Genomic DNA, 51,196 nt, shown 5'->3' with positions numbered 1-51,196 from the left:
GAATGCCGACTTCTCGCCATAAAAAAACACTCCCCAATCAGATAAACAGATTTGTTATTTCATCTGTCTACCTATTGGGGAGCATATCAAGTAGCATGGGGTCTTTGTCATAGTCACGCCTCGTGACTGAACTGCCATTGGACACCGAACCGATCTTCGACCATGCCGTACGCCTTGCTCCAAAACGTCTCTTGGAGCGGCATGAGGACACGGCCCTCGTCTGACAAGGCCTCGAATTCGCGACGAATCGCCTCGAGGTCGTCGGTCACGACGGCGAGGGTAATGTTTTGCCCGAACGTCACCGGACCGTCCGGCATTGCGTCCGAAAACATGAGCGATGTACCATGGACGCTCAGACGGGCATGGAGCACGAGGTCGGCCAGCTCGTCCGGTACAGGTTCACCGTCCGGTCCAGGCTGGGCACCGAACGTCATGATATCCGGGGCGGGCTCGGCGAAGACGTCCGCATAAAATAGCACGGCGTCGCGGCAGTCACCGTTGAAGTTGAGATAAGGATTGATCGGCATGAGAGTTCCTCCTTGAATCGTTTTTTTTTCAGTATGGAACATATGGACGCGTGAAGAATCCGACAAAAGCACGAATTTTCGAACTGGGTTGTTGAAATGTTCGCTGAAACGGGAATGAACAAGATGAGACATTCTAACGAAAGAAGGCGCGTTACATTGAAACTGACACGAGGACGTCTATTGGAATTCGGGTTCGTGTTGTTCATGGCAATCATTCTCATCACGTCGATTATCGAAGGGGAATGGTTTGACGCGAGCGTCGCTGGGGCGGGGATCGTGTCGGGATTGATTCCGTTCATTCTCGAGAAAACGTTCAAGACTGAGTTCGACGCCAAGATGAAAGTCGCCTATATCTTGTTCTTGTTCGCATCGCAATATTTGGGCTCGATCGTCGGATTGTATTCGAACGGATGGTGGGACACGTTTCTGCACGTGTTGAGCGGCGTGTTCTTGGCCTTTCTCGGCTTCGATTTCTTAAGTCGACTTGATGAGGACATCCGGCTCGAGATGCCGAAGCGGTTCGTCTTCGTCTATATCGTTGTTTTCGCAATGGCCGGGGCAGCGCTTTGGGAAATGTATGAATTCACATCGGACTTGGTGTTGAACACGACGATGCAAGGGAACGGGAATGATGACACGATGGTCGACATCGTCGCGGGATCACTCGGAGGTATCATTGCGGCTCTCCTTGTGACCGAAATCCATCGGAAAGAACAACGTAACAAACATAAAAATTGAAAGCGATTTCAAAAACGTTCGAATCCATCGAGCGTTTTATTTGTAATAATTATTATCTTTTAATATTATTAATCTTGTAATAATGATTATTAAGAGGAGGCAATATTAATGGATCAACACCGTCATCTAACTACTAACCAAGGCGTCCCAATCGGGGATAACGCCAACTCCATCACAGCGGGTCGTCGCGGCCCGACACTTCTCGAAGATTATCAGCTAATTGAGAAACTCGCCCACTTTGACCGTGAGCGCGTACCGGAACGGGTCGTTCATGCCCGTGGCGCCGGAGCCCACGGCGTCTTCAAAGTTAAAAATAGCATGAAACGATATACAAAAGCCAAATTTTTGCAGGAAGAGGGACAAGAGACACCAATCTTTGCTCGCTTCTCGACCGTCATTCATGGTCTCGGCTCACCAGAGACGCTTCGTGACCCACGTGGATTCTCGGTCAAGTTTTACACGGAAGAAGGGAACTACGACTTCGTCGGAAACAACTTGCCGGTCTTCTTTATCCGTGACGCCATCAAATTCCCAGACGTGATTCACTCACTCAAACCGGACCCGCGGACGAACCTGCAAGATCCGGACCGTTTCTTCGACTTCATGTCGCTCACGCCGGAATCGACGAGCATGCTCATCCACTTGTTCAGCGATGAAGGAATTCCAGCGTCATACCGTCATATGCGCGGCTCATCGGTCCATTCCTTCAAATGGGTCAATGAATACGGAAACACGGTGTACATAAAACTCCGTTGGGTCCCGAAACAAGGTATTAAAAACTTGTCGATGGAAGAAGCGGCGAAAGTGCAGGCCGAAGACTTCAACCATGCGACACGCGACTTGTTCAACGCCATCGAGGAAGGCGACTTCCCAGAATGGGATCTTTACGTCCAAATCCTCGACCCGGCCGATATGGACAACTTTGACTTCGATCCGCTCGACGCGACGAAAGATTGGTTCGAAGACGTCATCCCGTATCAACTTGTCGGTACGATGACACTCAACAAGAACGTCGACAACTTCTTCGCCGAGACGGAGTCGGTCGGTTTCAACCCGGGTGTGCTCGTTCCTGGAATTCAACCGTCTGAAGACAAGATGCTCCAAGGCCGCTTGTTCTCGTATTCGGACACGCAACGTTACCGCATCGGAGCAAACTACTTGCAACTCCCAATCAACTGCCCGTTCGCACAAGTGTCGAACAATCAGCGTGATGGGGCGATGCCGTTCAAACAACAGACGAGCCCGGTCAACTATGAACCAAACCGCTATGAGGACGCACCGAAACCGGACGCGGCTTATATCGAGACGGAACAACCGCTCACAGGCGTAGCCGGTCGTCAAAAAATCGAGAAGACGAACGACTTCGGTCAAGCGGGTGAAGTGTACCGTCGCTACTCGGAAGAAGAGAAAACGGCGCTCGTGAACAACTTGGTGGCACACATTAAAGAAGTTCGCCACGAGAATACGGTGCTGCTCTTGATTTGCAACTTCTACCGGGCCGACCGCGACCTCGGCGCGCGTCTCTCGGAAGCACTCAACGTCGATATCACGCCGTTCTTGAGTCAAGTGACGGAATAACTTGTCCGCAACAGAGATGCGTAGCTGCATCTCTGTTTTTGTTTTTTTACCTTAGGAGGATATGTGGTTCGAATCTCAAAAATTGTCCCGAGCCCGTCCATATGCCAAGATAAGAAAAAAGGGGGATGTTACATGAACCAAGTCATTGACACACTACTGAACCACCGCTCCGTCCGCTCGTTCACGGACGAGACGTTGACCGACGAACAAATCCGCCTCATCGTCGAGAGCGCCCAGCGCGCCTCGACGTCGAGCTTCATCCAAGCCTATTCCATCATCGGGATGACCGACCCGGAGAAGAAAGCAAGGCTGGCCGAGATCGCCGGTAACCAGCAGTACGTGATCGACAACGGTCACTTCTTCGTCTTCTGCGCCGATTTGTATCGACATGAGTTAATCGGTGAACTACGGGAGGCCGAAGTGAATGCGACGCTCGAGACGGACGAGAAGCTGCTCGTCGCGGTCATTGATGCCGCGCTCGCTTCGCAAAATGCCGTCGTGGCCGCGGAATCGATGGGCCTCGGCATTTGTTACATCGGTGGGATTCGCAACGATATGTTCGCTGTGAAGGAACTGCTCGGTTTGCCGGAGCGGGTATTGCCTCTCTTCGGACTTGCCGTCGGTGTACCGGAGCACGTCGAAGGCCAGAAACCGCGTCTCCCGTTCGAACATATTTATCACGAGAACACGTACGTCGCAGACGCAGAACAACTGAAACAAGAACTCGATGCGTATGATGCGACGATTCACGACTACTATGCGGTCCGCGGGTCGAACCAACGAAGTGACACATGGACCGGACAGATGGGTCGGATGCTGTCGAAACCGACCCGGCTCGACGTGAAAGATTTCCTAAAGACGCAAGGCTATTTGAAGCAATGAAAAAACCGCCGGGAGGCGGTTTTTAGTTTGTCTGGGCATCGAGCCAGGCGTGGTCGATCGCCCCGAATTGCTTGGCGATGATGACCCCATTTTCATCAAGGACGTATGTTGTCGGCATCGCTTGAATCCGGTAGGCGTTACCGACGATTCCTTCCTCGTCATAGACGACTTTGAACGCATCTTCATACGGGGCGACGAACGTCCGCGCATCCTCGACGTCCCGTTCACTCGTCGTCGTATTGACGGCGACGATGGTCACACCGTCTTGTTCTCGGGCAAACTTGGCCATGTCCGGCATCTCGGCCCGGCACGGAGGGCACCACGATGCCCAGAAGTTGACGACGACCCGTTCACCGCGTAAATCTTCCAAGTTGAACGGCGTCCCATCGGTTCGCTTCAACTCAAAATTCGGTGGGACTTGGCCGATGTTCAATCCGGTCTGGGACGAGTCGGCCTCGAGCCGTGGCGTCTCGTCCGGTAAGCTCGCATTGATGACGGCGAGCACGACGATGAGACCGAGTCCATATTGAACTGCCTTTTGAGATGGCCGTGCTACATATGTGGCGACGGCGATGAGAAGAAAGAGCGGAATGAGCCACCACAACTCGAATGTATCGGTCACAAGCGACCCGACCGACCAAATCGCGAACGCACCGACCACGGTCCAGAGGAACAATCCGAGCGTAGGATTCTGCATCCAGCGCCATGTCGTGACGAGCAGCAAGGCAATCAGGACGGCCATATAGATATGGAGCGGTTGCGGAGATGAGAGCAATGGGAGCATCCCGTATTTGGGAACGACGAGCGTCACCGCAAACCAAAAGACCAAGGCCGAGAACAACCAATAGCCACGAAGGCTAGGTGTGAGCCGGAATACAAAAATAGCAATCACAGCAGCGGCAATGAGAAGCGACCACGTGCCGCCGGTCGCATAAAGGGATAAGGCCAAACTTCCCGTCGACGCGAGACCGAGGACGATCGCGCTTCCTTTCCAAGCGAGAAAGCCGGCGAACCAGGTGCCGAGGACGGCGTCGCGCTCTTTTTCCGACAAGCCGATTTTTTTAAAGCCGATGTAGAGAATAAGTAGGCCGGCCATCATAGCCAGCAAATCGAGTCGAACATTCAATGGACCGATGGCAATCACAGAATCCCTCCTAGAGAAAAAGCGCCCAAACGAGTGGGCGCTTTCTTTGTTTGTAGTATAGCATTAGCCGATTTGTTCTGCATTGAGGACAGTCTTCATCGCGCCATAGCCACCGAGGATGTTTTGGATATCCTTGTAGCCGAGTGATTGAAGCACACTCGCGGCCATTCGTGAACGGACGCCAGATGCACAGTGAACGGCGATTGTTTGATCTGTCGGGAGACCTTCATGGTCGCGTGCCAGTTTACCGAGTAGGATGCGCTCGGCTTTCTCGTAGTGGCTCGCGTTCCATTCTGTCGCATTTCGGACATCGAGGACGAAAACGTCACCTTTTTCTGCCGACTCGATCGCTTGTTCCGCTGTCACATCTGTGTACGTTTCCGTCAACAGTTCTTGACCGAGTTCTTCGACTGGGACGACGAAGCGGAGACGGTCGAGACCGATTGATTGGAGGTCCGTCTGTACTTGATCGACATCTTCCGCGCTCGCGATGAGCGTGATGTCTTTGTCGAAGTTGACGAGCCAGCCGGCCCATGAGACGAACTTCGTGTTGTAAGGGATGTTGATTGTGCCTGGGACGTGACCTTTGGCGAACTCTTCCCCTTTACGCGTATCGACGACTTGTGTTTCCTCGACGAGCGTATCGAGGCGGTCCGAACCGACGACTTCTGGACGAGCGATTTCGTTCGTGACTTGGATGCCTTCTTTGTTCACTTTTTTCATCATCGCGAAGTAGTTCGGCGGTTCTGGTTGGTCCGTCGTCAACTCTTTGATGAACGCGTCTTTGTCTGTCATTTGAAGCGCCCAGTTCGTCGCTTTCTCGTAACCGACCGTCGATGTCGGGATGGCGCCGAGCGCTTTCCCGCAGGCACTTCCGGCACCGTGACCCGGCCAAACTTGAACGAAGTCAGGAAGATCTTTGAACTTCTTGAGCGAGTCGAACATTTGCTCGGCACCGATCGCTGTCGTTCCTTTTACACCGGCTGCTTCTTCGAGCAAGTCAGGACGACCGATATCGCCGACGAAGACGAAGTCGCCTGTGAAGATACCCATTGGTTGTGTTTGGTTCCGATCGTAGAGCAAGAACGAGATATGCTCTGGCGTGTGACCTGGTGTATGCATGACTTCGAGTGTGACGTTACCGACTTTAAACGTGTCGCCATCTTTGACGAGTTTTGAGTCGATGTCTTTCGCGAATGCATATTTCCATGACGCGTCGCCTTCGTCTGATAGATAAGCCGTTGAACCGGTACGTTTCGCAAGCTCGAGTGAACCTGAGACGAAGTCGGCGTGTATGTGAGTCTCAGCCGTCGCGACGATCTTCATGCCTTCTTTTTCAGCTTCTTGAAGATACGGTGTGATGTTACGGGCCGGGTCGATGACGACGGCCTCGCCGGTCATTTGGCAACCGACCATATAAGATGCTTGTGCTAATTTTTGATCATAGAAATAACGTAATAACATGTGAAATACCCCCTAAGAATAGTTGACTGTAAACGATTGTCGTTTTTGAAATATATATATAGAAGATTGTTAGACTGTTTCGCCCGTCCAGCTCATCATGCCGCCATCGACGTTGATGACATCGAAGCCGAGTGAATCGAGGTAAGCCGAAGCGTTCATGCTTCGCCCGCCTGCTGCACAGATGACGTGAATCGGTTTCGAACTATCGAGCTCATCGACTTTCGCTCCGAATTCAGAGAGTGGTACGTTTTTCGCTTGCTTGATGTGGCCACCTGCAAATTCGTCTGTCTCCCGAACATCAATCAAGTTGAGTGTTTCATCAGATTGAAGCAATGTTTCTAGTTCAGTTGTCGAAATGGTTTTCATGAGTCATTGATCTCCTTTGTGATTGTAGAATTTTTGAAGTGAGTTTCTTTCGTTGTTTTTAATATACCCCCTGAGGTATACTGAATGCAAGAAAAAGAATCGGAGGTCGAAAATTGAAGAAATTAATGCTGATTTTATCGATTTTGGTGCTGGTGACGATCGGAATCGTTCTTTTCACGTCCAAAGAGACTGGAATTACAAAAATCGACGTCGAAACACTACAAAACAGATTGGAAAACGAAGAAATAACCTTGTTAGACGTCCGAGAAGTGGACGAATACGAGGGGGGGCATATCGAAGGAGCGGTGAACGCACCACTTTCTTCATTAAATGAAACCGAATTACCTTATCCGAAAGATGAGCCGATCTATGTCATCTGCCGGAGCGGAAATCGAAGCGCCCAAGCGGCACAACTGTTGAAAGAACGTGGCTACACTGAAATTTATGATGTCTCGGGCGGTATGATTGCCTGGGAACAAAAATAAAAACTTACTTATTATATAGGGTAGGGAATTGGAGGAATTGATATGGAATTTGGATTTATCATCACCATCTTTTTGATCGGCTTTATCGGGTCGTTCATTTCAGGGATGGTTGGAATTGGCGGATCGATTATTAAATATCCGATGTTGTTGTATATTCCACCGCTCCTCGGCTTCGCGGCGTTCAGCGCCCACGAAGTATCGGGAATCAGCGCGATTCAAGTCTTCTTCGCGACGATCGGTGGAATTTATGCATACCGGAAAGGTGGTTATTTGAACAAACAGCTCATCTTGTATATGGGTGTCGCCGTCTTGATCGGGAGTTTCATCGGCGGCTACGGCTCGACGCTCTTGTCTGAGAACTTGATTAACGTCGTTTATGCCGTGCTCGCGACGATTGCGACAATCATGATGTTCTTACCGAAAAAGAACGTCGAGGATGTTCCGCTCGACCAAGTCACATTCAATAAAGTAATTGCAGCGAGCTCGGCGTTCATCGTCGGGGTGGCAGCAGGAATCGTCGGGGCAGCAGGAGCGTTCATCTTGATGCCGATCATGCTCGTCGTGCTCCGGATTCCGACGAAGATGGCGATCGCGAGTTCGCTCGCCATCACGTTCATCTCGTCAATCGGCTCGACAGCGGGGAAAATCATCACCGATCAAATCGTGTGGGAACCTGCCGTCATCATGATCATCGCGAGTTTGATTGCGGCACCGCTCGGCGCAAACGTCGGTAAGAACATGAAGACGAAGTCACTTCAAATGATTTTGGCGTTACTGATTTTAGCGAGTACAGTAAAAATTTGGATGGACATTATCGGTTAAGCGAATCAATGTTAAATGGCTACCGAGGCGACTTGGTAGCCTTTTTTTGTGTAAAGACTGCAATGGAATTGTTAAGTTTATGTATAGTTGTAAACGTCAATTAGTTGAATCGGGTTCACAAGAACGTTAAAATAGAGGCTATACGTCTAAAAAAGAAAATGAACCTTTCACTTGAATTCCATATAAGGAGTGTTTACATGAATCGCACGAATCAATCGAAAGGAAGAATGGACCGATTCCGCCAAGCGGCGCTCGACTCGTTCAAAACACATCGTCTGTTCTGGATGTTCACCATCTTGTTATGGACGAAGTCGCTGATCGCGTATCAGTTCTTCTTCAACATGCCGGCCGAGAATCTGGTCCAGGCATTCATTCTCATCATCAACCCGCTCAGCTTCACGTTGTTCTTGTTCGCCTTCAGCTTCTTCTTCGGGGGAAATAAGAGGAAATGGGCGCTGTATAGTCTATATCTCGTCTCCTCGCTCATCTTGTTCGCGGATACGACCTATTACCGTGAGTTCACGGATTTCTTGACCGTACCAGTCCTATTCCAATCGTCGAACATGGAGACGCTCTCGTCGTCATTCCTCTCGCTTCTCGAATGGAAAGACTTGCTCTTGTTAGGGGATCTCGTCGTGCTCCCGTTCCTACTATGGAAAATGAAAGAGACGAGCCAAGCGTCACAGCGCCGCGTCTTGACCACATTTACGGCAGCCGCCGCCATGTTCGGGTTCAACCTCGTCCTTGCGGAAACGGAGCGTCCAGAGTTACTCACGCGCTCGTTCGACCGGGAACTGTTGGTCAAAAACTTAGGAACGTTCAATTTCCACGTCTACGATGCCATGCTTCAAACGAAGACATCGGCCCAAAAAGCGCTCGCAGACGGTTCTGAACTGGATGAAGTCGAGAACTTCACACGTCAGAACTATGCGGCGCCGGACCCGGAGATGTTCGGGAAGTATAAAGGCAAAAACGTTGTCGTCGTCTCGTTCGAGTCGGCTCAAAACTTCACGCACAACATGAAAGCGTCGAACGGCGAGTACATCACGCCGAACTTGAACAAACTGATCGAAGAATCCCACTACTGGCCGAACTATTACCATACGACCGGCCAAGGGAAGACGTCAGATGCCGAGTTCGCACTCGATAACTCGCTTTACGGCCTCTCGCGTGGAGGAGTCTACTTCACGAACGCCGATAACGAATACAACGCGTTACCAGAAGTCATCAAAGAAGATAACTACTACTCGGCCGTATTCCACGCCAACAACAAGTCGTTCTGGAACCGCGACCAGATGTATCAAAACATCGGCGTCGACAAGTTCTTTGACGAAGCCAGCTACGACCTCGGGAACCCTGAGGATATGACGGAGTGGGGTCTGCTCGATGATGAGTTCTTCCGCCAATCGGTACCGATGCTCGAAGAGCTGCCAGAACCGTTCTATGCGAAGTTCATCACGCTGACGAACCATTTCCCGTACACGATGCCGAGTGAGAAGCACGAGCTCGTCCCGAAATTTGAGACGAACTCGACGACGCTCAACAACTTCCCGCAGGCGCTTGCCTATCAGGATTACGCCCTCGGCTTGTTCATCGACGAGTTGAAGGCGAACGGCATGTGGGATGACACGATCTTCGTCGTCTACGGTGACCATTACGGCATCTCGACGAACCATAACGCCGCCATGGCGGACCTGCTCGGGAAAGACGAGTTGACGCCATACGACGTCGCCAAGCTCCAAGCGGTCCCGTTCGCGATTCATTTGCCGGGACAAGACAAAGGTGAAGTGCACGAGACGATCGGAAGTCATGTCGACATGAACCCGACGATTCAGCACTTGCTTGGAATCGATACGTCGGAACAGGTCGGATTCGGGAACGACTTGTTCTCGAAAGAGCATTATGACCGCGCCATCTTCCGTGATGGAACGGTCGTGACGCAAGACCATCTGTTCACGCAGTCGATGTGCTATGACGCCAAGACTGGCGAAGTCGCAGAAGACGGTGAGGCGTGTGCACCACTTGAATCAGAAGCGAACAAAATCCTCGAGATGAACGACCAGCTCATCTATTCAGATTTACTCCGCTTCAAACAAGCTCAATAATGAAGAGAGAAAAGATTGGAAACAGTCTTTTCTCTTTTTTTGTGGTCGTCGCGCCTTAGGAAGACTAAGATGAAAGAAGTGCACATCAGAAAAGGAGAACGAGATGACATTAGATTATACGGGAGAACGGGTCATCCCAGATCGCATGGACCCGCTGAACGGCTTGTTGCTTGAACATATCGCCCGCTATCATTTCGCCCTCTTATACATGAACGGACGCGTCCTCGATTTTGCGAGCGGGAGCGGATACGGCAGTCAATTGATCGCCAAGAACTTGAAAGGGACCGTGACCGAGGTCGTCGCGCTCGACTTGTCGGAAGAGGCGACGCGCTATGCGAAAGGGAGATATCACCATCCGAACGTCAACTATATCGTCGGCGATGTCGTCGACCGGACGTTGCCGGACAAACTGGGGTCGTTCGATTGTATCGTCAGCTTCGAGACGATTGAACATGTCACCGAATATGAGGCGTTCATGGCGAACGTGTGGGACTTATTGAAGCCAGGCGGAATCTTGGTGTTGTCGACACCGTTCGGTCAAGGCGTCGGGCAATCGACGAATGAGCCCTTCCATGCCCATCAGTTCACTGAGGCCGAGTTTGAGAAATTATTTACGGCATTCACATCGACCGAGTTCTATTACCAGCGAGGCGTGCTCGTCGAACCGAAGCGGGGGACGCGCCATTATCCAATCGGCATCACCGTCGCGGTCAAATAAAAAATCCCGATGAACGAAGTCATCGGGTAATGAAATAGTATAACAGACCGAGCGCCACGAAGGAGATCGGGAACAGGACGATATACGTCCACGACACCATCGACCAGCTTTTCTTTTGACTGTAGTCTGATTTGTCTTTCCCGAGTCCGACCATGATTGTAAAAATGAGGGCAATCAAGCAAACGAGTAGCGATAATCCGATTGTGAGATACATGTTGTCACATCCTTCATTGTTTCTTCATATATCAAGCATAGCTGAAAACGTAACGAAAAAGCCTCTGAAATGTTGGGATTATGTGTCCAACAGTCAGAGGTTTTTATCACACCTGGGTATCTTTTATATATGTGTCGGCATCATCGATCGGAATGCCAAGCGCCTCGTGGATGACGGTCAAGGCGCTGTCGTTGCGCTTGTCCGTCTCGGCGGCGACACAGTCGCGCGGGACGTGGAGCTCATACTCACGCATATAGCCGTCATTCGCCGAGAACAGGATACAGATATCCGAGGCGACACCGGTCAGGACGAGCGATGTGACCTCAAGTTGACGCAGCAAGATGTCGAGCTGTGTCCCGTAAAACGTCGAGTGTCGCGGCTTGATGATGAAGTACTCTTTCTCTTCCGGCGCGATCCGTTTGGCGATGGCGCTGCCTTTCGAAGACTCGACATGCCGGATGATATCCTCGGTGCTGTCTTTCCACTGCCCGAAGTTATCGTTGCAGTAGATGACCGGCCAGTCGTTCTCTTTAAAGTGATGCTTCAGTTTCAAAATCGGGTCGACAATCGGCTCCGTATGTCGAAACAGGTCGTCCCCACCGACGAAATCGAAGTCGTTAAACAGATCGATGATGAGTAACGCCGTCTTTGGCATCGTGGTCCCTCCATTCAAAGAAGTCTCTGTATAGGAAGTACCACACTCGTTCAGACGTTAATCGTCATTCAGCAAACGTTTTGCTGCGGAACATGAACGCCGTGATGATATAGAAGGCGACGATGTGAATCAGGACGTAGAACGCCGAGAACCAAATCGTCACGTCCATCGTCTCCATGAAACCTGGGCTTTGGTAGTAGATCGACAAGTCCGTGTGTAGGAAGACGATCCATTTGGCGATGGCCGGTTTCCACGCGATGAGAAGACCACCGATCATCGTCGAGACGAAGTTTGCGAGCACGGTGAAGCCGATCACGACCCCGACCGATTTGAAGACGACCGAGAACATGAGCGTCAAGAAGATGACGAACACGCCGCTCGAGACGCTAAGCAGGACATTGCGGAACTGCTCGAGCGTCAACTCCCCGTCGAGCGTCAACGCAAAACCGTACGTGACAGCAAGGATGAACACGAACTGGGCGAGCATGATGAGAAGGGCGGCCACAAGTTTCGACAGTAAAATTCGATCGCGCGAGTACGGGCTCATGAGTAAATGCTTCAACGTATCAAATTTCAACTCGTTCCCAATCATCTCAGCGGTGAAGACGATCGTGAAGATGCCGAGGAACGTCATCGCCGCCATCGTCGCATAGTTGACGAACGTTTCTGCGTCACCTGGGTTGTTGCCGCTACGGACGATGAAGTACGTTAAGACGATGATCCCAGTGTACATACCGAGTGCGACGAGCGGTTTGATCGTACGTCGCCATTTCATGAACTCATTGGCTAGTAATGAATGCATTGTTCGTGCCTCCTTCTTTTTTCGTCAATTTCAAGAACTGTTCTTCGAGTGTCTCGTGTTTCATCCCGATCTGATAGACGGCGATGTCACGTTCGACGAGATGTTTCAACAAATGCGGGATATCGGTTTCCGGACGCGGGACGATGAACGTCTCAGCTGACTGTTGAATGATTTTCACATCATCAAAAGCGAGTGCGACGACATCGAGCGCTTCGTTCATCTGCTCGCGGCCGACTTTACAGAGGATGACACTCTCCGTCTTGGCCTCACCGTCTCCGCCTTGGACCGACTTGATTTGTCCTTGATCGATGATGGCGAACCGATCGGTGATCAGTTCCATCTCGCTCAATAAGTGACTCGAGATGAGGATGGCGATGCCGCGGTGGTCGGCTAAATGCCGTAAGTAGTTGCGCAAATCAGCGATGCCTGCTGGGTCGAGACCGTTTGTCGGCTCGTCGAGGATCAATACTTTCGGGTTATGGAGCAGGGCACGGGCGATGCCGAGTCGCTGTTTCATCCCGAGTGAGTATTGTTTCACTTTCATATCGAGCTTTGTCTCAAGTCCGACGAGGGCACCGAGGGCGTTCAAGTCGACTTTCTTTAGACCAGGAATCAAATTCATCGCGTGAATCAGGTTCTCGCGGCCCGTCAAATACGGATAGAAGGCCGGGTTTTCGACGATGGCACCGATGCGACTGAGCGCTTGTTGGCGTTCTGTCGAGACGTCGAATCCGTCGACGGTCACTTTGCCGTGTGTTGCTGGCATGAGGCCGGTGATAATACGGATCGTCGTCGTCTTCCCGGCGCCGTTTGGGCCGAGGAAGCCAAAGATTTCTCCGGGCGTGACGTCAAAACTGACATTCGTCAGGACGTTCGTCTGGCCCATTTTCTTGTGTACATTTTGTACGGATAACATAGGGTCACCTTGCTTTCGTTGAGAGTATTTTCCAACTGGACATCCTTATATACGGATTGGATTGAAACAAGGTTTCACCTTTTTTTGAAACTGTTGAAACAAAGCGTTGATTTCACAATTAGTTGATAAGGAAAACTTATTGAAATAGTATGGACGAATTGTGAATTTGAAAGGGTCTTTCTACAGGGAAAGGTGTAGTATGAAGAGGAGAGAAAGAGGCAAGATTTGGCTCTTTTTGCAGGACGAATCAGATGGATGAACTGCTTCGTGCTTAATGTTAAAATGAAAGCGTTCACACATCGGACGCACAGGAACGGATAGGGGGATTTATTCAATGGGAGAGTCGTCGAACGGTCGCGAAGAAGTGCAAGCATTTTATGGTCCAAACTTAGGCTATATCGTTGAATTATATGAGCAATACGTGGAAGACCCAGAATCGGTCGACGCGGAGACGCGTCAATACTTTGACGAACACGGGGCACCGGAAGCGAGCGCGCCTGTCGCGCCGGCTGCATCGTTTGATTTAGAGAAAGTCGTGGCAGCGACACGGTTGGTCAATGATATCCGGGCACTCGGCCATAAAGCGGCCGATATCTATCCGCTCAAAGACCACCCGCGCGAACACGGCTTGTTTGCGTTTGACCGTTACGGATTGAGTGAGGCCGACCTCGAGCAAGTACCGGCTCACTTGTTGTCGGAAGACGTGCCAAAACCGGGCGCGAACGCGCTCGAACTCGTCCGTCATTTGCTTGACGTCTATACGGGCACGGTCGCCATCGAGCTCCGCCATTTGGACGATATGGAAGAGAAGCGTTGGATTCGCCGCCGTATCGAGCAAGGCGCATTGAAAGCGAAGTACTCGAAGAACGAGAAAATCGAGTTGTTCCAACGTCTAGCCGAGACAGAGTTGTTCGAGTCGTTCCTTCATAAAACATACGTCGGACAAAAGCGCTTTTCGATCGAAGGGCTCGACGCGATGGTGCCGCTCCTTGACGCCATGGTCGGCGGCCTCATCTCGAGCGGGTCAGAACATATCAATATCGGGATGGCCCACCGCGGACGCTTGAACGTACTCGCGCACGTGCTCGGCAAACCGTACGAGATGATCTTCGCCGAGTTCCAACACGCTCCGAACAAAGAGTTGATCCCGTCGGAAGGATCGATCGGCATCAATTTCGGTTGGTCCGGCGACGTCAAATATCACCTCGGTCTCGACCGCAGAGTGTTAGAAGAGAAGAAAGAGGTCCGTTTGAACCTCGCCAATAACCCGAGTCACCTCGAGTTCGTCGGTTCGGTCGTCGAAGGATATACGCGCGCAGCGCAAGACGACCGCTCAGAAAAAGGGATGGCGGTCCAACATGACGACAAGGCCGCATCGATCTTGATTCACGGAGACGCCGCGTTCCCAGGTCAAGGGATTGTCGCCGAGACGCTCAACATGACGAACTTGCAAGGCTATCGTACAGCGGGGACGGTCCATGTCATCGCCAACAACACGATCGGCTTCACGACCGACCCGAGCGACTCGCGCTCGACACGTTATGCGAGCGATATCGCCAAAGGCTATGAGATTCCAGTGTTCCACGTTAATGCGGACGACCCGGAAGCGTGTGTCGCCGTCGCCAAACTGTGCAGCGAGTATCGTGCCAAGTTCCATAAAGACATCCTCGTCGACTTGGTCGGTTACCGCCGCTACGGTCATAACGAGATGGATGAACCGATGAACACGAACCCGGTGCTCTATAAAGCCATCAAAGAACACCAATCGGTCCGTCACGTCTACGCAGATGTGCTCGAAGCGGAAGGTGTCATGTCGAAAGAAGACAAGGCGACGATCGAACAGTCGATCGAGGATCGTCTCAAGTCGGCCCGTGACCTCGTCCCGGCCGAAGAAGAAGATGCTGACATCGTCTTGCCGGAAGCGGTCCATAAAGGATTCCCGTTCGTCGAGACGGGCGTGGAACGTGATGTGCTCCAACAATTGAACGATGAATTGCTCGTCTGGCCGGAAGGCTTCGGCGTGTTCCATAAACTTCAAAAAGTGCTTGACCGTCGCCGTGACGCGTTCGCGGACAATGGGAAAGTCGACTGGGGCCATGCCGAGACGCTCGCGTACGCCTCGATTATCTCGGATGGCACACCAATCCGCTTGAGCGGTCAAGATTCGGAGCGCGGTACGTTCGCGCAACGTAACATCATGTTGAACGATGTCGAGACAGGCAAGAAGTTCTCGCCGCTCCATCACTTGTCGACGGCGAACGCCTCGTTCTCGGTCCACAACAGCCCGCTCTCAGAAGGATCGGTGCTCGGTTTCGAATACGGCTATAACGTCTTCGCCCAAGACACGCTCGTGCTTTGGGAAGCCCAGTACGGCGATTTCGCCAACTCGGCCCAGGTCATGTTCGACCAGTTCATCTCGGCCGGTCGCGCCAAATGGGGACAGAAGTCAGGTCTCGTCATGCTGTTGCCGCACGGCTATGAAGGCCAAGGGCCAGAGCACTCGAGCGCCCGTATGGAGCGTTACTTGACGCTCGCCGGAGAGAAAAACTGGACGGTCGCGAACTTGTCGACTGCCGCGCAGTACTTCCACATCTTGCGTCGTCAGGCGAAGATGCTCGGCACGGAACAAGTCCGTCCGATGATCATCATGACACCGAAGAGCCTGCTCCGTCATCCGCTTGCAGCCTCATCGGTCGATGAACTGTCAGACAACAGCTTCCGCCCGATCATCGAGCAGGTCGGTCTCGGTGAGAATCCGGAGCAAGTCGAACGTCTCGTCTTCTGTTCAGGGAAGATGGCAATCGATTTGCAAGAAGCGACGATGAAGTCAGAGGAGTCACTCGACTTCCTGCACATCATCCGTGTCGAAGAAATTTATCCGTTCCCGGTCCGTGAGATCCGTGAATTGATCAGCCGCTATCCGAACGCGAAAGAGATCGTCTGGGTCCAAGAAGAGCCGAAAAACATGGGGGCATGGACGTACATCGAGCCTCGTCTCGAAGCGGTCACATCGAACCGATTGAACGTCCGCTACGTCGGCCGCCGCCGCCGTTCGAGCCCGGCCGAAGGAAATCCGACGGCCCATAAACAAGAACAAGCACGCATCATCCGTGAAGCCATCTCACGTGACGCCGTCTCGGCTGCTGCCGGCACGAGCACATATCAAAAAGATCGTAAATAAGTTAAGGGGGAACTCATTGTGATCGAAATCAAAGTACCGGAATTAGCAGAGTCCATTACGGAAGGAACGGTCGCGTCGTGGCTCAAACAGCCAGGCGACCACGTTGAAAAAGGGGAAGCCATCGTCGAACTCGAGACGGACAAAGTCAACATCGAAGTGCCGGCCGATGAGTCGGGCACGCTCGACGAGCAATTGGCGGCCGAAGGGGACACGGTCCAAGTCGGACAAGTGATTGCCCGCCTCAGCTCAGGATCGGGTGGCGGTACGGCTGTCGCGACGAAGACAAAAACAGAAGCGGCGACAGAGACAGCTCCGGCACCGGCCGAGACGAAAACAGAGGAAGTTGGCGAAGCGAAGAAAGTCGAACGCCGTGAAGAGCACGTGGCGAGCCCAGGCAAAGGACCGATCGCGACACCGGCGGCCCGTAAACTGGCCCGTGAGAAAGGCATCGACTTGTCGGCCATCCAAACGAACGACCCGATCGGCCGCATCAACGTCCATGATGTGACGAACCACGAGTCGAAACCGGCACCGACACAAGCACCACAAGCGCCAAAAGCACCGGCAGCGGCACCGCAGCCGGCAGCGAGCGGCAAAGATGAAGAGCGCATCAAAATGACGCGTCGTCGTCAAACGATCGCCAACCGCCTCGTCGAAGTGCAACAGACGGCAGCGATGTTGACGACGTTCAACGAAATCGATATGTCGGCTGTCATGGCGCTCCGCAAACGTCGCCAAGAGAAGTTCGTCAAAGATAACGACGTCAAACTCGGCTTCATGTCGTTCTTCACGAAGGCGGCCGTCGCGGCGCTCAAACGGATGCCTTACTTGAACGCAGAGATTCAAGGCAACGAGATCGTCTTGAAGAAATACTATGACATCGGCATCGCCGTGTCGGCTCCGGACGGCCTCGTCGTCCCGGTCGTCCGCGAAGCGGATCGCAAAAACTTCGGTGAGATCGAGAAAGATATCTTGCACCTCGCCGATAAAGCCCGCAACAACAAGCTCGGGTTGAGCGACCTCACAGGTGGCACGTTCACGATCACGAACGGTGGCGTCTTCGGCTCACTCTTGTCGACACCGATCTTGAACGGACCACAAGTCGCCATCCTCGGGATGCACTCGATTCAACTCCGTCCGATCGCCATCGACGCGGAAACGATGGAGAACCGTCCGATGATGTACGTGGCCCTCTCGTATGACCACCGCATCGTCGACGGTCGTGAGGCTGTGACGTTCCTCAAACACATCAAAGACATGATTGAAGACCCAGAACAATTGTTGTTCGAAGCGTAATACAAGCAGGTCCATGCCGACGAGCGGCATGGACCTTTTCTTATGCGATGAGCGTCTCATCGAGCGTGATTTGATTTTTTCCGTTCGCTTTGGAGCGGTAGAGCGCCTGGTCCGCCCGTTCGATGGCGGCGTGCGGCACCGTTTCTGTCTGCCAGAGCGAGGCGCCGATACTGGCCCCGACGCTTGTCGTCCCGCTTTCAATAGCGATCGGTTTGGACAGGGACGCGATAATGTCTTCGCCGATGCGTGTGATGGAGTGTCCGTTCTGTCCGTTCCGTTCGAACAAGAGGAAGAACTCGTCACCGCTCAAACGGACCGGATAGGACCCATCGAGCGTCACTCGTTTCAATCGCTCGGCAATCTTAATCAAGACGTCATCCCCGGCGGCGTGCCCGTATGTATCGTTGATCGCTTTGAAACCGTCGAGATCGATATAGAAACAGACGTATTCGTTCTTTGTCGCCTGGGCTTCGTTCAAATAGTGACGAAGCGCCGTCCGATTGGCGAGCCCGGTCAAGACGTCGCGATGGGCGAGCGACTCGTAATGGACCCGTTCCGTCTCAGATTCGGTGAGTGACGTGACGAGCGACTCTAAGGCGAAAGCGAGCGACTCGATCTCATGAATCCCTGATTGGTGAGGGAACGTCTTCGCTTTGCCTTGTTTCATGAGGGCTGCCGTCTCGGTGATCCGTTTTAGCGGCCGGGTCACGACTGAGGCGAGGAGCCAACCGAGGATGGCCGTCACGAACGAGGCGACGAGGCCGATCGATAAGATGTTCCGCTCGAGTGAGGCGACCGGGGCGAAAGCGACTTCGGCCGGTTGGCGGACGACGACACTCCAGTCGAGGCCGGCGTAATCTTCATAACCTTCCCCGGTGGCGACGCCGGTCAAATAGGATTTCCCGTCCGCCCACGTGTCGACGTGCCATCCGTCGTCTAGTTTCGTCGGGAGCGGTTTCCCGACGAGATGGTCCGGGCCGAGCAACACGGTGTTGTCGCGTCCGCTGACGACGAATAGGTCGGTATACTCGGACTGATGGTGGAGCGTCCGGTTGAAGTGGCGGAGTACTTCCTTCCCCCATTCCCAACTTAGGTGAGTCGCGAGCACGCCTTGGAAGGCCCCGTCACGGAACAGCGGGACACTGATGTCGACGAACTGAAGGACTTCACCGGTCGGGTTCGGCAACAGCTCCGCGAGCAATACGGCCTCGTGGACATCCCCGATGAACGGCTCATCCTGGGCTTCTAGAAAGACAGGGCGTTCGCTGATTGAAGCGCCTTCTAATATTCCATTCGTCGAAGCGACGACGTTCCCCGACGCATCGGTCACGCCCATCCATGAGAAAGCGGGGATGTTCGTTTGGACCTGGTCGAGCAGGGCCCGGCTCGAGGCGGGTTCGTTCAAGGCGTCGAGTCCTTGGAGCAATTGGATTTCTTGATAGCGCGACCACATGTAAAAGTCGAGCTTATCGACGAGCTGGTGCGACGTCATCGACAACCGTTCCCCGATCTCTGCTTCGAGCGAGGCGGCGGAGCGTTGGCTGGTCATGTACGTTAGCGTGATGGTGAGCAAAAAGACGAGTGTGGCGATGCTGAGCGCCAAGATCAGGCCGAGGCGCATCGAAAATGATTTCATGAACAAATTCCTCCTACAGTGACAATCTCCACTCTGTTCATCGTCATCTTTGCCGTGACATGAAGCGAAGTTACGAAAAAACAAGGGTGATTTCGTGGAAACAGATAGCGCTTTCGTTATAATGAAAGACGAATCGATACAAATAGAGGTGAGACAAATGAAACAGAATAAACTATTGGTCATCGCGACGCTGCTCGCGGTCGCCCTCGTGGCCGTCGTGGTCGTTCTCTTGAACCGGCCGGCCGAACAAGCGGAGACGGCGGCACCGGTAAAGGCAGAGCATGTGTCGACCGAAGGACAGCCGACGCTCGGAGATGCGGACGCACCCGTCTCGGTCGTCGAGTTCGGGGATTACAAATGCCCGTCTTGTAAACAGTGGGGTGAGACGGTCTATCCGAAGTTGAAGGAAGACTATATCGACACCGGAAAAATCAGTTTCAGCTACATCAACGTCCTGTTCCACGGACAAGAGTCGATTTTGGCATCGCTCGCTTCAGAGTCGGTGTATGAACAAGACCCGGACGCGTTCTGGGATTTCCATAAGGCGCTCTACGACGCGCAACCGGCGAGTCAGCAGCACGACGAGGCATGGGTCACGGTCGAGCGGTTGACAGAGATTGCGAGCGAGACGACATCGGTCGACGTGGCGAAGCTCGAGGACGATTTAAGTGAGAACTCGACGGTGCTCGACCAAGTGAGCCTCGATGACGGGCTCGTCAAAGAGCACGGTGTCCAGTTCACGCCATCGATCATGATCAACGGCGTCATGCTCGAAGATCCGTTTGACTATGAGACGATTGAACGCTTAATCGAGCAAGGCACACCATGAAGCAGTCGTTCTTGACCCGTTATGGTCTCTATCTCGCTTGGCTCGTCGCCCTCACAGCGACGCTCGGCAGTCTTTACTTCAGTGAGATTCGCGAGTTCGTGCCATGTGAGCTTTGCTGGATTCAACGCATCTTCATGTATCCGCTCGTCATCCTGCTCGGCGTTGCCGTGTTCACGGACGACCGGGCGGTGAAGAAGTATGTATTGCCGCTGTCGATGATCGGCGGTCTCGTTTCTTTGTACCACTACTTGGTCCAAAAAGTACCCGGGTTTGCCGACATCAAACCGTGTGTCGCAGGCGTACCTTGTAACGTGCAATACATCAATTGGTTCGGGTTCGTGACGATCCCGTTCCTTGCCTTGACGGCATTTACTTTAATCACGCTCCTCGTTTGGCGCGTGAAACGCAACTGACAACGAAGGAGATGGAACGTGTGAAGAAATGGATGCTTTTCGGGCTGATCAGCCTCATGGTGGTGCTCGCCGCATGCGGCAACGAAATCGAAGACCCGCTCAACTGGGAGATCGAGTCGTTCAATTATATGAATCAAAATGAAGAGATGGTCAGTCTCGATGATTTGAAAGGGAAGGTATGGATGGCCGACTTCGTGTTCACGAACTGTGAGACGGTCTGTCCACCGATGACGTACAACATGACAAAGCTCAATGAGGCGCTCGTTGAGGAAGGTGTCGAGGACGTCCAGTTCGTGTCGTTCAGCGTCGACCCGACCGTCGACACGCCAGACAAAATCAAAGAGTTCATGGCAAACTACGACTTGGCACAGGCCGACTGGCAGTTCTTGACGGGCTACTCGCAGGAGGAGATTGAGGCGTTCGCGCAACAGAACTTCAAGGCGCTCGTTCGTAAACCGGCAGAGGGCACGCAAGTCGACCATGCGACGTGGTTCTATCTCGTCGACCAGGACGGGAAAATCATCAAAGCGTATCAAGGATTCCAGGACGTGCCGATCGAGGACATCGTCAGCGACATCAAAATCTTACAGAAATCATGAATGGAAAGTTAATATTAAAATAGAAATAAAATAGAAATAAAATAGAGACAGGATTAACCGTATTAAACCTGGTTAAATCTTGTCTCTGTTAATATTTAAAAATAAATTTCCCAATTTAAAGGGAATCCCATTACAGTTTTTATTTCATCAAAAGTAATAGTAGAAAATTTACTTTCAAATCGTGAAAATAAATCCTTCAAATTTTTGATTAAATCATTAAAGTCTTTTTTTATTAGGACTAATTTTAATTGTGCAATTACTGTGAAAAGATTTCCAGTTAATAAGTTTGTTGGAATACTTAAAATATTTGATATATTGGTGCTACGTGAAGGTCGATTTAATTTGAAACAGTACAGTCTTTCCTCATGGGCACATACGTTTCTAAACATATTTACAGTTTTTAAAATATCCATTAGAGTTTCTTTAGGTATTGAAGCGACAGTATTGTAATGTCTTCTATAATTGATTGAGTAGTCTCTTGCGATTCTATCTTTAAGTGTATCATCAACACATTTGTAAAAATTATTTACGTTTCCAATAGTAAGTTGATTTACTAAGACCCATAGTGGTACCTCTTGATGGTTATCTAGATAATGTTTTATAGAACTACCGGATCTTTTGGCATGGCGAGAAATGGTACTTGCGATGATAGCAATAAGCTCGACAGTGTCCTTTAATTTATCGGGATTATTCGTAAAACTTCTAATATCAAGATAGGCATTCGCGCTAGTGTGTTCTTCGGAAAATCGATATGAAATTTTAGATTTAATGTCTTTTTCAAAAATTAATAAATATTTTAATAAAATATTTCTTAACTCACGATCTAATACGTATAGAGAATGAACTTCTTCAAAGGTAGTATTTTGGAGATATTTTTCGGGATGTACAGGAATTCCGTTCGCGTTTTTAATTAGAAATAAATCTTTGTAACCATTAATGACATTATAATAGCCTTCATTTTCTAATATCCGCTTTGCTTTAGAACCGTTATTAATTACCATATCTCTTGACCTAAGTATAGTTAATTGTTGATTGTGGGTTTTAAAAGGTTTCATGGCTGAACGCATCCTTGTATAAAAAATAGCCCGGTCCTCGGAAGGAACACGGGCCTGAACGTTAATTAAATAATAATAGTTTTGTAGATATATGTCAAGAAATGGTGTGGGAAAAACGTCTTAAATAATGTAACACTAGAGAGTGAGTTAGGAAAGTGCTATCGAATAAATATTAAACAGTATATCTAGGATGATGTAAGACTTAACTTGATGTTCGAAATTAAACTTAGCGAGGAAGTGTAAACTTTGAAGAAAACGCTATTATTTTCATTGATAGGCATGGCAGCCGTGACGGGGACCGTGCTCACCCAATATAAACCGCTCGGGAAAAAGCCGAAAACGCTACGATCGCCGAACCTCGTGAACGGCAAGTTTCGCAATCAGCTCGAGACGCCGATGCGGTTTTCAACGGACGACATGATCTCGATGTCGAAGGAATATTTGAACCCGGACTCGCTTCGGAAACCGAGTGAGCGGTTGCCGGTCGTCCCAATCGACTTCAGCGAGAAACTCGGCTCGAGCTTCACCCGCATCTATTGGCTCGGCCATTCGGCGATGCTCGTCCAAATGGATGGCAAGACGATGCTCGTCGACCCGATGTTCGGCCGGAGCCCGTCGCCGCTCCCGTTCGCAAAGAACGAGCGGTTCAGCGAGGACTTGCCGTTCGAGCTCAACGACTTACCAGATATCGATGTCGTCCTGCTCACGCATGACCATTACGATCATTTGGACTATGCGACGATTCAAACAATCAAAGACAAGGTCGCGGTCTTCATCGTCCCGCTCGGTGTCGGTAGCCACTTGAAACGGTGGGGCGTCGGGGCGGAACGCATCGTCGAACGCGATTGGGGCGAGACGTACAACTTCGGGCCATGGACGTTCGTCTGCACGCCGGCTCGGCATTTCTCGGGCCGCTCGCTCACTGACCGCAACGCGACGCTCTGGGCGTCATGGGTCGTCCTCGGTGAGACGGATCGCCTATTCTTCAGTGGGGACGGTGGATACGGGCCGCACTTTAAAGAGATTGGTGATGCGTACGGACCGTTCGACTTCGCAGCGCTCGAGTGCGGCCAATACGACGAGCGTTGGCCGGACGTGCATATGCAACCGACTGAGACGGCACAGGCGTTCCGGGACGTGCGGGCCGACAAGATGCTCCCGATCCATTGGGGCGCGTTCACGTTATCGTTCCATGCCTGGTTCGACCCAGCTGAGCAGATGGTGGGGCTCTTACCACGAGAGGACGTGCTCACGCCACGAATCGGTGAGCGGATCACGCTCGACGGACGCAACGACACGACCAACTGGTGGCGTGACATCGAAGACATGAACAAGCGGTGACCGAATTCGGTCACCGCTTTTGTCACGAAGAGAGGCGTTCGGCCTCGTCCGTTTCGATATGAAGTTTGTGTTTGCGCGTGTAGACGAGGAACGCACCCGTCATGAGGATCGAGCTGATCCCGAACAAGACGACCATGAGCTGTAAGCCGATCAAGTCGAGGAAGAAGCCAGTGACGAGCAACACGACTTGGAAGACGATCCGGTCGAGCATGTTCCGGAACGAGAAGAAACGTCCGTGATAGTCTTTCGGCATCCGTGTCTGGAAAATCGTCACGGCCGTCGGGAAGAAGCAGCCGACCGAGAAGCCGAACAAGACGAATGCGGCGATCGAGACGGCCGGGATGTCGGCGAAGTAAAGCATGAGCTGGGCGACCCCGATCAAAAACGAGAACGTGAACAAGATGGAGAACACGGAGAACTTCTCACCGATCCGTTTGATGAGGAACGCACCGACCATGAAGGCAATCCCTTCGGCCGTGTAAATCCATCCTTTGATCGCCGTCGAGTCCTGCAGCTCGCTAATGTTGATGACGAGTAAGTTGAACCCGCCGATGAAGAGGAGCGGGATGAGCGTCATGACGAGCGTCATAAAGATGACCGGAATCGATTTGATGATCGGAAAGACGTCCTTAAACCCGCCGGACGACTTGGCGTCCACTTTCTTCGCAGACGGGACGGTCGTCTCGTCGATCTTCAAGAACCACGTCGCGACGGCGAGAAGCAGATAAGCGACAAGCGAGAGCGCGTAGACGTCCCGAAGTGAGATGAGCGTGAGCAAGATGCCGGCGATGGCCGTCCCGATGACACGCGACAGCGTCGACACGTTCATATGCACCCCGTTCAAGGCGAGCAACTCCCGTTCTTTGACGATGAGCGGGATGGCCGCCTGGAGCGCCGGGAAGTAGAACGCGGCCGACCCTTGCAGGAAGACGAGGAAGACGACCATCCACAGCACGCTTCCCGTCTCGATGGCGACGAACATGAACAGGACGCTCAGCGCCCGGACAATACTTGAGATGAGCATGATTTTCTTTTTCGAGCCTTGGTCGGTGAGTCGACCGGCGAGCGGCCCGATGGCGACCCCGGCGAGCAGTCCACCAGCGAGGATGAGCGCCTTGACGAAGTCAGACGGCACTTTCTCCTGCATGAACTCCAAGTTGCCGATGATGCCGAGCCAAAGCCCGAGACCGGCGACGAACTCCCCGGTCAAGATGATCCAGACGTTGCGATTTTTCCACATATGGTTGTGTCCTCGATTCTTATTAGCTAATAATAATTATCCTTCAGAACGATTTAGAAAGCTACAAAAAAGAAGCCGGGATTCGGCTTCTTTCAAATCAGATATCGCAGTTGTCGTCCGTGCACGTCGCACCGCCTGAGAGCACTTGAAGCGTCGGTGCCGATTCGGCCCACGTCTTCTCAAGCACTTGTGTGAAAGCCTCGGTCGGTTGCGCGCCAGAGACGCCATATTTTCCGTCAAAGACGAAGAACGGGACGCCGGTGATGCCGAGGTCGCTTGCACGCTTCTCTTCAGCGCGAACGTCTTCCGTGTATACGTCTGAAGCGAGCACGTCTTTCACGGCGTTAGCATCGAGTCCGACACTTGTTGCGATCTCGACGAGGACGTCGTGATTGCCGATATGTTTCGCATCGACGAAATACGCCTTGAGGAGCGCTTCTGACAATGCTTTCTCTTTGCCGACCGTCTTCGCATAATGCGTCAACCGGTGCGAGTCGAGTGTGCCCGTGACGACCATGTTGTCGAAATCGTACTCAAGTCCGACGGTGCGGGCCTGGGCGGCGACTTGTGCCGTCGTGCCTTTCGCCTGCTCGAGCGGCATGCTGTATTTCTTCGCGAGCGCTTCGTAAATCGAACGCGAGTCGGTCGTCGGGGCGTTCGGGTCGAGCTCGAAGCTCTTGAACTCCACTTCGACGTTGTCCGCGTGCGGGAACTGTTCGAGCGCTTCTTCTAGACGGCGCTTGCCGATATAACAGAACGGGCAGACATAGTCTGACCAAACTTCAATTTTCATATTCAATCCCTCCTACAGTCAGTGTAGGATGTCTTGAAATCGAAGTAAATGAATGTGCTCACGAAAAAAGCCCTCACGAGGAGGACTTAGAAGACGTACCAGAACACGCAGACGAAGTGGGCGAAACTGCCGAACAAGATGAACAAATGGAACACCTCGTGGAAGCCCCAACCGCGCCAGTTGACGAACTTCGGCTTGAAGCCGTAAATGAGTCCGCCAATCGTGTACATGACGCCGCCGAGGATGAGCCAGAAGATGCCGGCGTTGCCGATGACGTCATGAAGCGGCCCGATGAAGAACACCGATAACCAGCCCATGCCGATATAGAGCGCTGTCGACAAGAAGCGTGGCGCGTGGAACCAGACGAGCTTGAAGATGATGCCGAACAAGGCGAGCGCGTGGACGGTGCCGAACAACACCCAACGTGTCGGCCCTTCGAGCGCAAGCAACGTGAGCGGGGCGTACGTCCCGGCGATCAAGGCGTAAATCATCGCATGATCGATTCTCCGGAAAAAGGCGATGACTTTCGGCGAGGCGATGATGCTGTGGTACAGGCCGGACGACAAATAGAGGAAGACGAGGCTAATCCCAAACAAGATCGCAGCCATGATGGCGAGCGGCGACCCGAGCAGAGACGCTTTCACCGTCATCGCAATCAACGCGACGAACGCGAGCACGGCCCCGGCCAAATGGGTCAGTGCGTTAATCGGTTCCCGAAAAATCGAATTCATGTAAAAACACTCCTTATCACGTCATGTAGTATCCATAACTACATGATAAGCTGTATACGGAAGAACAACAAGGTTTTTGTTTCGACAAATTGAGTTTGTCCGTATACTGAAGGGGAGGTGATCCAATGAAACCGCACGAGATTGTAGAGACGGAAGGGACGTTGCCGAAACAGGTGCTCCCGACGATCGACTTATATATGGACCAAGTCATCCAGCTGTTCGAGCAACATTACGGCAAGATGAAACGAAGCGACGATGAGACGATTTTGACGAAGACGATGATCAACAACTACGCCAAGGGCAAGTTGTTCCATCCTGTCAAAAACAAGAAATACACGAACGAGCATTTGATGTTGCTCAGCCTGATTTACGAGATGAAAGGGTTGCTCTCGATTAATGACATCAAAGAGACGCTCCGGCCGTTGAACGAGTCGGACGAGGGTTTCTCGCTCGAGGACTTCTATGACGCGTACCAGGTTCAGAAGGAGCAGAACATGCAGGCGTTCGAGGCGCAGGCCGAGACGCTCCTCGCCAACGTGCGCACGAACGAGACGAACGGCATCCAACAGTCGCTCGCCATCGCCTCGGCCGTCCATATGAGCCACTTGTTCCAACGGCTCGCCGAACAATTGATTGATGAAGGCAAATGAAAATGGCCCACGATTCGTCTGAATCGTGGGCCATTTTTCATTAGTTGTTGATGTACTTCTCGAACACGTCACCGAAGTCTTTGCGGTTCCACTCGTGATAGTGACCTTTGAGCCAGTCGAAGCTTTGTTCGTTCAATTCCTTGAACGTCGACGCCACGTTCATGTCGCCTTGGCGGAGTCCGCTCAAAATCGACACCGAATGCGTGAGTGACGCGTTGGCATACTCCATCATCTTCCGGCCTTCACGTTGCTTCTCAGCGATGGCGAGGAGCGATTTGTACAAGTCTTTCACATGCTCGATTTGTTTCTTGTTCACGTCGATTGAGTACGGCTTGTCGCCGATGGTGAACTTGATCTCGACGTCCATGTCGACCGTACCGGCCGTCTCGAACATGACGTTATTCAATGGGAAATGGGCGTAAGGATAACGGTACAAGACGCGTTTCGAACTCATCGCACTCGTCCCGTCGAGGTGGATCATCGCCAAGTTTGTGAAGCAGTACTCGTCCGATTTCGATTTGATCAAGAAATAAATCTTCTCGTTGTCCTCATGCAGGACGTAATCATCCGAATCCGCTTTATCAAAATCTTTCGGGTCGATGACTTCGCCGATATCGCTGAAGCCCGTCAAATCAGAAGCTAGTTTTTTGAACATGTACAATCTCTCCTCAGTAGTGGATTTTGTGCATCTCGTTCGGGTCAGACCCGGTCCGCTCGTCGCGGTTGAGTCCATCGATCGCGTGCATCTCTTCTTTCGTCAACGTGAAGTCGAATACCTCTATATTCTCGCGAATCCGGCTCGGCGTGACCGATTTCGGGATGACGGCGACGCCGTTCTGCAAGTGCCAACGCAAGATGACTTGAGCCGGCGACTTCCCGTACTTATCAGCGATCTCGGTGATGACCGGGTCCTCGAGCGCCTCACGCCCTTTCATGAGCGGGCTCCACGCCTGAATCTGGATATCGTACCGCTGGCAGAACGCGATCAATTCTTTTTGGGACAGGTATGGGTGGATCTCGACTTGGTTCACCGCCGGTACGATCGAGCACGACTGGATGATCTGTTCGAGGTGGCTGATCTCAAAGTTCGAGACCCCGATGGCCCGAACCTTGCCTTCCTCATACAACTGTTCGAGCGCTTTATACGTCTCGACGAACTTGCCGAAGCGCGGCATCGGCCAGTGAATCAAGAACAAGTCGACATATTCGAGCCCGAGCCGGTCGAGGCTATCTTGGAACGCTTGGAGTGCCTCGTCATAGCCGTGGAACTCGTTCCACAGTTTCGTCGTCACGAAGATGTCTTCCCGCGGGACGCTTGACTCGCGAATCGCTTGGCCGACGCTCTCCTCGTTTTGATAGATGGCCGCCGTGTCGATTAACCGATAGCCGGCATCAAGCGCCGCTTTGACCGTGTCGACCGTGACCGCTCCGTCTTCCACTTTGTACACGCCGAGTCCGAGCATCGGCAGTTTCACATCATTGTTGAGTGTTGTCCATTCCATAAATTGATTCCCTCCCTCTCACCTCTTACGTTACCGAAAATCGTCCGGAAGTGAAAGCGAAAGCTACAGCCGAATGCTTTCGCCGTGCGCCTTGATCACGATTTGATCACGTTCAAGCTTTGCCGCGGCGACGAGTCGCTCATACGGCTCCTCGACGGGTTCGTAGGATAAGACGAACGTGTCCCAATGCATCGGGAAGAAACGCTTCGCGCCGCTCTGTTTGAACATCGTCCATGCCTGTTCCGGCGTGCAGTGCGCTTCCTCGAACGACTCGGGTTGATAGGCACCGATCGGGAAAAAGGCGAGGTCGATCGGCTCTTTGTTCGCGAGCCCGTTGAACGACTCGGTGTACGCCGTATCCCCGGCGAACAGCATGCGGACCCCTTTATATTTCAAGACGTAGCCGTTATAGCCCATATGTTTGTCCCATGGGAAACGATTGCCCCAGTGGGCGACAGGGATCGCTTGGACGTGGAGCCCGTTCGCGAGCGTCAATTTGTCGTGTGGATGCATCTCGAGCGTCTGTAAGCTCGGATATTTACGTAACAGTTTGCTCGTGCCTGGAGCCGAGATGACGACCGTATCGCGGGTGATCAGCCGCTTCAGGCTCTTATGGTCGAAGTGGTCCATATGGGCGTGACTGAGCAAGATGACGTCGACGTGCCCAATCTCCTCGATCGAGAGGGCGGGGGCGGTATGGCGTTTCATCCCGAACGTGACCGGGCCGACGTGGACCCCAATCCGGTTCGAGAACACCGGATCGGTCAAAATCTTTAATCCGTACCAATGGATGAGCACGGTCGAATGGCCGACCCAGGTGGCGCCGATCATCGTCTCATCGAACGAGGCGAGGTCCGGCTTGACCGTCGGGACTTTGAAGGCGGGGCGAGGCAGTCTTTGTTTGAATCGTGTATATAAGAACGTACCGACGCTCGCTAGGACAGCGCTCGGGACGAGTAGGTTTCGTAATTTCATGGCAGTCACCTCATCATCTAAGTTGGTTTAATCATACCGCTTGCGTGACGCGCTTGCATCCGCCGGAAGGTGTAGAAAAAATGGGAGATTGTGGGGCACCCCTTGCGAATCCGCTTTCAATTTGGTACGGTTGTAATAACTTAGGAAAGGAAGGTACAACGTGCCATGAAAAAGTCACACGCCCTCAACTGATGAAACGAATCATCACTGTTCGCACGAACAGTCACGGGTGAAGTGTGTCCAATTTCAGGCTACGGGGGTAACCCTTCTTTCCGCTTGACCGGAGCTCTTCACACCATCGCTTTTGAGCGGATGGTGTTTTTTGTTTCATCGCGTATCCGAACAATTAGCGAGGTGAAACAATATGTTATCAATCCAACAAGTCCGGTTCGACCACGACCGGCAACCATTATTCGACAACGTCTCGTTCGACGTGGCGGCAGCAGAACGGGCCATCTTATTCGGACAGAACGGGTCCGGCAAGACGACGCTGTTCAAGCTGCTTATCGGCGAGCTGACCCCGCAGGCAGGCACGATCGACGTCTTAGGTTCGGTCGGTGGCGTCGAACAGACGGTGTTTGACGGAGAAGAGACTGCGCTGGACTACGTCATGCAAGGCGACCCGCAGCGCTATCCGCTCTACATGGATGTCACATCAGGTGACACGGCGCGCGTGCTTGAAGCATACGACGAGGCGCTCGCAACTGACGCCTTCGGACTCGAGACCGAAGCGAGACGAGCGCTCAAACGGCTCGGTCTCGACGCACAGGACTCGATCCGGCTCCGAGAGTTGAGCGGCGGTGAACAGACACGGGCCCAACTTGCTCGGCTCACGATGCGACATGTCGATATCGTCCTGCTCGACGAGCCGACGAACCATCTCGATGTCGACTCAATCGAGTGGCTGACGCGCTGGGTGAACGAGTTTCCGGGTACGGTGCTCGCCATCTCCCACGACCGCCAGTTCATCGACGATGTTGCGACGGTCATCCTTGAATTAGACGAAGGGAAAGTCGTCCGCTATCCTGGCAACTACACGGCCTATAAACACCAGAAGGCCGAGGAACGTGTACGCGACGAGCGAGCCCATGCCCGCTACGTAGCGCGGAAGTCGGAGCTGCTTGATATGATCGCCCAATATAAGGGGTGGCATTTGAAAGCGAAAGCGACGGCGAGCGTACGGAGTCCCGGCGCGCAAAAAGGAGCGGCGAACCTCGCCGTCAAAATGAAGGCAAGGGAACGTAAGCTCGAGCAACTCGAAGGTTCTCGGCCCGATCGCCCGAAAGACGCGGCCCACGTCTCCGTCCGTTTCCAAGCCGACCCGCTCGAGGCGAAGACGTGGATCACGGTCGACGACGTCTCGTTCGGTTATGAGGAACCCCTCTTTGAGCACCTCTCGTTCACGGTGAACCGGGGTGACCGCATCTCCATCGTCGGTCCGAACGGAAGTGGGAAGACGACGCTTTTGAAACTATTGATCGGCGAACTCGCACCGGAGGCAGGGGACATCAAGCGTCACCCGAAACTGAAGGTTGGCTATTTCTCGCAGACGCTCGCGCGATTGCCGAAAGACGGGACGTTGCTCGACGCACTTCTCGCCGAGAGTGACATCACAGAGACGGAGGCACGGACGCTTTTGGCGCACTTCTTATTCCGCCGCGATGAGGTGTATAAGCCGATCCGTGACGCGAGCATGGGGGAGAAGTGCCGCATCGCCTTCCTCATCCTCTACTTCTCGGATGCGGATTTGCTCGCGCTCGATGAGCCGACGAACTATTTGGATGTGGCGACGCGAGAACAAATCGAAGCCGCACTCGACGTATACCGGGGCGGGTTGATCCTTATCTCGCACGACCGGACGTTCCATCGATTGACGGACCGGACAATCGAGCTCGGAAAGACGGTGCAAGTCCTTGAGTCGGGTGATACAAAGCCGCCAGTCGACGTCGACGCGACGCTGCGGACGCTCGAGACGTTGACGAGCGAGCCGCAAATTTTCTTCGACGAGGCAGGAAACGGGATCCCCCTTGCCGAATCGGAGAAGGGACGAAACAAATAGGGGTGGAAGAACATGAAAGAAGAAGTACGGGTATCACGGGCAGCGTCACGGAAACGGAAACGGTTTTGGCAATCAGCGACAGTGGTGTTGTTGATCGCCTCGCTCATCGGCGTCATCGCTTTCGCGGCGCTCATGGACTCGAAGAAGTCGGCGTTGCCGGAGACGGACGACATCGCGACCGAATCGGTCAACAGTGAGACGGAAGCGACAGAGGAGACCGAGGCGGAAGCAGAGGCTGACGAGACCGACGGGGTGTTCGTCTATATCGCGGCACCGTATACGAAAGTGTTCGCCGATGACCGGGTGACGGTCATCTATGAGGCCGACCTCGGCGACCGTTTCGAACAACTCGAGGCCGTCAGTGGTTTCGTCAAGCTCCAATTGAATGAGCGGACGACCGGGTGGGTGACGGAAGCGCAAGTGACGGGGGAAGCGACGAGCGTTTCCGATGACGACGTGACCGCGGCATGGAAGACCGTCGTCCCGACGGCGGATGCGGCGACAATCGAAGTGCTCGGCCAAGACATCGACAGTGTCCGGGCCACGCTCGGGGCCCCGAAAGCCGTCCAGCGTGACCAAGTGAACGAATATCATTTCTATGACGGTTTCTTCTTGATGGTGCGTGACCAACAGGTGAAGGCGATCGACTGGGACCGCCAAGCGGTCGCGACGCCTGATATGACGGCGACGAGCAGTCAAAATGCCGGCAGTTGGTATGAGGGCGAGACGCGACAATTGAAGTTGTTCCCATATGACGGGGTCATGCGGGTCCGGCTCGAACAAAAATAACTGCGATCGTCGAGAGGACATCCCTTTCGGCGATTGTTTTTATGTATTCATTCAAACGAACGTTTGAATGTTAAAGGAGAAAGGTATAGAATGAAAGGGAGAGGAGGGGATGGTATGGGTGCACATCACGATCACCACGGACATGACCACCATCATCACCATACGACGAATCAACGGGCGTTATTCTGGTCGTTCGTCCTGATCGCGACGTTCATGATCGTCGAGGTCATCGGCGGATTATGGACGAACAGTTTGGCGCTCTTGTCGGATGCGGGCCACATGCTCAGTGACGCCGCCGCGCTCGGACTCAGTTTTCTCGCCGTCCGGTTCGGGGCACGGCAGGCGACGCCGGAGCGCACGTTCGGCTATCGGCGCTTCGAGATTTTGGCGGCATTCGTCAACGGATTGACGCTGCTCGTCATATCCATCTACATCATCATCGAGGCGTATCAGCGCTTGTTCGCCCCGCCTGAGATTTTGAGCGGGGGCATGCTCACGGTCGCCATCATCGGACTGCTCGTCAACGTACTCGCGGCCTGGCTGCTCATGAGGGGTGAACGTGACAACTTGAACGTCCGCAGTGCACTGTTGCACGTGTTCGGCGATTTGCTCGGCTCGGTCGGTGCCATCACGGCGGCCGTATTGATCATGGCGTTCGGATGGACACTTGCCGACCCGATCGCGAGTCTGTTCGTCGCTGTCCTGATTTTGTTGAGCGGCTACCGCGTGACGCGGGAGGCGATCCATATTTTGATGGAAGGGACACCCGACCAAATCGACGTCGTGGCGATGCAACGTGAACTCGGTGGCGTCGATGGCGTCAAAGAAGTCCATGACTTACATGTCTGGTCAATCTCATCGAACGAACTCGCCGTCACGTGCCACGTCTTGATCGGGGCAGACACGGACGACCAGCGCGTCTTGCGTGAGGTGACGAAACGAATCCGAGAGTTCGCCACGTTCGAGCGTTCGACCGTTCAAATCGAAAGGGAAGCACAATGTTGCGAAGAACGGACGATCTGGTAAATGAACGAGCGGTCCCTGACATCTGTCGGGGACCGCTTGTTCGTTATGGTTTTAAGACGACTTTGACGCAGTCGTCGAGATGATCATTAAAGATTTTGTAGGCGTCGGCCGCTTGTTCGAGCGGTAAGCGGTGCGTAATGATGTCGGTCGGGTCGAACTTCTTGTCGACGATCATTTGGAACAGCTCGGGCATATAGTGGATGACCGGGGCTTGTCCGGTCTTCAATGTGACGTTGCGTGTGAAGAAGTCGCCCATCGGGAACTGGTTGTAGTTCATCGGATAAACACCGGTCAATTGGACGATGCCGAACTTACGGACGGCTTCCTTGGCGACTTTGATGGCGCTGAGCGTACCGCCTTGGACCATGAGTTTCTGCTCGACTTTCTCGATTGGTGATTTCTTCCCGTCAATCCCGACACAGTCGACGACGATATCGGCGCCGCCACCCGTGATCTCGCGGATGTATTTGCCGGTTTCGACCGGGTCTTTCAACAGGACGGTCTCGACGTTGTTCGACAGCTTGGCCCGATTCAACCGATAGATTTCGGGGTCGACGGCGATGACACGTTTCGCGCCGCGCACCCAGGCGAGCTTTTGCGTCATCAGACCGACCGGCCCCGATCCGAGGACGACGACCGTGTCGCCAGCCTTCATACCCGCGTTGTCTAGACTCCACCACGCCGTCGGGATGACGTCCGATAAGAACAGGAGCGCCTCGTCATCGAGCTCGCACGACTCCGGGATGACGAGCGGCATGAAGTTTCCATACGGTACTTTTAAGTACTCGGCTTGACCGCCGGGATGGTTCCCGAACTGCTCGGTGTAACCGAACAACCCGCCGGCGTCGGTGTGCGGGGCATGGTTCGAGTTGTCGCACTGGCTCTCCATGTCGTTCTCACAATAGAAGCAATGGCCGCACGAGACGTTGAACGGCAAGACGACGCGGTCGCCTTTTTTGACTTTTGTCACGTCCGGTCCGACTTCTTCGACGATGCCCATCGGCTCATGGCCGATGATGAACCCATGACGGGTTGGCATGTTCCCTTGATAAATATGCAAATCCGATCCACAGATGGCCGTCGATGTGATCTTGACGATAATCTCTTCCCGATTCTCGATCTCCGGGTCTTTCACGTCCTTGACTTCGATGTTCTTCGTTCCTTGATAGGTAACAGCACGCATATGTCCACTTCCTCCTTTTTTCAAAAACAGGTAAGTCACAACATGGATACTGTACCCGCACTCGGTGCATGCGAATCCGATTTTTAGGGAAAATAGGAAAAGGGGCTCATTGAGGAGCCCCGGTCCCAGCGACGTCGATGACGACGATCTCTGGTGGGTTGAACACGCGCGGTACACTGACGCTGTAATTGAAGCCGCGACCGATGACGTGGGTGAACGTCTCGTGCTCATATAGACCGCCGGCATACTTCGGGAAGAAGCCTTGGTCCGGCGCGTACAGCCCGTTCAATAAATAGGGAATTCGAACCTGCCCGCCGTGGGCATGGCCTGAGAGGACGAGGTCAAACGGTAAGGCGGCGTACGTCTCGACCTGCTCGGCCCGATGTGACAAGAGCAGACTGAATGCCGTCTCGGTGTCGACATCACCGAGTGAGGTCAATGCCGTCTCTTCCCAGCTGCCGTGGATGTTTTCCGTATACGTCCGCAATGGGTCCTCGAGTCCGCCGACGAGGACGTCGACGCCGTTGACATTGATTGACGCGGTCTCGTTCTCGAGCACGGTCACACCATAAGAGCGAAATACGTCCTTGACGTCGTGGCGGACGAAATCGTCCGAGCCGTCGATCTCATGATTGCCGGTCACGAAATACATCGGCGCGATCCCTTGTAGCCCCTCGATCAATTCAAACGAGGCGTCGGGGGAGCGGAAGCGGTCGAGGATATCACCGGGCAGGGCAATCAAATCCGGTGATTGGTCTCGTACTTTGTCGATCAAGACGCGCTGGTCGTCCCCGTACGAGTAGCCGTGTAAGTCCGACAGCAGGACGACTCGGAACGATTGTCCTGCCTCGAGCTTGTCCGACTCGACCGCATAATTGCGGACGGTCAGGCCGTTATAGAAGGCGGCGAGAAGAAACGCGACCCCGAGGCCGAACGTCACATATTTTCGTTTTCCTTTGAACATCATCCGCCTCCTCTCCTTGTCTATCGTTCCTTCATTCTACTCCGTAGAGTAGGGAGACGCAAAAAAAAGCCCGCTCGGAAGCGGGCCATCGAATTATGCTGCTTTGGCAGTCAACTTGACGTCGACGTTGCCGCGTGTCGCTTTCGAGTACGGGCAAACTTGGTGTGCCGCTTCGACGAGACGTTCCGCCGTCGCTTGATCCACACCTTTGATCTCGACTTCGAGTTCGACCGAGATGAAGAAGCCTTCATCGTCTTGGTTGAGCGTCACGTGTCCTGTGACGTTCGTGCCATCTGTTTTGATACGTTCTTTGCCGATAACGAGGTTCAAGGCGCTACCGAAACATGCCGCGTAACCCGCTGCGAAGAGTTGCTCCGGGTTCGTCGCTTCATCCGCGTGTTTTGAGCCAGGCATTGAGACGTTCAAGTCGATGACGCCGTCCGTCGATGTAACGCGACCTTCGCGGCCACCGATTGCAGTTGCTGAAGCTGTGAATAATGGTTTCATGATTCAATTCCTCCATTTCGTTTTTAGGCAATTAAGTTGTGCACAATCTAATTATAGGGCAGTCAAACAGATAAGCAAGTGATATGCTTGTCCTAAGACTATAGCCGGAGGAAATGACATGAAAAGTTCGTTAACATTAGAGCATCAGATTTGTTTTCAGCTCTATACCGCCTCGAAAGAATTGACGCGCCTGTATCGGCCGATTCTCGCGCCGCTCAAGCTGACGTATAGCCAGTACTTGGTCATGCTCGTCTTGTGGGAAGAAGACAATATCGACATGAAACAACTCGGCGACCGACTGACGCTCGACTCGGGCACGCTGTCGCCGCTCGTGAAACGATTGATTCAGCTCGATTACGTGGAGAAAGTCCGGGCGACCGACGACGAGCGTCGCGTCCTCTTATCCCTCACGCCGTCCGGTAGCGCACTGCGTGAGCAGGCCGAAGACGTACCGGTCAAAGTGAGTGGTATGCTGAATATAGATGAAGCGACGTACGTCGCTTATATGGAGATGCTCATCGATATCAAGACACGACTGCGTGACTTCGGTGAGCGACAGGAGTAGTTTTTTCGAAAGGAGACGCGATGTTTCGTAAACTAGTGATTCTATTGCTCGCGATCGGCATGTATGCGGCCTGGAAGTATGAAGTGCCGAACGTGTCGGCGCCGACGAGCGTTCAAGTGAAGTCGACGGAAGTGGCGGAAGAACAACAGGAACGTGCGACCGACGCGCCGCGCTTCACGAGCCAATATGCCGGGCATGACTGGTACTTGCTCGAGAAGGGCGGAGACCGGAGCCTCGAGTTGATTGATGACGACGGTTCGAAGAAAGGCCATTACCAGTTCGAGACGGGGAGCGTCTATGAAGGACTCGTCGTGGGTGAGACGACACGGCAACAAGTCGAGCAAATCGGTTTCGATGAGGTCAAGTCGTATAAAAAGGGACTCAAACGCTATTTGATCCCGGACGACCCGTCATTCAACGTCTATGCGATCGACGACGACTATGTGACGCTCTTCTTCGATCAGCACGATGAGGACAAGCTAAAGGCCGTGCTCACTGTCGACCGGGACGTCGAGGAGTCGAGTGACGGCTATTACGGCGACGTGTCGGAAGACAATCTCGTCGCGAACGAACAATTGATGCGGATGCTCATGAACTGGGACCGTCAGAAGTTCGGATTGTCGGCGCTCGCTGACTACGAACCGCTGCTCCCGGTCGTGCGCGCCCATAGTGAGAACATGGCCCGCAACAACTTCTTCAGCCATACCGATCCCGAGGGCCGCGACCCGTTCGAGCGGATGAATGAGGCCGGCATCGCCTACTCCCTCGCCGGAGAAAACTTGGCGATGGGGCAGATGAGCGTCTTCCACGCCCACTGGGGACTCATGAATTCGCTCGGCCACCGGGAGAACATTTTGAAAGATGGTTTCACGCACGTGTCGGTCGGCCTCGTCTATAATGAAGAATCAAGTCCGTTCTACACGATCAACTTCATCACCCCACGCTAAAAAAAGGATGGTTCGCCGGATTTCGGTGGACCATCCTTTTCCTTATAACAGACGTTTGACCGCCGTCTCGATCTCGTCCGGTGTCGTCTGCGGCGAGAACCGTTCGATGACGTTGCCGTTCCGGTCGACGAGGAACTTCGTGAAGTTCCACTTGATCGTCTTCGAGCCGAGCAGGCCCGGTGCTTCTTTTGATAAGTATTGGAAGAGCGGGTGGGCGTCTTTCCCGTTCACGTCGACTTTGGCGAACATCGGGAACGTCACACCGTAGTTCAATTGACAGAACTCGCTGATTTCCTCGTTCGAGCCCGGGTCTTGATTGCCAAACTGGTTGCATGGGAAGCCGAGGATATGGAACCCTTGCCCCTGGTAACGTTCATATAATTTCTCGAGCCCGTCGAGCTGTGGTGTGAAGCCGCACTTGCTCGCCGTGTTGACGATCAACAGGACGTCCCCCTCGTATTTGGATAGCGGTTGGAGCTTGCCGCTCATGTCGGCCGCTTCATATTGATAGATCATGTTGATTCCCCCTTTTTATTTTCATTATACCAATCGGAATTTCAAGACACGACTTTGAACCGGTTGTTCGCAATCAAATTGTCATGAAATGATGAAGTCGTTGTTACAATGAAACATGATGGACGGCGTATAATGAGACTCGTTGTAGAAAGGAACGGTGTTATGTACATACTGAAAAATGAATTTATATGGATCAGTTTGATCCTGATTGGCTTATTCTTCTCGAGCGCGACCCCGTATTCGGACCAGAGCATCGTCTCACCGCTCGAACGGTTCGATTGGACGTGGGCCGAACCGGTACTCTCGACCGTCGACTTCGAGTACGCCGGAGGACCAGTATCGCTCGAGGCGAAAGGGAGCGTCGGCTTGATTGAGTTCTTGATTCGGAAAGCGGCGCACTTCACCGTCTTCTTCGCTCTCGGGGCACTTCTCGTCAAAGCCGTGTCACGGACGAGACTCCATGCCGGTCTGACGATCTTGTTTGCCTGGGCGCTCGCGAATACGGTCGCCATCTTTGATGAGTTCCATCAAAGCCTGACGCCGGAGCGGACGCCGCTCATTCAGGATATCCTGCTCGACAGTTTCGGGGCAGCCTGTGGCGTCCTTCTCGTTGGCGGTTATTATTTGTGGAAACACGGCCGAACGAATCGGTCGCGATCGGGGTATGTCTCCCCAAGGTGGTAAAAAAATCATATAGGTAGTTATTTGAAAAGCGCTTTCAAGAAGTGCTTTTCTTTTTTATTTATAACGTTTTTGTGACATGGGGAAATGAGAAATCCCTTTATACCCCCATTTTTAAACGTATAAAACCTAAAACAGGTCAATGTAATGCGAATGAAATATAAGTGTAAAATAACTTTAGGTTTAGATTGCTATAATGAGTCTCAGAGCGATACAGGAATTCGCGTTTTAACTTATAAATTATTCGATCTATTTTATATAGAAATTCACAGAACTCAGCGGAGGGAAGCACATTGATTAACTTGAAGAAACTTGCAGCAACCGTCACTTTAGGAGCTCTTCTCATTAGCGGCACGACACCTGGCTATGCAGCGTCACTTACAGACAAACAGAAAAAGGTGCAGCAGCAACAACAACAAAATAACAGTGCACAAAGCAAAGCGAACGCCTCGATCCAAAAACGTGAGCAGGCAATCAGCAAAGAACAGCAAGAAATCAACAAGTTAGATGCCGAACTCCAAGACGTCATCAATGACGTCGCTCAAAAAAAAGCTGAGATTCGTGCGACACAACAAAAAATTGCGGCCCTTCAAAAGAAAATCAAGCAATACGAAGCAAAGATGAAGGCGCAAGAAGAGTTGATGAAAGAGCGCATGGCCACGATGCAAAAAAATGGCGGTGGCTCGATCGACTGGGCTGAATTCATCTTCGGTTCAAAAGACTTCGGTGACTTACTCACACGAATGATCACAGCCGGTACGATTCAAGAGAACGACAAGCAGATTTTTGAAGAATACCAAGCGACGAAAGACAAATTGGCTGCAGCGCAAGCTGAGTTGAAAGCCGAGCGCGATGCTCTCGTGAAACAAAAAGAAGAACTCGAACAACGTCAAAAGACGCTCAACAAGAAAATGAAAGAGCGCGCAGCGAAAATCAAGAAACTCAACGCTGAAAAAGTGAAGTTCGAATCGAAATTGGTGAGCCTCCAAGAAATGGAGTCAACACTCAAGTCACAAGAGAAAGCCATCAAAGCTGAAATGGAAGCGCAACGTCGTGCAGCGGAAGAAGCGAAACGTGCGGCAGCGGCAGCAGCGGCTGCGAAGAAACAACAGAGTTCAAACTCTGCTGCGAGCGCAGTCAGCACACCGCAAGCATCGGCTGCGACATCTGTACCGGCAAGTGGTGGCATGTTCCAACGCCCGGCGAACGGTCGTCTTTCACAAGGTTGGGGCGCGGCGAGCGGTGCGAACGGCTACTCGTTCCACAACGGACTTGATATCGCGGGACCAGTCGGAACGCCGATCAATGCGTCACAAACAGGTACGGTCACACGTGCTGGATGGGGTGGGGCCTACGGCAACCACGTCATCATCACGCATGTGTTGAACGGGCAGGTCTGGACGACAGTGTACGCACACATGAGCTCGGTATCGGTATCAGCCGGTCAACGTGTGACACAAGGCCAAAACATCGGCGCGATGGGTAGCACAGGGAACTCGACTGGCTCACACTTGCACTTTGAGATTCACCGTGGCGGCTACTCGTACTCGTCTTCGAGCGCGGGTAACACGGTCAACCCAGCTTCATTCTTCTAAACGTATAGTAAAAGTGATCGACGAACGCGTCGATCACTTTTTTGTTGCCTTATACGCGATCAAGGTCAGCAGGGCGGCACCGATGACGCTCAGCCAGAGCGTATCCCAGTTCGGGTCGTTAACCATGCTTCTTCCACCGAGGACCACCATATAACTGAGCACGGCGAGCGTGACGACTGTCAAGGCGGTCATCCGGACCCGGCGCGGGATGCGGAGCCACCAACCGAATAATCTGTTCATCAAAAATCGCCTCCCCCTACAGTATAGGGGAGACGCATCAAATCAGCTAGGCAATCGAATCCACGCCGAGGTGAAGATTTTCTGATAGCCGACTTCTTTATAAATCTTGTTCGATGTCGGGTTGCTCAAATCCGTATAGAGCGTACAATATTGTTTCGACGTCAAGAGCTCCCGGCTCAGCTCGGCGACGAGCGAGCGGGCATAGCCGCGCTTGCGTAACGCTTTTGGCGTGTAGACAAACGAGACGGTGACGCCGTTCGCGGTCTCGCGCGATTTTTTCGCACACGAGACGACCTTGCCGTCGACTTCCCAGACGTACACTTCTTGATTCTCGAGCATCGTCGCAATTTTTTGTGTCGCGTTTGCCTTCGACGAGACCGGTAAACCGGTATCCTTTTCGAACGCGTTATACGCCTTCACGAGGAATGCCTCATCGTCCTCGATCGCCCGTCGCATCGACCCTTCCGACAGCGGAATGTCGTTGACACGATCAAGACGATATAGGCCTTGCTCCATGAAGACTTTCGGCTCTCGCGCCGTCAGGATGTACCAGAGCGTGTAGAAATTCATCGCTAGATCAGCTTGCGAGACGACCTCGGTGAATGGGATATCACCATTTAATAGTTCAGGCACGAGCAGACGAAGGACGTCATCCTCTCGCTCAGGCTTCACGAGCACATAGTTGAGCGGATGGGGCGGCGTCACTTGCAGGATCGCGAGCACATCACCGTCATCTTCGACGGTCAGTTGAAAATACGACTCGTATCGGCCTTGCTTGATGGCATCGAGCACGCCAATCATCAAGCTGTTCTCGGCCTCATGTTCGAGCAGGTGGGGCATGACACGTTCTTCAAATCCGGATAGGTCGTTCCAACGAATCAGTTCCATGTAAACACCCTTTCTTCGTATGTATGAAAAACGGGCAAACCGCGTGGCCTGCCCGTTTTCCTCATTCTATCAAATTTTGGAGCGTATTATGCGATTTCTTCGCGCGCTTTCGCGTCGTCGAGGAGTTTCGTGTTGCGTTTGAAGTAGTGAACGATCTTGGCGATGGCCCCGTCTCCCGTGACGTTCGTCGCCGTGCCGAAGCTATCTTGTGCCAAATAGAGGGCGATGACGAGACTTTGCATCGTCGCATCGAACCCGAGGATCGAACCGAACAAACCGAGTGAGGCCATAACGGCTCCACCTGGTACGCCTGGTGCCGCGATCATCGTGACGCCGAGGGCGAGGATGAACGGAAGCACGATCGCGTAAGACATTGGCATGCCGTTCAAGTACATGAGGGCGACACCGACCGATGTGAGCGTGATGGTCGACCCTGACAAGTGGATCGTCGCACAGAGCGGGACGACGAAGTTGGCGACGCCCTCGTCCGTGTTGTTCGCTTTCGCTTGGCGAAGCGTGACCGGGATTGTCGCCGCTGACGACTGTGTCCCGATGGCCGTGAAGTAAGCCGGCATCATCGTCTTCAAGAGGCGAAGCGGGTTCTCTTTGTTGAGACCCCCTGCGATCGAGTATTGAATCAAGAGCATCGTCAAGTGTAGGACGATGATTGTGACGAAGACGAGCGAGAACACCGAGAGAATCTCAGCGACTTGTCCGGCATACGTCATGTTCATGAAAATTCCGGCGATGTGAATCGGTAATAGTGGAATGATGACTTTGCTGATGAGTAGTTCAATGATATCGCGGAAATCCATGGCCAAATCGAGCGAGCGCTTGCTTTCGATGGCGGCAATCCCGATGCCGATGACGAATGCGAGAATGAGCGCCGTCATAACGCCGAATACCGGTGGGATCTCGAATTCCATGAAGCCTTTTAAGAGCGCTTCCTCCGGGCTTTCAGCTGATGCGTTGTTACGTGTCAAAATTTGTGGGAACAGGTTGCTCGTCGCGAAGTAGGCGAGCGTCCCGGCAGCGATTGTCGATACGTATGCGATTAGTGCCGTCAAACCGACCAATTTCCCAGCGCCTTTTCCAAGTTCCCCGATTCCTGGAATGATGAAGGCGAGAATGATGAGTGGGATGGCGAAGCCTAGGAACTGTCCAAAGACCGTGTTGAACGTGACGAACGTCCGGACAATCCAGTTCTGGCTTTCTGGTACGATGCTACCGAGTAGAATCCCGAATGCGATAGCGATGATGATGCGACCTAGAAGGCCAATGCGTAATTTCAAATAAATCATCCTCTCTTAATGTTTGAATTGTTGCTATTTTCGCACATTTCATGCGGTGTTGCCACCCTATCTTTCATTTTTCAATGAAGATTGACGTTTGACAACTTTGAAATAGGGTATCACAAAATGTTGGAGTGGAAAAGCGAGGGACCTTCTTCTTTTCCTAATATACAAACGATGTTATGATTAATTTTGAATAGACGTAAAGGAGGGGTGACGCGTGCAGGTACAACGAACAACAATTCATATCGCGGGTCAAGACTATACGATCGTCAGCGAAGAGCCGGCCGATCATGTGAGGGAAGTGGGCTTTCTGGTCGATAGCAAAATCCGTGAGATTCGTGAACAGTCCCCTCATCTAGACGCTCGTCAGGCAGCGGTGCTCGCCGCTATCCAAATCGCGAGCGATCACGTCAAAACTAAACGAAATACGGGAGAATAAATCACTTTATGGTTACTCTACTTATACTGTTTTTCTTGTTCATCGGAATCGTTAACGGGTTCCGTCGCGGGGCAATCTTGCAGCTCGGCCATTGGGTCGCGCTCATCATCAGTTTCCTCGTCGCCAATGCATACTACCGTGATCTCGCCGAAGCGTTCAAGCTTTGGATTCCGTATCCGTCGCAACTCGATGGAACGCTTCCGAAAGGTGTCATCGATTTAAACGCGCTCACGGGGCTCGAGATGACATTTTATAACGTCTTTTGGTTCGTCGTCTTGTTCGTCATCACGAAACTTGTCTTGCATCTCATCCTATCGATGCTCGACTTCTTGACGGACTTGCCGATCTTGCGCCAATTGAAAGGCATCATCGGTGCCGTCCTCGGTTTCTTCGAGGCGTATGTGATCACGTTCTTCATTTTATGGGTCATCGCCTTCGTGCCGATGGCAAGCGTCCAAAGTGCGGTCGATAACTCGTCGCTCGCGACGTACATCATTCAAGACACACCATACCTCTCAGAATGGTTCTCGAATAAGATGTTGTAACACGACAGGCCGGAATGCAAGCTAGTGCTTGTGTCTCGGCCTTTTCTGTATGGAAAAGGGGGAATTTCAATGAATAAAGTTGAAGCGATAATGCTGTTAGAAAAGATCGCGCAATATATGGAGATTAAAGGGGAGAACCCGTTCAAGATCAACGCCTTCCGGAAAGCCGCGACGGCGCTCGAGAACACGGAGCTCGAACTCGAAGACATCGAGGATTTGACGACGATCTCCGGTATCGGCAAAGGGACGGCCGCCGTCCTGCAAGAGTGGCGAGACACGGGCCGCAGTGAAGTGCTCGAGTCACTCCAAGAAGAGATCCCATACGGTCTCATGAAACTGCTCAAAATCCAAGGGCTCGGCGGCAAGAAGCTCGCCAAGCTCCGTGAGATTGGCGTCGTCGACCTCGAGACACTCATTACCGTGTTAGAGGACGGCACGGCCGCAAGCCTGCCGGGATTCGGGGCCAAGAGCGTCGAGAAGTTGCTCACGGCGGCAAGGAACCTCGAGTCACGTCCGGAACGTTTGGCGTACGCCATGATGCGTCCGGTCGTCGAAGAGATTGAGACGGTGCTCGAAGCCGAGCCGCTCGTCTTGCGCCATTCGGTCGGCGGCAGTTTCCGCCGTGCCGAGGAGACGTGTAAAGACCTCGACTTCATCATCGCGACCGAGGAACCTGTCGCCCTCCGCGACAAGCTGCTCGCCCTCCCGTTCATCAACGAGGTCATCGCGGCCGGCGAGACGAAAGTGTCGCTCGTCCTTGAGCGCGAGGAGATGGTGTCGGTCGACTTCCGCATGGTCGAACCGGGCGCCTTCGCCGCGACGCTCCATCACTTCACCGGCTCGAAAGACCATAACGTCCGGATGCGCCAGCTCGCCAAGGCGAAGGGTGAGTCGATCTCCGAGTATGGCGTCGAGACGGCGGACGGCCTCTGGCAACCGGAGACGGAAGCCGAGCTGTTCGAGCGATACGGTCTGCCGTTCATCCCGCCGGAGCTCCGGGCAGGGAACCTTGAGTTCGAGCACGACATCTCGAAGCTCGTGACGCTCGACGACATCAAGGCCGACGCCCATATGCACACGGTCTGGTCGGACGGGAAGCTGACGGTCGACGAGCTCGTCGCGGCGATGAAAGCACGCGGCTACGAGTGGATCGCCATCACCGACCACGGCAAATACATGTCATTCGTCAACGGCTTGACCGAGGAACGGCTCGAGGCGCAAGGGGAAGAAATCCTTGAGGCCGCGAAGAAGCACGACATGCACGTCCTACGCGGTGTCGAGATGGACATCCGCCCGGACGGGACGCTCGACTATGAGCCCGAGTTCTTGGCGACGCTCGACTACGTCGTTGCCTCGATTCACTCGAAGATGGACCAGTCCGTCGACGAGATCATGGCCCGGCTCGAGAACGCCTGCCGCTCGCCGTACGTCAACGTCATCGCCCATCCGACCGGTCGCCTCATCGGGCGCCGTGACGGCTATCCGATCGATGAGGAGCGCTTGATCGCCCTCGCGAAAGAGACGGGGACGGCGCTCGAGTTGAACGCGAACCCGAACCGGCTCGATTTGACGGCCTCGACGCTGAAGAAAGCGAAGGCGGCCGGCGTCAAACTGATGATCAACACCGACACGCACCACCCTGATATGATGGAAGATATGGCACTCGGCGTCCTGCACGCCCGGAAAGCCTATCTCGAACCGTCAGACATCATCAACTGCCTCTCGTTCGAGGACGCCAAGGCGTTCATCGACGCGAAGCGACAGAAAGGAACATGCTAGATGGATCACGCGTTACGCGTTTTAGAATATGAAAAACTACGCCAGCAGCTCGCTGCCCACGCCGCGAGCTCGCTCGGCAAAGAACGGGCGCTCAACATGCAGCCCGACTATACGTACGACCGGGTATTGTCGAACTTGAACGTCACCCGTGAGGCGACCGAGGTCGTCCGACTCCGGGATCGTCTCCCGCTCGGTGGGCTGACCGACGTCCGCAGTGAAGTGAAACGGGCCGCCATCGGCTCGGTCCTCTCGACGAGCGAACTGCTCGCCGTCGCCGCCGTCATGTACAGCGGGCGCCAAGTGAAGAACTTCTTCGAGAAGCTTCATGAGGATAATGAAGACCTCCGCATCCCGCGCCTCGACGAATACGCCGAGCGCTTGACGAAGCTGATCGAGGTTGAACAGTCGATCCGTCACGCCATCGACGACCAAGGCACGGTCCAAGACTCGGCGAGCGACCGGCTCCGTGGTCTCCGGACTCAGCTCCGCAGCTTTGAAGGCAGCGTCCGCTCACGGATCGACAACATTCTCCGCAACAACGCGAAGATGCTGTCAGACGCCATCGTCACAATCCGGAACGACCGTTACGTCGTCCCGGTCAAGATGGAGTACCGCCAAGCGTTCGGCGGGATCGTCCACGACCAATCGGCATCGGGTCAGACGCTCTTCATCGAGCCACAGGCAATCGTGTCAATCAACAACGAGATTCAAGAAGTCCGCCTGAAAGAGCGCGCCGAGATCGACCGCATCTTGAGCGAACTGTCGAACCTCGTCGGCGGTGTCGCCGATTCGGTCGTAATCAATCTCGACGTGCTCGCCACGCTCGACTTCGTGTTCGCGAAAGTCGCCTACGGCCATCAGCTCAAAGCGACGGAGCCGAAATTGAACGACGAACGCGAAATCAAGTTGAAACAGGCGCGTCACCCGTTCATCCCGCAAGATGAGGTCGTGCCGATCACGGTCGAGCTCGGTGAGGCGTTCACGTCGCTCGTTATCACCGGACCGAACACCGGCGGTAAGACGGTGACGCTCAAGACGCTCGGATTGCTCCAACTGATGGTGCAGTCAGGTCTGTACGTACCGGCCGAGTTCGGGACGGAGTTGTCCGTCTTTGACGCGATTTACGCCGACATCGGGGATGAGCAGTCGATCGAGCAGAGCTTGTCGACGTTCAGCTCGCACATGACGAACATCGTCAGCATGCTCGACAAGATCGACTTCATGTCACTCGTCCTGTTCGATGAGCTCGGTGCCGGGACCGACCCGCAAGAAGGGGCGGCCCTTGCCATCGCCATCCTCGACGAAGTGAAACGACGCGGCGCCCGCGTGGCGGCGACGACGCACTATTCGGAACTGAAAGCTTACGCTTACAACCGCGAAGGCGTCATGAACGCCTCGATGGAGTTCGATATCGAATCACTCAGCCCGACGTACCGCCTGTTGATTGGCGTACCGGGCCGTTCGAACGCGTTCGAGATCAGCCGACGTCTCGGTTTATCGGAACAAGTCATCGACAAGGCACGGAGCCACGTCGGCACCGACGCCGAATCGGTCGAATCGATGATCAACGAGCTCGAGGCGGCCAAGCAACGCGCCGAACAGCTCGAGAAAGAACTCATCGTCAAACGCCACGACCTTGAAGAAGAGCAGGCGGCGTTCGAGGCGAAGCTGACCGATTTCGAGCGCGAGCGCGACACGATGTACGGCGAAGCCGAGGCTCGTGCCGAGAAGGCCGTCGAACAGGCGAAGCGCCAGGCGAACGAAGTCATCGACCGTTTGAAGAAGCTGCGCGCAGAAGGGATCGTCAAAGAGCACGAGATCATCGCCGCGAAGAAGCAGCTCGAATCGGCGAAACCGACGCTCCAAGAGAAAAAGATCCAAAAAGTGAAACAAAAAGCGCAACAGAAACGTACGTTCAGTAAAGGCGAAGAAGTGAAAGTGACGACGTTCAACCAAAAGGGCTATATCGTGAAGCAATTGAACGACAACGAGTACAACGTCCAAGTCGGGATCATGAAAGTGAACGTCAAAGCGGACGACCTTCAGAAGATCGGCCCATCGAAAGAGCAGTCGCTCCAGTCGAAAGGCAGCTCGCTCAAGCGTCAGAGCTCGACGAAGTCGGAGCTCGACCTGCGCGGCGTCCGGGTCGAAGAAGGGCTTTCCCGCCTCGACAAATATATCGACGAGGCGCTCGTGTCCGGATATGACAACGTCCGTATCATCCATGGTCTCGGGACCGGTGCGATGCGACAGGCGACGCAAGAGTACCTAAAAGGACATCGTCACGTGAAGAGTCAGCGCCCCGGTGGGATGGGTGAAGGCGGACTCGGAGTCACGGTCGTCGAACTGAAGTGAGGGTATGATGATAATGGGGAACGTAACGTTTGGTGTATTGCTTGAATCGCTCGGTCTGTATTCAATCGCCGGACTCATGATTGTCGTCGGTCTCGCCATCTTCGAGGTGACGACACCGTACAGCAATTGGCGCGAGATTCAAAAAGGAAACATCGCCGTCGCGCTCGCGACCGGCGGGAAAATCGTCGGTCTCGCCAACATCTTCCGCGTCGTCGAGAGCCATCACGACCAGACGATGGATGTGTTGGTCGGAGGGAGCTTCGGCTTCTTCCTTCTCTTGACGACGTATTGGTTATTCGAATTTTTGACGCCGTCGCTCAAAGTGAACGAGGAGATTGGGAAAGGGAATATCGCTGTCGGACTGATGGCGTTCCTGCTCTCGATTGGGGTCTCGCTCGTCGTCGGCGCGGCGTTGGTGAGGTGAAGACATGGTATATGAGAGACTAGCGAAGATTCTCTTCATCGGGGCCGGCCTGTTTTTAGTGGCAGCGGCACTGTGGTTTATCTTTTATTGAGTGAAAGCGACGTTTTCGGACGTCGCTTTTTTTGAAAGGGGAGACAAGTGTGGCAATCGATTTGAACTTTTTGATGACTACGGAAGACTATGTGCTCGAGACGGAGTCGTTCCAGATGAAGGGTGTCACCAATTATCCACTCGAATGGACATTTTTCGGGGCAAGTGACCCGACGATGTTGCTGACGTGGGACGCAGAACGCGACCGAATCAGTATCCGTTTTGAGCAATATGCGGTGTTTCTTGGGACGATCGAGGACCATAGTATTCATGAAGAAGGTCTACGCAATTCCTGCCCAATCGTGAAACTGAAGACGTCCCGATTCACACGATTCGCCGCAGAGAACATGGGGACAGAACGTGTCAACACGTACCAAGGTGAACTATCCCATTATGTGATTCGGACGTTTGAACAAGAGTTTCACGTCTTGGCATACGAAGACCCGACCGTCATCGACTTGGGGAAAGTTGGAGATACAGGGGTTGTGGTCGAAACCATAGATGAAGTTTCGTAAGAAAGCCTAACAGTTGCGAAGGAGGGTTGATGATGAAGAAGTTACTCTTATCCGTCGCTCTGTTCGCAGGAACAATGATGGCTTTATCCGCTTGTGGAGGAATGGGCACGGTTGAAACGATTGACGACAGACCCGTCATCCATTTCGATGCGGCTTCCATCATTTCGTCAGCGCGCGACCATCAAATCAAGATGCTCACGCTATCGAGTGTTCCGACCGATGTCGTCGCCATATCTGGAGCGGTTAAAGAATTGCAGGGCATGCAAGCAGACAACGACACGTATTTAGCCGAACTGGAGGGCTTGCAGCATGAAGTTTCTGCTTCCGATGAGTATAAAGACCTCGTTGTCGAATATTTAGAAGCGGAAAACGCGTATATCGATCAAACCATCGAGGCCTTATACGGTGGAGGCTCGAGCCGCCCAAGTCGATTTTCGATGGAGTCGCTCTACTCGCGAACAAACGCAAAAGTGTCAGACTTTCGATATGAGCCAAAATGAATGGCTAAATAATATGAAAACGTGTATGCAGATGATGTGATACACGTTTTCAGCCTCTACATCGACGTATTCAAAAAGCCTCAATCTAATAGATTACATCGCACAGCTCTAAACTCAGCTATGTGACGTAATTTGTAGTGAGGTTTTTTTGATTTTTAGTTGGTTACAGAAATCAACCCTTAAGAAGGCAATCAATCTAAACTGAAATGTTTCTCTAGACGTGCGTGAACTACTCACCACTTGCTTGCTCGCAACCTGAAGTGGGAGCTTCTTGGGAAGACCGTGCTTCGACCAGCCACGGTTATTTGCCAAGCTCGTCGGGCAGTCCCTGCCCTGAGGTGTTCCGGTCGGCGAGACGCAGCAGGTTGAGGCTCGCGTTGACGTCGCGGTCGTGGTGTGCGCCGCATGCGCTGCATGTCCACTCGCGGATATGCAGGTCCTTCTTGCCGCCGTTCTCGCCGCAGCTCGAACAGACCTGGGTCGAGGCGAACCACGGGTCGGCCTTGATCAGTGTCCGTCCATAGAACCTGCATTTATATTCGAGTTGCCGGACGAACTCGCCCCACCCGGCGTCCCCGATCGACTTTGCCAGGCGGCGGTCCTGCATCATCTCCCTCGTTCGGAGCGTCTCGACCACGACGACTTGGTTCTCGTCGACGATGCGTCGCGACAGCTTGTGGAGGAAGTCGTGCCGGCGGTTCCTGACCTGCTCGTGCTTCTTCGCGAGGATGAGCCTGGCCTTTTCGCGGTTCCTGCTGCCCGGTTTCTTGCGGGCGAGGGCGCGCTGCGCTTGTTTCAACCACGCCTCGGCCTGTCGCAGGTTGCGCGGGTTCGCAATCTTCTCCGTGACGAGATCGTCGTCCGTCATGGTGGCGAAGTGTTCCAACCCGAGGTCGATCCCGATCGTGTGCTCGGCCGGGACCCATGGCTCGTCGTCCTGCTCGATGAGGAGCGACACGAAGAACTTGCCCGTCTTCGTCATCGATACGGTCGCCGAGCGGATTTCCCCGTCGAAGCCGCGATGCTGTGTGAACCGGATGAACCCGACCTTCGGGAGCCGTACGCGGTCCTCCTCGATGCGGATCGTGCCGCGTTGGTTGTTCGTCGTGTAGGAGGCGCGCGATTTTCGTCTCGACTTGAACACCGGGAAGCCGGCGGTCCCGGCAAAGAACTTCGCGAACGCCGTGTCGAGGTGCAGCTTCGCGTTGGCGAGCGCGAGGCTGTCCGCCTCGCACAGGAACGGGAACAGCGGCTTGTAGGAGGCCGGTGTCGGTGGTTTCCGCCTCGGCCCGCCGCTCGCCATCGCCTCCTCATGGATGGCGATGCGGTCCTCGAGCAGCTTGTTGTAGATGAAGCGGGTGCAGCCGATCGTCTTGATCAGGAACTCGGCCTGTGAAGCCGTCGGGTGGAGCCGGTATTTGTAGCCCTTCAGCATGTCCGTCCCTCCTTTGCCCGGTGCCAGGATGAAGCTCGTCCCATTCCGATACCCGCGGAGGGGGCGAGGAAATCTGACGGAATCGCGAACTTTTGTTCGTCGTCCTGTCACAACGGTGGCCGAGGGCGTCGGGGACGGGCAATTCATCTCCCACCTTCGCTGGGCTTCGCCCGAGACGCTTAGAGGTGGGAGAATTCTCGCC

At 53.4% G+C, this 51,196-nt stretch carries 52 protein-coding genes; 28 read left to right on the top strand and 24 right to left on the bottom strand.

Annotated elements, in window-relative coordinates; all coding sequences use genetic code 11:
• Positions 1-113 precede the first annotated feature (113 nt).
• Positions 114-527 (bottom strand): VOC family protein, encoded by a 414-nt coding sequence (locus KNP78_RS14350; RefSeq protein ID WP_214825150.1) that lies wholly within the window; start codon positions 525-527, stop codon positions 114-116.
• A gap of 156 nt (positions 528-683) precedes the next feature.
• On the opposite strand from KNP78_RS14350, the gene KNP78_RS14345 reads away from it, so the two are divergent.
• The 3 genes from KNP78_RS14345 (at position 684) to nfsA (ending at position 3,725) form a co-directional block, all read left to right on the top strand.
• Positions 684-1,265, top strand: a complete 582-nt coding sequence (locus tag KNP78_RS14345) for a DUF2238 domain-containing protein (protein ID WP_052090087.1) — start codon at positions 684-686, stop codon at positions 1,263-1,265.
• A gap of 108 nt (positions 1,266-1,373) precedes the next feature.
• Positions 1,374-2,843, top strand: coding sequence for a catalase (locus KNP78_RS14340; protein ID WP_214825148.1), 1,470 nt, complete (start codon positions 1,374-1,376; stop codon positions 2,841-2,843).
• Between the two features lie 132 nt (positions 2,844-2,975).
• Positions 2,976-3,725 carry an oxygen-insensitive NADPH nitroreductase gene (nfsA, locus tag KNP78_RS14335; protein WP_214752423.1) on the top strand — a complete coding sequence of 250 codons (750 nt, stop codon included), beginning with the start codon at positions 2,976-2,978 and terminating at the stop codon, positions 3,723-3,725.
• Positions 3,726-3,747: 22 nt separating this feature from the next.
• On the opposite strand, the gene KNP78_RS14330 is transcribed toward nfsA, so the two are convergent.
• The 3 genes from KNP78_RS14330 to KNP78_RS14320 form a co-directional block, all read right to left on the bottom strand.
• Entirely contained in the window at positions 3,748-4,869 is a 1,122-nt protein-coding gene (locus tag KNP78_RS14330) for a TlpA family protein disulfide reductase (protein ID WP_214825146.1), read from the bottom strand.
• A 63-nt stretch (positions 4,870-4,932) separates the two neighbouring features.
• A complete protein-coding gene (locus tag KNP78_RS14325; RefSeq protein ID WP_034776653.1) occupies positions 4,933-6,333 on the bottom strand; it encodes an MBL fold metallo-hydrolase in 1,401 nt (466 codons plus the stop codon).
• Positions 6,334-6,402: 69 nt separating this feature from the next.
• Positions 6,403-6,699 (bottom strand): rhodanese-like domain-containing protein, encoded by a 297-nt coding sequence (locus KNP78_RS14320; protein ID WP_214825144.1) that lies wholly within the window; start codon positions 6,697-6,699, stop codon positions 6,403-6,405.
• Positions 6,700-6,812: 113 nt separating this feature from the next.
• On the opposite strand from KNP78_RS14320, the gene KNP78_RS14315 reads away from it, so the two are divergent.
• From KNP78_RS14315 to KNP78_RS14300, 4 genes are all read left to right on the top strand, one after another.
• Positions 6,813-7,184 (top strand): rhodanese-like domain-containing protein, encoded by a 372-nt coding sequence (locus tag KNP78_RS14315; RefSeq protein ID WP_235420128.1) that lies wholly within the window; start codon positions 6,813-6,815, stop codon positions 7,182-7,184.
• Positions 7,185-7,226: 42 nt separating this feature from the next.
• Positions 7,227-8,006, top strand: a complete 780-nt coding sequence (locus KNP78_RS14310; RefSeq protein ID WP_214707954.1) for a sulfite exporter TauE/SafE family protein — start codon at positions 7,227-7,229, stop codon at positions 8,004-8,006.
• Between the two features lie 197 nt (positions 8,007-8,203).
• Positions 8,204-10,111, top strand: a complete 1,908-nt coding sequence (locus tag KNP78_RS14305; protein WP_214825141.1) for an LTA synthase family protein — start codon at positions 8,204-8,206, stop codon at positions 10,109-10,111.
• A gap of 103 nt (positions 10,112-10,214) precedes the next feature.
• Positions 10,215-10,829, top strand: coding sequence for a class I SAM-dependent methyltransferase (locus tag KNP78_RS14300; RefSeq protein ID WP_214825138.1), 615 nt, complete (start codon positions 10,215-10,217; stop codon positions 10,827-10,829).
• 19 nt (positions 10,830-10,848) lie between these two features.
• On the opposite strand, the gene KNP78_RS14295 is transcribed toward KNP78_RS14300, so the two are convergent.
• The 4 genes from KNP78_RS14295 to KNP78_RS14280 form a co-directional block, all read right to left on the bottom strand.
• Complete coding sequence (locus tag KNP78_RS14295) at positions 10,849-11,043, bottom strand: hypothetical protein (protein ID WP_034776662.1); 195 nt, start codon at positions 11,041-11,043, stop codon at positions 10,849-10,851.
• 106 nt (positions 11,044-11,149) lie between these two features.
• Positions 11,150-11,698 (bottom strand): cysteine hydrolase family protein, encoded by a 549-nt coding sequence (locus tag KNP78_RS14290; protein ID WP_214825135.1) that lies wholly within the window; start codon positions 11,696-11,698, stop codon positions 11,150-11,152.
• 64 nt (positions 11,699-11,762) lie between these two features.
• Complete coding sequence (locus KNP78_RS14285) at positions 11,763-12,500, bottom strand: ABC transporter permease (protein WP_214825132.1); 738 nt, start codon at positions 12,498-12,500, stop codon at positions 11,763-11,765.
• Positions 12,478-13,416, bottom strand: coding sequence for an ABC transporter ATP-binding protein (locus KNP78_RS14280; protein WP_034776668.1), 939 nt, complete (start codon positions 13,414-13,416; stop codon positions 12,478-12,480). The genes KNP78_RS14285 and KNP78_RS14280 overlap by 23 nt, the downstream gene beginning before the upstream one ends.
• 334 nt (positions 13,417-13,750) lie before the next feature.
• On the opposite strand from KNP78_RS14280, the gene KNP78_RS14275 reads away from it, so the two are divergent.
• The gene (locus KNP78_RS14275; RefSeq protein ID WP_214825129.1) at positions 13,751-16,597 is read left to right on the top strand and encodes a 2-oxoglutarate dehydrogenase E1 component; all 2,847 of its coding nucleotides are present in this window, start codon (positions 13,751-13,753) and stop codon (positions 16,595-16,597) included.
• A gap of 18 nt (positions 16,598-16,615) precedes the next feature.
• Complete coding sequence (gene odhB / locus KNP78_RS14270) at positions 16,616-17,893, top strand: 2-oxoglutarate dehydrogenase complex dihydrolipoyllysine-residue succinyltransferase (protein WP_214825127.1); 1,278 nt, start codon at positions 16,616-16,618, stop codon at positions 17,891-17,893.
• Positions 17,894-17,933: 40 nt separating this feature from the next.
• Here odhB and KNP78_RS14265 read toward each other — a convergent pair whose 3' ends face one another.
• Positions 17,934-19,529 carry a diguanylate cyclase domain-containing protein gene (locus KNP78_RS14265; protein WP_034776674.1) on the bottom strand — a complete coding sequence of 532 codons (1,596 nt, stop codon included), beginning with the start codon at positions 19,527-19,529 and terminating at the stop codon, positions 17,934-17,936.
• Between the two features lie 157 nt (positions 19,530-19,686).
• Between KNP78_RS14265 and KNP78_RS14260 the strand changes: the two genes are divergently transcribed.
• Genes KNP78_RS14260 through KNP78_RS14250 form a run of 3 tightly spaced genes read left to right on the top strand, consistent with a single transcriptional unit; the run spans position 19,687 to position 21,370 of the window.
• A complete protein-coding gene (locus KNP78_RS14260; protein WP_214825115.1) occupies positions 19,687-20,358 on the top strand; it encodes a DsbA family protein in 672 nt (223 codons plus the stop codon).
• The gene (locus KNP78_RS14255) at positions 20,355-20,771 is read left to right on the top strand and encodes a disulfide oxidoreductase (protein WP_034776676.1); all 417 of its coding nucleotides are present in this window, start codon (positions 20,355-20,357) and stop codon (positions 20,769-20,771) included. Before KNP78_RS14260 ends, KNP78_RS14255 begins: the two co-directional genes overlap by 4 nt.
• Positions 20,772-20,782: 11 nt before the next feature.
• Positions 20,783-21,370 (top strand): SCO family protein, encoded by a 588-nt coding sequence (locus tag KNP78_RS14250; RefSeq protein ID WP_214825112.1) that lies wholly within the window; start codon positions 20,783-20,785, stop codon positions 21,368-21,370.
• Positions 21,371-21,465: 95 nt separating this feature from the next.
• Here the strand turns inward: KNP78_RS14250 and KNP78_RS14245 are convergent, their stop codons facing one another.
• Positions 21,466-22,425 (bottom strand): Abi family protein, encoded by a 960-nt coding sequence (locus KNP78_RS14245; protein ID WP_214825109.1) that lies wholly within the window; start codon positions 22,423-22,425, stop codon positions 21,466-21,468.
• A 246-nt stretch (positions 22,426-22,671) separates the two neighbouring features.
• Here KNP78_RS14245 and KNP78_RS14240 point away from each other — a divergent pair, with 246 nt between their 5' ends.
• On the top strand, positions 22,672-23,766 hold the full coding sequence (locus KNP78_RS14240; RefSeq protein WP_251128572.1) for an MBL fold metallo-hydrolase: 1,095 nt from the start codon (positions 22,672-22,674) through the stop codon (positions 23,764-23,766).
• A gap of 22 nt (positions 23,767-23,788) precedes the next feature.
• Here the strand turns inward: KNP78_RS14240 and KNP78_RS14235 are convergent, their stop codons facing one another.
• The 3 genes from KNP78_RS14235 to trhA all read right to left on the bottom strand — a co-directional run bounded on the left by KNP78_RS14235 (position 23,789) and on the right by trhA (position 26,530).
• Positions 23,789-25,006, bottom strand: coding sequence for an MFS transporter (locus tag KNP78_RS14235; protein ID WP_034776679.1), 1,218 nt, complete (start codon positions 25,004-25,006; stop codon positions 23,789-23,791).
• Between the two features lie 97 nt (positions 25,007-25,103).
• Positions 25,104-25,799: a DsbA family oxidoreductase gene (locus KNP78_RS14230; RefSeq protein WP_214825106.1), complete on the bottom strand. Its 696-nt coding sequence runs from the start codon at positions 25,797-25,799 to the stop codon at positions 25,104-25,106.
• Positions 25,800-25,885: 86 nt separating this feature from the next.
• Entirely contained in the window at positions 25,886-26,530 is a 645-nt protein-coding gene (trhA, locus tag KNP78_RS14225) for a PAQR family membrane homeostasis protein TrhA (RefSeq protein WP_214789443.1), read from the bottom strand.
• 125 nt (positions 26,531-26,655) lie between these two features.
• Between trhA and KNP78_RS14220 the strand changes: the two genes are divergently transcribed.
• Entirely contained in the window at positions 26,656-27,180 is a 525-nt protein-coding gene (locus KNP78_RS14220) for a DUF1836 domain-containing protein (protein ID WP_034776685.1), read from the top strand.
• Positions 27,181-27,220: 40 nt separating this feature from the next.
• On the opposite strand, the gene KNP78_RS14215 is transcribed toward KNP78_RS14220, so the two are convergent.
• The 3 genes from KNP78_RS14215 to KNP78_RS14205 all read right to left on the bottom strand — a co-directional run bounded on the left by KNP78_RS14215 (position 27,221) and on the right by KNP78_RS14205 (position 29,657).
• Complete coding sequence (locus KNP78_RS14215; RefSeq protein WP_021066768.1) at positions 27,221-27,835, bottom strand: PH domain-containing protein; 615 nt, start codon at positions 27,833-27,835, stop codon at positions 27,221-27,223.
• A gap of 13 nt (positions 27,836-27,848) precedes the next feature.
• Positions 27,849-28,682, bottom strand: coding sequence for an aldo/keto reductase (locus tag KNP78_RS14210; protein ID WP_214752447.1), 834 nt, complete (start codon positions 28,680-28,682; stop codon positions 27,849-27,851).
• Between the two features lie 63 nt (positions 28,683-28,745).
• On the bottom strand, positions 28,746-29,657 hold the full coding sequence (locus KNP78_RS14205; protein ID WP_214825103.1) for an MBL fold metallo-hydrolase: 912 nt from the start codon (positions 29,655-29,657) through the stop codon (positions 28,746-28,748).
• Positions 29,658-30,021: 364 nt separating this feature from the next.
• On the opposite strand from KNP78_RS14205, the gene abc-f reads away from it, so the two are divergent.
• The 3 genes from abc-f (at position 30,022) to KNP78_RS14190 (ending at position 33,531) form a co-directional block, all read left to right on the top strand.
• A complete protein-coding gene (abc-f, locus tag KNP78_RS14200; RefSeq protein ID WP_214825101.1) occupies positions 30,022-31,716 on the top strand; it encodes a ribosomal protection-like ABC-F family protein in 1,695 nt (564 codons plus the stop codon).
• A gap of 12 nt (positions 31,717-31,728) precedes the next feature.
• Positions 31,729-32,505 (top strand): hypothetical protein, encoded by a 777-nt coding sequence (locus KNP78_RS14195; protein WP_214825098.1) that lies wholly within the window; start codon positions 31,729-31,731, stop codon positions 32,503-32,505.
• Between the two features lie 114 nt (positions 32,506-32,619).
• Positions 32,620-33,531 (top strand): cation diffusion facilitator family transporter, encoded by a 912-nt coding sequence (locus KNP78_RS14190; protein ID WP_214825095.1) that lies wholly within the window; start codon positions 32,620-32,622, stop codon positions 33,529-33,531.
• Positions 33,532-33,574: 43 nt separating this feature from the next.
• Here the strand turns inward: KNP78_RS14190 and KNP78_RS14185 are convergent, their stop codons facing one another.
• From KNP78_RS14185 to KNP78_RS14175, 3 genes are all read right to left on the bottom strand, one after another.
• On the bottom strand, positions 33,575-34,714 hold the full coding sequence (locus KNP78_RS14185) for a zinc-dependent alcohol dehydrogenase (RefSeq protein WP_034776693.1): 1,140 nt from the start codon (positions 34,712-34,714) through the stop codon (positions 33,575-33,577).
• A 106-nt stretch (positions 34,715-34,820) separates the two neighbouring features.
• Positions 34,821-35,678 carry a metallophosphoesterase gene (locus KNP78_RS14180; protein ID WP_214797148.1) on the bottom strand — a complete coding sequence of 286 codons (858 nt, stop codon included), beginning with the start codon at positions 35,676-35,678 and terminating at the stop codon, positions 34,821-34,823.
• A gap of 93 nt (positions 35,679-35,771) precedes the next feature.
• Positions 35,772-36,185: an organic hydroperoxide resistance protein gene (locus KNP78_RS14175; RefSeq protein ID WP_021066776.1), complete on the bottom strand. Its 414-nt coding sequence runs from the start codon at positions 36,183-36,185 to the stop codon at positions 35,772-35,774.
• A gap of 118 nt (positions 36,186-36,303) precedes the next feature.
• Here KNP78_RS14175 and KNP78_RS14170 point away from each other — a divergent pair, with 118 nt between their 5' ends.
• Together KNP78_RS14170 and KNP78_RS14165 are read left to right on the top strand one after the other, a co-directional pair.
• Positions 36,304-36,750 (top strand): MarR family winged helix-turn-helix transcriptional regulator, encoded by a 447-nt coding sequence (locus tag KNP78_RS14170; RefSeq protein ID WP_214752457.1) that lies wholly within the window; start codon positions 36,304-36,306, stop codon positions 36,748-36,750.
• Positions 36,751-36,770: 20 nt separating this feature from the next.
• Positions 36,771-37,697 carry a CAP domain-containing protein gene (locus KNP78_RS14165; protein WP_214797146.1) on the top strand — a complete coding sequence of 309 codons (927 nt, stop codon included), beginning with the start codon at positions 36,771-36,773 and terminating at the stop codon, positions 37,695-37,697.
• 42 nt (positions 37,698-37,739) lie between these two features.
• Here KNP78_RS14165 and KNP78_RS14160 read toward each other — a convergent pair whose 3' ends face one another.
• The gene (locus KNP78_RS14160; RefSeq protein ID WP_029595900.1) at positions 37,740-38,213 is read right to left on the bottom strand and encodes a glutathione peroxidase; all 474 of its coding nucleotides are present in this window, start codon (positions 38,211-38,213) and stop codon (positions 37,740-37,742) included.
• 162 nt (positions 38,214-38,375) lie between these two features.
• On the opposite strand from KNP78_RS14160, the gene KNP78_RS14155 reads away from it, so the two are divergent.
• Positions 38,376-38,897: a VanZ family protein gene (locus KNP78_RS14155; RefSeq protein ID WP_214797145.1), complete on the top strand. Its 522-nt coding sequence runs from the start codon at positions 38,376-38,378 to the stop codon at positions 38,895-38,897.
• A 290-nt stretch (positions 38,898-39,187) separates the two neighbouring features.
• Positions 39,188-40,489 carry a murein hydrolase activator EnvC family protein gene (locus KNP78_RS14150; RefSeq protein ID WP_214797144.1) on the top strand — a complete coding sequence of 434 codons (1,302 nt, stop codon included), beginning with the start codon at positions 39,188-39,190 and terminating at the stop codon, positions 40,487-40,489.
• Between the two features lie 33 nt (positions 40,490-40,522).
• On the opposite strand, the gene KNP78_RS14145 is transcribed toward KNP78_RS14150, so the two are convergent.
• From KNP78_RS14145 to KNP78_RS14135, 3 genes are all read right to left on the bottom strand, one after another.
• Positions 40,523-40,729 (bottom strand): hypothetical protein, encoded by a 207-nt coding sequence (locus KNP78_RS14145; RefSeq protein ID WP_114165934.1) that lies wholly within the window; start codon positions 40,727-40,729, stop codon positions 40,523-40,525.
• Between the two features lie 42 nt (positions 40,730-40,771).
• Positions 40,772-41,617: a GNAT family N-acetyltransferase gene (locus KNP78_RS14140; RefSeq protein WP_214825092.1), complete on the bottom strand. Its 846-nt coding sequence runs from the start codon at positions 41,615-41,617 to the stop codon at positions 40,772-40,774.
• A gap of 86 nt (positions 41,618-41,703) precedes the next feature.
• Positions 41,704-42,918: a dicarboxylate/amino acid:cation symporter gene (locus KNP78_RS14135; RefSeq protein ID WP_138859807.1), complete on the bottom strand. Its 1,215-nt coding sequence runs from the start codon at positions 42,916-42,918 to the stop codon at positions 41,704-41,706.
• Positions 42,919-43,129: 211 nt separating this feature from the next.
• Between KNP78_RS14135 and zapA the strand changes: the two genes are divergently transcribed.
• The 7 genes from zapA (at position 43,130) to KNP78_RS14100 (ending at position 49,559) form a co-directional block, all read left to right on the top strand.
• On the top strand, positions 43,130-43,351 hold the full coding sequence (gene zapA, locus KNP78_RS15720) for a cell division protein ZapA (RefSeq protein ID WP_021066785.1): 222 nt from the start codon (positions 43,130-43,132) through the stop codon (positions 43,349-43,351).
• Between the two features lie 8 nt (positions 43,352-43,359).
• Positions 43,360-43,896 carry a CvpA family protein gene (locus tag KNP78_RS14125; RefSeq protein ID WP_034776712.1) on the top strand — a complete coding sequence of 179 codons (537 nt, stop codon included), beginning with the start codon at positions 43,360-43,362 and terminating at the stop codon, positions 43,894-43,896.
• Positions 43,897-43,959: 63 nt separating this feature from the next.
• Positions 43,960-45,675 (top strand): DNA polymerase/3'-5' exonuclease PolX, encoded by a 1,716-nt coding sequence (gene polX, locus KNP78_RS14120; protein ID WP_214825153.1) that lies wholly within the window; start codon positions 43,960-43,962, stop codon positions 45,673-45,675.
• On the top strand, positions 45,676-48,030 hold the full coding sequence (locus tag KNP78_RS14115) for an endonuclease MutS2 (protein ID WP_034776714.1): 2,355 nt from the start codon (positions 45,676-45,678) through the stop codon (positions 48,028-48,030).
• A gap of 7 nt (positions 48,031-48,037) precedes the next feature.
• Positions 48,038-48,454, top strand: a complete 417-nt coding sequence (locus KNP78_RS14110; protein WP_214803894.1) for a DUF350 domain-containing protein — start codon at positions 48,038-48,040, stop codon at positions 48,452-48,454.
• Between the two features lie 140 nt (positions 48,455-48,594).
• Positions 48,595-49,059 (top strand): hypothetical protein, encoded by a 465-nt coding sequence (locus KNP78_RS14105; RefSeq protein ID WP_214825089.1) that lies wholly within the window; start codon positions 48,595-48,597, stop codon positions 49,057-49,059.
• A gap of 32 nt (positions 49,060-49,091) precedes the next feature.
• Entirely contained in the window at positions 49,092-49,559 is a 468-nt protein-coding gene (locus KNP78_RS14100; RefSeq protein WP_214825086.1) for a hypothetical protein, read from the top strand.
• Positions 49,560-49,860: 301 nt separating this feature from the next.
• On the opposite strand, the gene KNP78_RS14095 is transcribed toward KNP78_RS14100, so the two are convergent.
• Positions 49,861-50,994 (bottom strand): RNA-guided endonuclease TnpB family protein, encoded by a 1,134-nt coding sequence (locus tag KNP78_RS14095; protein ID WP_214825083.1) that lies wholly within the window; start codon positions 50,992-50,994, stop codon positions 49,861-49,863.
• Positions 50,995-51,196 lie beyond the last annotated feature (202 nt).

Origin of the sequence: Exiguobacterium sp. s28, assembly GCF_018618135.1 — a bacterium.
Taxonomy (GTDB): domain Bacteria; phylum Bacillota; class Bacilli; order Exiguobacteriales; family Exiguobacteriaceae; genus Exiguobacterium; species Exiguobacterium mexicanum_A.
This window is presented reverse-complemented; position numbering and strand designations above follow the sequence as displayed.

What these genes read in the sequence shown, in the direction of transcription:
- nfsA (WP_214752423.1), top strand. Translation starts at nt 2,976, where the DNA reads ATGAACCAAGTCATTGACACACTACTGAACCACCGCTCCGTCCGCTCG.
- KNP78_RS14325 (WP_034776653.1), bottom strand. Translation starts at nt 6,333, where the DNA reads ATGTTATTACGTTATTTCTATGATCAAAAATTAGCACAAGCATCTTAT.
- KNP78_RS14320 (WP_214825144.1), bottom strand. Translation starts at nt 6,699, where the DNA reads ATGAAAACCATTTCGACAACTGAACTAGAAACATTGCTTCAATCTGAT.
- KNP78_RS14260 (WP_214825115.1), top strand. Translation starts at nt 19,687, where the DNA reads ATGAAACAGAATAAACTATTGGTCATCGCGACGCTGCTCGCGGTCGCC.
- KNP78_RS14160 (WP_029595900.1), bottom strand. Translation starts at nt 38,213, where the DNA reads ATGATCTATCAATATGAAGCGGCCGACATGAGCGGCAAGCTCCAACCG.
- KNP78_RS14110 (WP_214803894.1), top strand. Translation starts at nt 48,038, where the DNA reads ATGATAATGGGGAACGTAACGTTTGGTGTATTGCTTGAATCGCTCGGT.
- KNP78_RS14220 (WP_034776685.1), top strand. Translation starts at nt 26,656, where the DNA reads ATGAAACCGCACGAGATTGTAGAGACGGAAGGGACGTTGCCGAAACAG.
- KNP78_RS14115 (WP_034776714.1), top strand. Translation starts at nt 45,676, where the DNA reads ATGGATCACGCGTTACGCGTTTTAGAATATGAAAAACTACGCCAGCAG.
- KNP78_RS14185 (WP_034776693.1), bottom strand. Translation starts at nt 34,714, where the DNA reads ATGCGTGCTGTTACCTATCAAGGAACGAAGAACATCGAAGTCAAGGAC.
- KNP78_RS14100 (WP_214825086.1), top strand. Translation starts at nt 49,092, where the DNA reads ATGAAGAAGTTACTCTTATCCGTCGCTCTGTTCGCAGGAACAATGATG.
- KNP78_RS14265 (WP_034776674.1), bottom strand. Translation starts at nt 19,529, where the DNA reads ATGAAATCATTTTCGATGCGCCTCGGCCTGATCTTGGCGCTCAGCATC.
- KNP78_RS14250 (WP_214825112.1), top strand. Translation starts at nt 20,783, where the DNA reads ATGGAACGTGTGAAGAAATGGATGCTTTTCGGGCTGATCAGCCTCATG.
- KNP78_RS14155 (WP_214797145.1), top strand. Translation starts at nt 38,376, where the DNA reads ATGTACATACTGAAAAATGAATTTATATGGATCAGTTTGATCCTGATT.
- KNP78_RS14125 (WP_034776712.1), top strand. Translation starts at nt 43,360, where the DNA reads ATGGTTACTCTACTTATACTGTTTTTCTTGTTCATCGGAATCGTTAAC.
- KNP78_RS14140 (WP_214825092.1), bottom strand. Translation starts at nt 41,617, where the DNA reads ATGGAACTGATTCGTTGGAACGACCTATCCGGATTTGAAGAACGTGTC.
- KNP78_RS14310 (WP_214707954.1), top strand. Translation starts at nt 7,227, where the DNA reads ATGGAATTTGGATTTATCATCACCATCTTTTTGATCGGCTTTATCGGG.
- KNP78_RS14195 (WP_214825098.1), top strand. Translation starts at nt 31,729, where the DNA reads ATGAAAGAAGAAGTACGGGTATCACGGGCAGCGTCACGGAAACGGAAA.
- KNP78_RS14245 (WP_214825109.1), bottom strand. Translation starts at nt 22,425, where the DNA reads ATGAAACCTTTTAAAACCCACAATCAACAATTAACTATACTTAGGTCA.
- KNP78_RS14285 (WP_214825132.1), bottom strand. Translation starts at nt 12,500, where the DNA reads ATGCATTCATTACTAGCCAATGAGTTCATGAAATGGCGACGTACGATC.
- KNP78_RS14180 (WP_214797148.1), bottom strand. Translation starts at nt 35,678, where the DNA reads ATGTTCAAAGGAAAACGAAAATATGTGACGTTCGGCCTCGGGGTCGCG.
- KNP78_RS14210 (WP_214752447.1), bottom strand. Translation starts at nt 28,682, where the DNA reads ATGGAATGGACAACACTCAACAATGATGTGAAACTGCCGATGCTCGGA.
- KNP78_RS14300 (WP_214825138.1), top strand. Translation starts at nt 10,215, where the DNA reads ATGACATTAGATTATACGGGAGAACGGGTCATCCCAGATCGCATGGAC.
- KNP78_RS14295 (WP_034776662.1), bottom strand. Translation starts at nt 11,043, where the DNA reads ATGTATCTCACAATCGGATTATCGCTACTCGTTTGCTTGATTGCCCTC.
- KNP78_RS14205 (WP_214825103.1), bottom strand. Translation starts at nt 29,657, where the DNA reads ATGAAATTACGAAACCTACTCGTCCCGAGCGCTGTCCTAGCGAGCGTC.
- KNP78_RS14275 (WP_214825129.1), top strand. Translation starts at nt 13,751, where the DNA reads ATGGGAGAGTCGTCGAACGGTCGCGAAGAAGTGCAAGCATTTTATGGT.
- trhA (WP_214789443.1), bottom strand. Translation starts at nt 26,530, where the DNA reads ATGAATTCGATTTTTCGGGAACCGATTAACGCACTGACCCATTTGGCC.
- KNP78_RS14235 (WP_034776679.1), bottom strand. Translation starts at nt 25,006, where the DNA reads ATGTGGAAAAATCGCAACGTCTGGATCATCTTGACCGGGGAGTTCGTC.
- KNP78_RS14165 (WP_214797146.1), top strand. Translation starts at nt 36,771, where the DNA reads ATGTTTCGTAAACTAGTGATTCTATTGCTCGCGATCGGCATGTATGCG.
- KNP78_RS14350 (WP_214825150.1), bottom strand. Translation starts at nt 527, where the DNA reads ATGCCGATCAATCCTTATCTCAACTTCAACGGTGACTGCCGCGACGCC.
- KNP78_RS14280 (WP_034776668.1), bottom strand. Translation starts at nt 13,416, where the DNA reads ATGTTATCCGTACAAAATGTACACAAGAAAATGGGCCAGACGAACGTC.
- KNP78_RS14305 (WP_214825141.1), top strand. Translation starts at nt 8,204, where the DNA reads ATGAATCGCACGAATCAATCGAAAGGAAGAATGGACCGATTCCGCCAA.
- KNP78_RS14170 (WP_214752457.1), top strand. Translation starts at nt 36,304, where the DNA reads ATGAAAAGTTCGTTAACATTAGAGCATCAGATTTGTTTTCAGCTCTAT.
- KNP78_RS14095 (WP_214825083.1), bottom strand. Translation starts at nt 50,994, where the DNA reads ATGCTGAAGGGCTACAAATACCGGCTCCACCCGACGGCTTCACAGGCC.
- KNP78_RS14255 (WP_034776676.1), top strand. Translation starts at nt 20,355, where the DNA reads ATGAAGCAGTCGTTCTTGACCCGTTATGGTCTCTATCTCGCTTGGCTC.
- KNP78_RS14190 (WP_214825095.1), top strand. Translation starts at nt 32,620, where the DNA reads ATGGGTGCACATCACGATCACCACGGACATGACCACCATCATCACCAT.
- KNP78_RS14145 (WP_114165934.1), bottom strand. Translation starts at nt 40,729, where the DNA reads ATGAACAGATTATTCGGTTGGTGGCTCCGCATCCCGCGCCGGGTCCGG.
- KNP78_RS14290 (WP_214825135.1), bottom strand. Translation starts at nt 11,698, where the DNA reads ATGCCAAAGACGGCGTTACTCATCATCGATCTGTTTAACGACTTCGAT.
- KNP78_RS14215 (WP_021066768.1), bottom strand. Translation starts at nt 27,835, where the DNA reads ATGTTCAAAAAACTAGCTTCTGATTTGACGGGCTTCAGCGATATCGGC.
- abc-f (WP_214825101.1), top strand. Translation starts at nt 30,022, where the DNA reads ATGTTATCAATCCAACAAGTCCGGTTCGACCACGACCGGCAACCATTA.
- KNP78_RS14135 (WP_138859807.1), bottom strand. Translation starts at nt 42,918, where the DNA reads ATGATTTATTTGAAATTACGCATTGGCCTTCTAGGTCGCATCATCATC.
- KNP78_RS14340 (WP_214825148.1), top strand. Translation starts at nt 1,374, where the DNA reads ATGGATCAACACCGTCATCTAACTACTAACCAAGGCGTCCCAATCGGG.
- KNP78_RS14230 (WP_214825106.1), bottom strand. Translation starts at nt 25,799, where the DNA reads ATGAAAATTGAAGTTTGGTCAGACTATGTCTGCCCGTTCTGTTATATC.
- KNP78_RS14175 (WP_021066776.1), bottom strand. Translation starts at nt 36,185, where the DNA reads ATGAAACCATTATTCACAGCTTCAGCAACTGCAATCGGTGGCCGCGAA.